The sequence below is a fragment of the Achromobacter sp. EG18 genome (assembly GCF_059759395.1).
Genome location: NZ_CM186213.1, coordinates 2,476,600 through 2,533,127, shown reverse-complemented (window position 1 = coordinate 2,533,127; position 56,528 = coordinate 2,476,600). Strand labels below are relative to the sequence as shown.

General features: G+C 70.8%; 49 protein-coding genes (2 of these 49 only partly in view). 28 read left to right on the top strand and 21 right to left on the bottom strand.

Annotated elements, in window-relative coordinates:
* Positions 1-974 carry the 3' portion of a sigma-54-dependent transcriptional regulator gene (locus AC6CR5_RS11425; RefSeq protein ID WP_026383300.1) on the top strand. It extends 322 nt beyond the left edge of the window, so the window shows 974 of its 1,296 coding nt (coding positions 323-1,296); its start codon lies beyond the left edge, outside the window; its stop codon occupies positions 972-974.
* Positions 975-1,001: 27 nt separating this feature from the next.
* Here the strand turns inward: AC6CR5_RS11425 and AC6CR5_RS11420 are convergent, their stop codons facing one another.
* A complete protein-coding gene (locus AC6CR5_RS11420) occupies positions 1,002-1,520 on the bottom strand; it encodes a CinA family protein (protein ID WP_020928740.1) in 519 nt (172 codons plus the stop codon).
* Positions 1,521-1,729: 209 nt separating this feature from the next.
* Between AC6CR5_RS11420 and ku the strand changes: the two genes are divergently transcribed.
* The 4 genes from ku to nadS all read left to right on the top strand — a co-directional run bounded on the left by ku (position 1,730) and on the right by nadS (position 6,115).
* The gene (gene ku / locus AC6CR5_RS11415; RefSeq protein ID WP_498085634.1) at positions 1,730-2,683 is read left to right on the top strand and encodes a non-homologous end joining protein Ku; all 954 of its coding nucleotides are present in this window, start codon (positions 1,730-1,732) and stop codon (positions 2,681-2,683) included.
* 2 nt (positions 2,684-2,685) lie between these two features.
* On the top strand, positions 2,686-5,310 hold the full coding sequence (gene ligD, locus AC6CR5_RS11410; protein WP_498085633.1) for a DNA ligase D: 2,625 nt from the start codon (positions 2,686-2,688) through the stop codon (positions 5,308-5,310).
* 171 nt (positions 5,311-5,481) lie between these two features.
* On the top strand, positions 5,482-5,793 hold the full coding sequence (locus tag AC6CR5_RS11405; protein ID WP_026383296.1) for a type II toxin-antitoxin system RelE/ParE family toxin: 312 nt from the start codon (positions 5,482-5,484) through the stop codon (positions 5,791-5,793).
* Between the two features lies 1 nt (position 5,794).
* Entirely contained in the window at positions 5,795-6,115 is a 321-nt protein-coding gene (nadS, locus tag AC6CR5_RS11400) for a NadS family protein (RefSeq protein WP_047991369.1), read from the top strand.
* Positions 6,116-6,194: 79 nt separating this feature from the next.
* Here nadS and AC6CR5_RS11395 read toward each other — a convergent pair whose 3' ends face one another.
* From AC6CR5_RS11395 to AC6CR5_RS11335, 13 genes are all read right to left on the bottom strand, one after another.
* Positions 6,195-7,640 (bottom strand): amino acid permease, encoded by a 1,446-nt coding sequence (locus AC6CR5_RS11395; protein ID WP_047991368.1) that lies wholly within the window; start codon positions 7,638-7,640, stop codon positions 6,195-6,197.
* A 181-nt stretch (positions 7,641-7,821) separates the two neighbouring features.
* On the bottom strand, positions 7,822-10,518 hold the full coding sequence (gene treY / locus AC6CR5_RS11390) for a malto-oligosyltrehalose synthase (RefSeq protein WP_498085632.1): 2,697 nt from the start codon (positions 10,516-10,518) through the stop codon (positions 7,822-7,824).
* Positions 10,515-12,632 carry a 4-alpha-glucanotransferase gene (malQ, locus tag AC6CR5_RS11385; RefSeq protein ID WP_498085631.1) on the bottom strand — a complete coding sequence of 706 codons (2,118 nt, stop codon included), beginning with the start codon at positions 12,630-12,632 and terminating at the stop codon, positions 10,515-10,517. The genes treY and malQ overlap by 4 nt, the downstream gene beginning before the upstream one ends.
* Complete coding sequence (treZ, locus tag AC6CR5_RS11380; RefSeq protein WP_172999694.1) at positions 12,629-14,422, bottom strand: malto-oligosyltrehalose trehalohydrolase; 1,794 nt, start codon at positions 14,420-14,422, stop codon at positions 12,629-12,631. The genes malQ and treZ overlap by 4 nt, the downstream gene beginning before the upstream one ends.
* Positions 14,419-16,530, bottom strand: coding sequence for a glycogen debranching protein GlgX (glgX, locus tag AC6CR5_RS11375; protein WP_054516161.1), 2,112 nt, complete (start codon positions 16,528-16,530; stop codon positions 14,419-14,421). The genes treZ and glgX overlap by 4 nt, the downstream gene beginning before the upstream one ends.
* Positions 16,531-16,532: 2 nt before the next feature.
* Positions 16,533-18,749: a 1,4-alpha-glucan branching protein GlgB gene (gene glgB, locus AC6CR5_RS11370; protein WP_498085630.1), complete on the bottom strand. Its 2,217-nt coding sequence runs from the start codon at positions 18,747-18,749 to the stop codon at positions 16,533-16,535.
* On the bottom strand, positions 18,746-22,111 hold the full coding sequence (treS, locus tag AC6CR5_RS11365) for a maltose alpha-D-glucosyltransferase (protein WP_054498796.1): 3,366 nt from the start codon (positions 22,109-22,111) through the stop codon (positions 18,746-18,748). The genes glgB and treS overlap by 4 nt, the downstream gene beginning before the upstream one ends.
* A 22-nt stretch (positions 22,112-22,133) precedes the next feature.
* Positions 22,134-25,331: a maltotransferase domain-containing protein gene (locus AC6CR5_RS11360; protein ID WP_498085629.1), complete on the bottom strand. Its 3,198-nt coding sequence runs from the start codon at positions 25,329-25,331 to the stop codon at positions 22,134-22,136.
* A gap of 9 nt (positions 25,332-25,340) precedes the next feature.
* Positions 25,341-26,912 (bottom strand): glycogen synthase GlgA, encoded by a 1,572-nt coding sequence (gene glgA / locus AC6CR5_RS11355; protein WP_150100802.1) that lies wholly within the window; start codon positions 26,910-26,912, stop codon positions 25,341-25,343.
* A gap of 192 nt (positions 26,913-27,104) precedes the next feature.
* Positions 27,105-28,088: a lysylphosphatidylglycerol synthase domain-containing protein gene (locus AC6CR5_RS11350; protein WP_006384476.1), complete on the bottom strand. Its 984-nt coding sequence runs from the start codon at positions 28,086-28,088 to the stop codon at positions 27,105-27,107.
* Positions 28,085-29,287 (bottom strand): cardiolipin synthase ClsB, encoded by a 1,203-nt coding sequence (gene clsB, locus AC6CR5_RS11345; RefSeq protein WP_047991360.1) that lies wholly within the window; start codon positions 29,285-29,287, stop codon positions 28,085-28,087. Before clsB ends, AC6CR5_RS11350 begins: the two co-directional genes overlap by 4 nt.
* Positions 29,284-30,039 (bottom strand): endonuclease/exonuclease/phosphatase family protein, encoded by a 756-nt coding sequence (locus AC6CR5_RS11340; protein ID WP_006384478.1) that lies wholly within the window; start codon positions 30,037-30,039, stop codon positions 29,284-29,286. Before AC6CR5_RS11340 ends, clsB begins: the two co-directional genes overlap by 4 nt.
* Positions 30,040-30,100: 61 nt before the next feature.
* Positions 30,101-31,186, bottom strand: a complete 1,086-nt coding sequence (locus tag AC6CR5_RS11335) for a calcium:cation antiporter (protein ID WP_006384479.1) — start codon at positions 31,184-31,186, stop codon at positions 30,101-30,103.
* Between the two features lie 105 nt (positions 31,187-31,291).
* On the opposite strand from AC6CR5_RS11335, the gene AC6CR5_RS11330 reads away from it, so the two are divergent.
* The 7 genes from AC6CR5_RS11330 (at position 31,292) to AC6CR5_RS11300 (ending at position 36,649) form a co-directional block, all read left to right on the top strand.
* A complete protein-coding gene (locus AC6CR5_RS11330; protein WP_054483162.1) occupies positions 31,292-31,762 on the top strand; it encodes a low affinity iron permease family protein in 471 nt (156 codons plus the stop codon).
* Positions 31,759-32,841 (top strand): flavodoxin family protein, encoded by a 1,083-nt coding sequence (locus tag AC6CR5_RS11325; RefSeq protein ID WP_020928725.1) that lies wholly within the window; start codon positions 31,759-31,761, stop codon positions 32,839-32,841. The genes AC6CR5_RS11330 and AC6CR5_RS11325 overlap by 4 nt, the downstream gene beginning before the upstream one ends.
* A gap of 57 nt (positions 32,842-32,898) precedes the next feature.
* Positions 32,899-33,390, top strand: a complete 492-nt coding sequence (locus AC6CR5_RS11320) for a DUF421 domain-containing protein (RefSeq protein WP_006384482.1) — start codon at positions 32,899-32,901, stop codon at positions 33,388-33,390.
* A gap of 155 nt (positions 33,391-33,545) precedes the next feature.
* Positions 33,546-34,052, top strand: a complete 507-nt coding sequence (locus AC6CR5_RS11315; RefSeq protein ID WP_006384483.1) for a YciE/YciF ferroxidase family protein — start codon at positions 33,546-33,548, stop codon at positions 34,050-34,052.
* Positions 34,053-34,083: 31 nt separating this feature from the next.
* A complete protein-coding gene (locus tag AC6CR5_RS11310) occupies positions 34,084-34,338 on the top strand; it encodes a hypothetical protein (RefSeq protein ID WP_006384484.1) in 255 nt (84 codons plus the stop codon).
* A 59-nt stretch (positions 34,339-34,397) separates the two neighbouring features.
* Positions 34,398-36,266 (top strand): phosphoglucose isomerase-related protein, encoded by a 1,869-nt coding sequence (locus AC6CR5_RS11305; protein WP_327762148.1) that lies wholly within the window; start codon positions 34,398-34,400, stop codon positions 36,264-36,266.
* The gene (locus AC6CR5_RS11300; protein WP_054443904.1) at positions 36,263-36,649 is read left to right on the top strand and encodes a hypothetical protein; all 387 of its coding nucleotides are present in this window, start codon (positions 36,263-36,265) and stop codon (positions 36,647-36,649) included. The genes AC6CR5_RS11305 and AC6CR5_RS11300 overlap by 4 nt, the downstream gene beginning before the upstream one ends.
* On the opposite strand, the gene AC6CR5_RS11295 is transcribed toward AC6CR5_RS11300, so the two are convergent.
* Positions 36,650-37,741, bottom strand: coding sequence for a mechanosensitive ion channel family protein (locus AC6CR5_RS11295; RefSeq protein ID WP_241060686.1), 1,092 nt, complete (start codon positions 37,739-37,741; stop codon positions 36,650-36,652).
* A 117-nt stretch (positions 37,742-37,858) separates the two neighbouring features.
* Here AC6CR5_RS11295 and AC6CR5_RS11290 point away from each other — a divergent pair, with 117 nt between their 5' ends.
* From AC6CR5_RS11290 to AC6CR5_RS11215, 16 genes are all read left to right on the top strand, one after another.
* Positions 37,859-38,575, top strand: coding sequence for a PIG-L deacetylase family protein (locus tag AC6CR5_RS11290; protein WP_498085628.1), 717 nt, complete (start codon positions 37,859-37,861; stop codon positions 38,573-38,575).
* The gene (locus AC6CR5_RS11285) at positions 38,572-39,459 is read left to right on the top strand and encodes a glycosyltransferase family 2 protein (RefSeq protein WP_241060688.1); all 888 of its coding nucleotides are present in this window, start codon (positions 38,572-38,574) and stop codon (positions 39,457-39,459) included. The genes AC6CR5_RS11290 and AC6CR5_RS11285 overlap by 4 nt, the downstream gene beginning before the upstream one ends.
* 28 nt (positions 39,460-39,487) lie before the next feature.
* Positions 39,488-39,967 carry a hypothetical protein gene (locus AC6CR5_RS11280; RefSeq protein WP_026382858.1) on the top strand — a complete coding sequence of 160 codons (480 nt, stop codon included), beginning with the start codon at positions 39,488-39,490 and terminating at the stop codon, positions 39,965-39,967.
* A gap of 130 nt (positions 39,968-40,097) precedes the next feature.
* Positions 40,098-42,812: an ATP-binding cassette domain-containing protein gene (locus AC6CR5_RS11275; protein WP_047991353.1), complete on the top strand. Its 2,715-nt coding sequence runs from the start codon at positions 40,098-40,100 to the stop codon at positions 42,810-42,812.
* Positions 42,813-43,028: 216 nt separating this feature from the next.
* Positions 43,029-43,697, top strand: coding sequence for a BON domain-containing protein (locus AC6CR5_RS11270; protein ID WP_437257466.1), 669 nt, complete (start codon positions 43,029-43,031; stop codon positions 43,695-43,697).
* Complete coding sequence (locus tag AC6CR5_RS11265) at positions 43,694-44,965, top strand: glycosyltransferase family 4 protein (protein ID WP_054445568.1); 1,272 nt, start codon at positions 43,694-43,696, stop codon at positions 44,963-44,965. The genes AC6CR5_RS11270 and AC6CR5_RS11265 overlap by 4 nt, the downstream gene beginning before the upstream one ends.
* 15 nt (positions 44,966-44,980) lie before the next feature.
* Complete coding sequence (locus AC6CR5_RS11260; protein WP_024069722.1) at positions 44,981-45,709, top strand: SDR family oxidoreductase; 729 nt, start codon at positions 44,981-44,983, stop codon at positions 45,707-45,709.
* The gene (locus tag AC6CR5_RS11255; RefSeq protein ID WP_150100795.1) at positions 45,700-46,317 is read left to right on the top strand and encodes a D-glycero-alpha-D-manno-heptose-1,7-bisphosphate 7-phosphatase; all 618 of its coding nucleotides are present in this window, start codon (positions 45,700-45,702) and stop codon (positions 46,315-46,317) included. Before AC6CR5_RS11260 ends, AC6CR5_RS11255 begins: the two co-directional genes overlap by 10 nt.
* Positions 46,314-47,426 (top strand): glycosyltransferase family 9 protein, encoded by a 1,113-nt coding sequence (locus AC6CR5_RS11250; RefSeq protein WP_035199726.1) that lies wholly within the window; start codon positions 46,314-46,316, stop codon positions 47,424-47,426. Before AC6CR5_RS11255 ends, AC6CR5_RS11250 begins: the two co-directional genes overlap by 4 nt.
* Positions 47,414-49,153 (top strand): carbamoyltransferase family protein, encoded by a 1,740-nt coding sequence (locus AC6CR5_RS11245; RefSeq protein ID WP_047991348.1) that lies wholly within the window; start codon positions 47,414-47,416, stop codon positions 49,151-49,153. Before AC6CR5_RS11250 ends, AC6CR5_RS11245 begins: the two co-directional genes overlap by 13 nt.
* Positions 49,150-50,136: a glycosyltransferase family 2 protein gene (locus AC6CR5_RS11240; protein ID WP_238919935.1), complete on the top strand. Its 987-nt coding sequence runs from the start codon at positions 49,150-49,152 to the stop codon at positions 50,134-50,136. Before AC6CR5_RS11245 ends, AC6CR5_RS11240 begins: the two co-directional genes overlap by 4 nt.
* Positions 50,133-51,194: a glycosyltransferase family 9 protein gene (locus AC6CR5_RS11235; protein WP_110059185.1), complete on the top strand. Its 1,062-nt coding sequence runs from the start codon at positions 50,133-50,135 to the stop codon at positions 51,192-51,194. The genes AC6CR5_RS11240 and AC6CR5_RS11235 overlap by 4 nt, the downstream gene beginning before the upstream one ends.
* On the top strand, positions 51,191-52,159 hold the full coding sequence (locus AC6CR5_RS11230; RefSeq protein WP_411792256.1) for a glycosyltransferase: 969 nt from the start codon (positions 51,191-51,193) through the stop codon (positions 52,157-52,159). Before AC6CR5_RS11235 ends, AC6CR5_RS11230 begins: the two co-directional genes overlap by 4 nt.
* A gap of 2 nt (positions 52,160-52,161) precedes the next feature.
* A complete protein-coding gene (locus AC6CR5_RS11225; RefSeq protein WP_498085741.1) occupies positions 52,162-53,175 on the top strand; it encodes a UDP-glucuronic acid decarboxylase family protein in 1,014 nt (337 codons plus the stop codon).
* Positions 53,176-53,294: 119 nt separating this feature from the next.
* Positions 53,295-53,474, top strand: coding sequence for a hypothetical protein (locus tag AC6CR5_RS11220; RefSeq protein ID WP_020928704.1), 180 nt, complete (start codon positions 53,295-53,297; stop codon positions 53,472-53,474).
* Between the two features lie 79 nt (positions 53,475-53,553).
* A complete protein-coding gene (locus tag AC6CR5_RS11215; RefSeq protein WP_020928703.1) occupies positions 53,554-53,931 on the top strand; it encodes a hypothetical protein in 378 nt (125 codons plus the stop codon).
* An 85-nt stretch (positions 53,932-54,016) separates the two neighbouring features.
* On the opposite strand, the gene AC6CR5_RS11210 is transcribed toward AC6CR5_RS11215, so the two are convergent.
* The 6 genes from AC6CR5_RS11210 to AC6CR5_RS11185 all read right to left on the bottom strand — a co-directional run.
* The gene (locus tag AC6CR5_RS11210) at positions 54,017-54,283 is read right to left on the bottom strand and encodes a hypothetical protein (RefSeq protein WP_498085627.1); all 267 of its coding nucleotides are present in this window, start codon (positions 54,281-54,283) and stop codon (positions 54,017-54,019) included.
* On the bottom strand, positions 54,280-54,510 hold the full coding sequence (locus tag AC6CR5_RS11205) for a hypothetical protein (RefSeq protein ID WP_006384560.1): 231 nt from the start codon (positions 54,508-54,510) through the stop codon (positions 54,280-54,282). Before AC6CR5_RS11205 ends, AC6CR5_RS11210 begins: the two co-directional genes overlap by 4 nt.
* A gap of 37 nt (positions 54,511-54,547) precedes the next feature.
* Positions 54,548-55,096 carry a DUF4142 domain-containing protein gene (locus AC6CR5_RS11200; protein WP_047991344.1) on the bottom strand — a complete coding sequence of 183 codons (549 nt, stop codon included), beginning with the start codon at positions 55,094-55,096 and terminating at the stop codon, positions 54,548-54,550.
* A gap of 223 nt (positions 55,097-55,319) precedes the next feature.
* Positions 55,320-55,616 carry a MatE family transporter gene (locus AC6CR5_RS11195; RefSeq protein WP_498085626.1) on the bottom strand — a complete coding sequence of 99 codons (297 nt, stop codon included), beginning with the start codon at positions 55,614-55,616 and terminating at the stop codon, positions 55,320-55,322.
* Between the two features lie 80 nt (positions 55,617-55,696).
* On the bottom strand, positions 55,697-56,020 hold the full coding sequence (locus AC6CR5_RS11190; protein WP_054448439.1) for a BON domain-containing protein: 324 nt from the start codon (positions 56,018-56,020) through the stop codon (positions 55,697-55,699).
* Positions 56,021-56,106: 86 nt separating this feature from the next.
* Positions 56,107-56,528, bottom strand: partial view of a hypothetical protein gene (locus AC6CR5_RS11185; protein WP_498085625.1) — the 3' portion only. Its footprint extends 7 nt past the window's final position; the window shows 422 of its 429 coding nt (coding positions 8-429); its start codon lies off the right edge, out of view; it ends in the stop codon at positions 56,107-56,109.

Sequence of the window (56,528 nt, the reverse complement as noted above, 5' to 3'; positions counted from 1 at the left end):
ACGATACCGATGCGCTGGTGGCGCGCATGCGTGCCGTCATCGCGGCGCACCCCGATGGCGCGGCGGTGGACGTGCGCGATAATCCCTTCCTGCCCGACGACCCCGAAAGCCCGCTGGCCCACGCGCTCGAGCGCCTGGCGGCCAGCGCCCTGCCGTTGTTGCTGGAAGGCGAGACCGGCGCGGGCAAGGACCGCGCCGCGCGCTATGCGCATGCGCGCTCGGCGTTCGCGGCGGGGCCGTTCGTGGCCGTCAATTGCGCCTCGGTGCCCGAGGAACTGGCCGAAAGCCTGCTGTTCGGCCACGCCAAGGGCGCCTTCAGCGGCGCGGGCGCGGCCCGCGACGGCTTTTTCCAGCAGGCCGCCGAGGGCACCCTGTATCTGGATGAAGTGGCCGAGCTTGCCCCCAGGGCCCAGTCCGCGTTGCTGCGCGTGCTGGAAAACGGCGAATACCGGCCGCTGGGCGACGCGGCCAGCCGGCGGATGGGTTGCCGCATCATGGCCAGCGCCAGCATCGACCTGGAACAGGCGGTGGCCGGGCGCGGCTTTCGCGCCGACCTCTATTACCGGCTGGCGGTGGCGCGGCTGGCGCTGCCGCCGCTGCGGGCCCGGCCAGGGGCGATCGCGCCGCTGGCGCGCGCCCTGCTGGATGAACAGGCGCAAGCGGGCGCCATGACGCTGTCGGCCGACGCGCTGCATGCGCTGGACGCGCACGACTGGCCCGGCAACGTCCGGGAATTGCGCAACCGCATCGCCCGCGCGGTGGTCATGGCGGACGGCGCCATGCTGTCGGCCAGCGACCTGTTCCCCGAGCGTCGCCTGGCGCCGGCGGCGGACCTGGCGGCGTTGCGGGGCGACGCCGAGCTGCGCGCGATCCAGCGTACCATCGCCGAAACCGGCGGCCACCTGGGCGAGGCGGCGAAAAAGCTGGGCATCTCGCGCACGACCCTGTGGAAGAAACTGCGCGCGGCGCGTTGACCGCCGGCCGCGGCGCCGGGCCAGCCGTCATGCGCCGCGGCCTTTCGGCCGGGCCGCATGATGCCGCAGGAAGTGCTCGACGATGCCTTGCAGCGCGAATTCGGCGCTGGCCTGGCGGATCTGGTTGCGGCTGCCGCTGAACTGGCGTGTCGCGGTGTAGACGATGGGGCTGGCGTCGGCCGGCCCCGTCTTGAAGATCCAGGCGTAGCACTGCGTGCCGGCGGGAATGCGGTCGTCGGTGGCGTCGGTGACGCCGGTGTTGGCCACCGCGACGTTGGCGGGGCTCTTGCGGGCCGCGCCCAGCGCCATGTCGCGCGCCACGGCTTCGCTGGTGAGGTTGTGGCGCGCCAGCGTCGATTGCGGCACGCCCAGGCAGCGCCGCTTGGCCGCCACCGAGTACACCACGAAGGCGCAGTCGAGCAGGCCGCCCGCGCCGGGAATGTCGGCCAGGGTGGCCGCGATCAGCCCGGCGGTGCAGGACTCGGCCGTGACCAGGGTCAATTGGTGTTCGTGCATGAACAGGGCGACGCGCTCGATGGTGTTCATCCGCAGGCTTCCACAGGCGATGCCCGGGGCGCAGCAATTTGCGTGCCGGCGGGGCCGGCCGGGCCAATGCCGCGCGGGCACGCCAATTGCTGCGAAGCTCGCTTATGCTGGTGCCTGGGGCGTGCGCGGCAGCCACGATCCCTGGCATGCAGGCGGTCAACCGATACAGTGGACGGGGCGGCAATGGCGCCCCGCGGGAGAGCGGCATCATGGCGACGCGAACCATCTGGAAAGGGGCGATTTCATTCGGGCTGGTGCATATCCCGGTGGGGCTGCACACGGCGACGACTGAATCGGGCGTGGATTTCGACTGGCTCGACAAGCGTTCGATGGACCCGGTCGGCTACAAGCGCATCAACAAGCGCACCGGCAAGGAAATCGACAAGGACAACATCGTCAAGGGCGTGGAATACGAGGACGGCCAATACGTCATCATTTCCCCGGACGAGATCGCCGAGGCCTACCCGCGCACCACGCAGACCATCGAGATCCAGCAGTTCGTGGATGCCGGCGAGGTGTCGTTCGTGTACCTGGAGCGGCCCTATTACGTGGCGCCGATCAACAAGGGCCAGAAGGTGTATGCCTTGCTGCGCGACACGCTGGCCAAGGCCGGCAAGATCGGCATCGCCAAGGTGGTGATCCAGACCAAGCAGCACCTGGCCGCGCTCATTCCGTCGGGCGATGCGCTGGTGCTGAACCTGATGCGCTGGGGCGACGAGGTCAAGTCCACCGAGGACCTGGACCTGCCCAAGGCGGGCGCCAAGGCCTTCGCGCCCAGCGCCAGCGAGCTGAAGATGGCGCGCATGCTGGTGGACGACATGTCGGGCCAGTGGGATGCGGAACAGTACAAGGACGAATTTAAGGCCGCGGTCATGGACCTGGTGGCCCGCAAGGTCAAGGCCGGCAAGACCGAGACGGTGATCGAGCCGCAGGAGGAAACGCCCGCCTATGCCGATAATGTCATCGACCTGACCGAACTGCTGCAACGCAGCCTGAAGGGACGCTCCTCCGGGAAGGCCGCGAACGGGGCGGGGAATGGAACGGGCAATGCGACGGCCAAGGGCAAGGCCGCGGCGAAGAAGACCGCGAAGAAGGCAGCCGCCCGGCCGGCGAAGAAGAAAGCGGCGGGCGCCAAGGCGGCCAAGACCCGCAAGGCGGCGTGACCATGGCCGATACCCTGGCGAAATACCGCGCCAAGCGCAATTTCAATGTGACGTCGGAGCCGGCCGAAGGCGGCCAGGCCAACGAGGCGGCGCGCGCCTTCGTGATCCAGAAGCACTGGGCCAGCCGCCTGCACTACGACTTCCGGCTGGAACTGGATGGCGCCATGAAGAGCTGGGCCGTGCCCAAGGGGCCCAGCTATGACCCGTCGGTCAAGCGCATGGCCGTGCAGGTGGAGGACCATCCCATTGCCTACAATCGCTTTGAGGGTGAGATCCCCAAGGGCCAGTACGGCGCCGGCAAGGTGATCATCTGGGACCGGGGCACCTGGGCGCCGGTGGGCGATCCGGCCGACGGCTACCGGCGCGGCCATCTCAAGTTCGACCTGCATGGCGTCAAGATGCGCGGACGCTGGGCGCTGATCCGCATGAAGGGCCGCGAGTCGGAAAAGCAGCCGCCCTGGCTGCTGGTCAAGGACCGCGACGAACACGCCCGCGCCGAAAGCGAATTCAGCGTGGTGGACGAGCAGCCCGACAGCGTGGCCACGCCGCCGCGGACGGGCGCGCGGGCCGTGCCCGCCGCGGCGCCCGGGGCGCGGCCGGATGCGGCCGCATCGCCGCCAGCATCGCCGTCATCGTCCGCGCCGCCGTCGTCGGATGCCGGGGCAGCGGGCCTGCCGGGTGAGGCGGCGCCCTTGCCGGAGCTGCTCAAGCCGCAATTGGCCACGCTGGTGGAAGGCGTGCCGCGCCAGGCCGGCGATGACTGGATCTACGAGATGAAGTTCGACGGCTACCGTCTGCTGGCGCGGCTGCGGGACGGCCAGGTGCGCCTGTACACGCGCAACGGCCACGACTGGGGGCCGAAGCTGCCGCACCTGGTGCGGGCGCTGCAGCGCCTGCCGCTGCCCGACGCCTGGATCGACGGCGAGATCGTGATGCTGGCCGACAACGGCGCGCCCAGCTTCCAGGCGCTGCAGAATGCCTTCGACGGCGAACGCACCGACGGCATCCTGTTCTACGCGTTCGACCTGCCCTACGTCACCGGCCGCGACCTGCGCCAGGAGCCGCTGCGCGTGCGCCGCGCGGTGCTGGCGCGGGTGATGGAGGCCGCCGGCGGCGATCCGCTGCGCTTTAGCGAAGCCTTCGACGCGGCGCCGGCGGACCTGGTGGCCTCGGCCTGCAAGATGGGGCTGGAGGGCATCATCGCCAAGCGCCTGTCGGCGCCCTACGTATCGCGCCGCAGCGACAGCTGGGTCAAGCTCAAGTGCGCCCGCCGGCAGGAATTCGTCATTGCCGGCTATACCGATCCCAAGGGCGCGCGGGTGGGGCTGGGCGCGCTGCTGCTGGCGTACCACGACGAGGACGGCGGGCTGGTCTACGCCGGCAAGGTCGGCACCGGCTTTGACGACATGGGTCTGGCGGCGCTGCAACGCCGCCTGAGCGCCCTGGAAACGGAGCGGCCCGCCGTCAAGGCGGCCGGCGTTGGCCGCGGCGTCCATTGGGTGCGGCCCGAGCTGGTGGCGGAAGTGTCGTTCGGCGAATGGACCGCTTCGGGGCATGTGCGCCACCCGGTCTTCCGCGGCTTGCGCACCGACAAGCCGGCGCGGGCGATCACCAGGGAGGCGGCGATGGGGGCCGATACGATGCAGTCCGACAATGCGGCCGGCAAGACCGGCAAAGCCAAGCCAGGCAAAGCCAAGCCCGGCAACGCCCAGACTGGCAAAGCCCAGGCGGGCAAGGCCCAGCCAGGCGCCGGCAAGCTGACCCACCCGGAACGCATCATCGATCCGTCCACGGGGCTGACCAAGCTGGACCTGGCGCGCTACGACGGGCTGGTGGCGCCGCTGCTGCTGCGGCACCTGAAGGACCGGCCCGTTTCCTTTCTGCGCGCCCCGTCCGGCCTGAAGGGCGAGTTCTTTTTCCAGAAGCACCTGGAGGCGCCGATGCCAGGCGTGCGGCCGCTGCCGCGGGAACTGGACCCGGATCATCCGCCCTTGATGGAGGTGCCGACGCCGCAGGCGATCATGTCGGCGGCGCAGATGAACGTGGTCGAGTTCCACACCTGGAACGCGGTGAAAAGCGCGATCGACAAGCCCGACCGCATGCTGTTCGACCTGGACCCGGGCGAAGGGGTGGCCTGGCCGTCGATGCAGCAGGCGGCGCGGCTGGTCCACGTGATGCTGCGCGAAATCGGTTTGCGAAGCTGGCTCAAGACCAGCGGCGGCAAGGGCCTGCACGTGGTGGTGCCGCTGCGCCGGCAGTACGACTGGGACACGGTCAAGGCGTTCTCGCAGGCCATCGTGCAACACCTGGCGCGCACGCTGCCGCAGGTGTTCGTGGCCAAGAGCGGTCCGAAGAACCGCGTCGGCAGGATCTTCGCCGACTACCTGCGCAACGGCTTCGGCGCCACGACGGTGGCAGCCTGGTCGGCGCGCGCGCGGCCGGGCATGGGGGTGTCGGTGCCGCTGGCCTGGGACGAGCTGGACGAGGTCCGGGCCAGCGACCAGTGGACCATCGCCAACATCCACACGCGCCTGGATGTCGGCGACGCGCCCTGGGACGACTACACGCCGCAGGCGCTGGGCGCAGCCATGAAGGCAATGGATTTCAAGCCGGATTCGGGCGGGTAGGGCGCCTCGGCGCCCGGCATTTCACGACGCAGTGACGGAAACGACCTGCCGGGAAGGCCCCGCGCGAGCGCTCGCAGGGAAAGATTGTGGCAGTCTGGTGGAGTGATGAGGTGACATCCGCCTCGTGCTTGCATCGGATTTGAAAATACGTCATTGACGTATAAAATGGCAATGGAATTCATAGAAACACCGTTGTTCACCAAGCAGATCGCCACGCTGCTTTCCGACGACGAATATCGGGGCCTGCAGAATCTCCTGATTGAAGATCCTCAGCGTGGCGCGCTCCTCAAAGGTGGCGCAGGGATCCGCAAATTGCGCTATGGTCGGAAAGGATCGGGGAAAAGCGGTGGCATCCGTGCGATCTACTACTGGATGTCCCGGGACCACACGATCTACATGCTTCTCGCCTACCCCAAGTCACGCAAGGATGCGCTCTCTCCGGAAGAGACCGCCATCCTGGCCGCGAAAGTGAAGGAACTTTGATATGGGCAAGAAAATCCAGACAAATGCGGTGCAGCCGTCCGTGTTTGAAATGTTGAGCGAAAGCCTGGATCAGGCACGGGCGATTCGCAGGGGACAGCTGGCGCCCGGACGCGTCACCAAGCTGGAGCCCATCGATGTTCGCGCAATCCGCGAACGCGTCCAGATGTCGCAAGCCGATTTTGCTGCAGCCATCCACGTCAGTAAGCGTACGCTTCAGAATTGGGAACAACGACACAGAAGTCCCACCGGCCCCGCTATCGCTTTACTCAGAATCGTCGAGCGCGCGCCCGATTTGGCGGTCAAGGTGTTGCAGTCGGCCTAGGTCCCGCAGATATGGCGCGCCCCGACCCCATTGACCGGCGCCGGGGCCGGTCAATGGGCCGGGGCTTGGGGCTGGCGGCCTACTCGGCTCCCGCCGGCGCCAGTTCCGCTTCGGCCCGGGCGCGCGTGCCGATGCCGAACACCTGCGCGACGATGCCCATGGCGACGATGACGCCGGCCAGGATCGAGGTGTAGACCACTTCGTTGCGGTAGGTGCCTTCGATCACCATGGTGACGAGCGCTGCGACAATGCAGACGATCACCGCGTACGTCAGCCACGGAAACAGCCACATCCTGAATTCCAGCCGCACGCCGCGCGCCTGCAGGCGCTGGCGCATGCGCAGCTGCGAGAAGGCGATGGCCAGGTAGACGAACAGCGCGATGGTGCCCGTGGCCTGCATCAGGACGTCATAGACGTCCATCTTCGAGGTGGCCATCATCCAGACCGCGGCGAAGGCGAACAGGCTGGAGATGAGCACGCCCACATACGGCGTGCCGGTCTTGCGCCCGGTGATCTGCATGACGCGGTGGGCGTCGCCGCGCCGGGCGAGCGAATAGAGCATGCGCGAGGCGGTGTACAGCGCCGAATTGAAGCAGCTGCATACCGAGGTCAGCACGATGAAGTTGACGATAAGTTGCGCGTGCGGGATGCCCAGCGCGTCGAGCGCGATGTTGTAGGTGCCCTGGGTCGGCTGCGTGAGGCCCGGCGCGTTGTACGGCACCAGGCAGACCACGATGAAGATCGACCCCACGTAGAACAGGCAGATGCGCCACACCACCGAGCGCGTGGTCTTGATGATCTCGCGGCCCGGGTCGGCCGATTCGGCGGCGGCCACGGTGACGATCTCGGCGCCGATGAAGGCGAACATCACGCCCAGCAGGGCCACCACCACGGACTTCGGGCCGTTGGGCATGAAGCCCTGGCTGGTCAGGTGGCTCCATCCCTTGGCGTCGCCCCACGGCCACAGGTGCGCCAGCGCCAGGCTGCCCATGACCAGGAACAGCACGATGGCCACCACCTTGACGAGCGCGAACCAGAATTCGAATTCGCCGTAGTTGCGCACGTTCAGGAAGTTGACGATCAGCAGGGACACGGTGACCAGGAGCGCATAGCCCCAGGCCGGCACCAGCGGGAACCAGCCGTGCAGGATCTGCCCGGCGACGTAGGCCTCCCAGCCCATCAGCAGGGCCCAGAAGTACCAGTAGAGCCAGCCGATGGTAAAGCCCGCCCAGCGTCCGATGGCGCGATCGGCATAGGTCGAGAACGAGCCGGTGTCCGGCTGCGCCACCGCCATCTCGCCCAGCATGCGCATGGCCAGGATGACCAGTATGCCGCCGCCGACATAGGCCAGGATGACGGCGGGGCCGGCCAGGGCGATCTGCTTGCCGGAGCCGACGAACAGCGCCGCGCCGATCACGCCGGCGATGGACATCATCGTGAGGTGGCGGGATTTCAGGCCGCCCTTGAGTTCGGTATTGGGGGTGTTTGCCAACTGTCTTCTCCTCTCCGGATGCGCGGGGGCCATGGCGCGTCCGCCATCGGAATGGAAAAGAGGCATGTCCCCTGCCGGTTTATCGCTTTTGGGCGCACTGCTTCGGGCGTATCGCGCCCGGCACTGCGCCTATGAGCATACGCCCGGCGGGGGCGTCGTTGCCATTCATGCCATGTCCTGTTGCAAGTGCGAGCATCTGTTGCTTGGACAGGGGTTACTTTGCAATCACGCATAACGCGACGGGGCTATCGCGCAGCAGGTCGGCCAGGTCCCAGGCCGTATCGGCATGCCGCGACGACAGCAGCTCCAGCAGCGGGCGCGGCATATCGTCCGGCGGCAGCAGGCGAGTGCCGGACCAATGGGCGCTGGCCGTCGCGGCGTCGGCCCGCGCATAGCCGGCGATCGCCGTGGCGCACAGGCGCGGCACGACGACCAGCATGGCCTGATCCTCATGGCGCCGCAGGAAGGCCAGCACATGTTGCGCGCGCGGTCCCTGCGCGGCAACGGCTTGCAGCGTGCCGTCGCGCAATAGCGCGGGATGGCGCGCGCGCAGGGCCAGCGCGCGCTGGATCAGCGCCTGCTTGACCGCGCCGCTGCGCCATGCGGCGGCGCCGGTGTCGATGGCGGCGTCGCCGCGTGGCGCGGCGGCCAGCAGGGCCGCGCGCCCGGTATAGTCGACCGGCCGGCGATTGTCGGGATCGACCAGGCTGAAATCCCACAGGTCGGCGCCCTGGTACAGGTCGGGCACGCCGGGCAGGGTATTGCGCAGCAGGGTCTGGGCCAGGCTGTTGATCAGCCCGGCGGGCGCCAGCCGCAGCGCATAGGCGGCGATCTCGCGCAACAGCGCCTGGCCGTCGGTGGTCGTCGACAGGGCGTCGAGCGCTTGCGCGGCGGCGTCTTCATAGGGGGCGTCGGGCGCGGTCCAGCGCGTGTGCAACTTGGCCTCGCGCAGGGCCTTCACCTGCCACTGCGCCACGCGCGCCAGGTAGGCACCGACCGCGTCGGGACGGGCGGCGATATCATCGGGCGCAAGGTCGAGCGGCCAGGCGCCGACCAGCGTCTGCAGCAACAGATAGCGGTCGGCGCGCGTGGGCATGCCGTCGCGGGCGGGCAGGCGTTCGATCCAGTCGCGGGCGGTGGCGATCCAGTCCTGCGGGATTTCGCTCAGCGCCGCCAGGCGGCAACGGCTGTCTTCGCCGCGTTTGTGGTCGTGGGTGGCGGTGGCCAGCATGGCGTCGGGATGGCTGGCGGCCCGCGCGGCGCAGGCGTCGAGAAAGGCTTCGGGCTGCAGCGCGAAGCGCGCGGGACTGGCGCCAACCTCGTTGCGCGAGAGCAGCGGACCGTAGCGATAGAACAGCGTGTCTTCCAGCGCTTTGGCGGCCAGCGGCGGCGTCAGCTGCTGGAAGTGGCGCAGGGCACGGGCGCGCGCGTTGCGCACGGCGTTGGCCGCGTTCTCGTCCTGGGGCTGGCCGGGCGCGCCGTCCAGCCATTGGTCCAGCAGGCGCAGCAGGCGGTCGTCGGGGCTGCCGGGGGCGGCCCCCAGCGCGCTGCCGGCAGCGGCCAGCGCCGCGCGCCAATGGCTCGCGTCGGCGCCGCCGCGCCCGCCGTCCTCCGCGTAGCTGCGGTACGCGGGAAACGCCGCCAGCAAGGCCGTCACGGCGCGATCGATCGCCGGCGCGGCCCAGTCGCGGGTGCGCAGGTCCAGGCGCGCCACGCGCGTCAGCGCGCGTACCAGCACCAGTCGTTCGGCGGCGAAGTGGCGCGCCAGCATGAGTTCGCGGGCGCCGCGCAGCTGCGCCGACGGCGTCCGGGTGTCGCCGCTCAAGGCCTGCCAGAATTGCGCCAGCGGTTCACGCGCGGCGGGCGCGTGCAGCAGCGCGCCGACCTGGTCCATGAAGTCATAGCCGGTGGTGCCGTCGGTGGCCCAGCGCGGGTCGATGCGCTCGTCATCGGCCAGGATCTTTTCCACGACCAGATAGGGTTCGGTGGCCAGGCCGGCCTGCGCGCGCGCCGGCGCCGCCTGGGCCAGCGCCGCGCGCAACCGGCGCAGGTAGGCGCCCGGCGCGGCCAGGCCGTCGATGTGGTCGATGCGCAGCCCGTCGAGCAAGCCTTCGCGGTACAGGCGCAGGGGCAGCGCGTGCACGGCGTCGAATACGACGTCGTCCTCGACCCGCACGCCAACCAGCTCGTGGATTTCGAAGAAGCGTCGCCAGTTGATCTGGTCGGGCGCGGTGCGCCACCAGGCCAGGCGGTAATGCTGGCGTTCCAGCAACTGGTGCAGGCGGCGCCGGCCGGGCATCGTGTCCGGCGCATGCGCGGCGCACGTGCGCGCGGGGCTTTGCACCGGCAAGGGCGCTTCGGCCAGGGGATAGCGCTGGCCGCCCACCACGATGGTGTAACCCTGGGCGCGGTCGTGCGCCAGGGCGATGGCGCCGGCATCCAGGCATTCGCCGTACGGATCGGGCAGCACCGGCAGCAATACCTTGCCGCGCAGGGCGGGGTCGGGGGCGCGCCAGTCGATGTCGAAGCAGCGCGAATGCTGGCTGCGTTCGCCGTAGCGCAGCACGTCGGCCCACCAGGGGTTGGAGACGTCGGCGGCCATGTGGTTGGGCACGATGTCGGCGATCAATCCCATGCCGTGGGCGCGGGCCTCGTCCGCCAGGCGCCGAAGGGCGGCCTCGCCGCCCAGTTCCGGGCTGACCTGGCCATGGTCGATGACATCGTAGCCGTGGGTCGAGCCGGCGCGCGCGCGCGTGATGGGCGACAGGTACAGGTGGCTGATGCCCAGGTCGGCCAGGTAGGCGACCTGGTCGCGCGCGTCGTCCAGGGTGTAGCCGGCATGCAGCTGCAGGCGGGCGGTGGCGCGCGGGCGCAAGGGCGCGCGCGTGGCGGACGGGTTGGCGCCGTTCATGGCTTGCGCCCTCTCAGGGACCGTAGCGGCGCCAGCCGTTCGCGCGCGGCGGGCGCCTCCAGGCAGTCGGCGGCGGCCAGCGGCTGGCGCTGACGCCAGTTGGGATGGCGGCTGTCGGCGCCCGGCAGATTGGGCTGGTCGACCATGCCGGTGGCGTCTTCCAGCGGCACCAGGGCCAAGGGGCACGGCGCCGCCGCCACATAGGCCAGCAGCGTAGCCGCAGGGACCTGTTCCGGCGCGGGTTCGGGCGGCTGGTGGGCATGCGCGCGCACGGCCTGCCACAAGCTTTCGCGATCGGCGGCGCGCGCGGCGCGCAGGTCGGCCGCGCTTTCCTGCGGGCCCAGAAGGTCCAGGCTGGCGCGCCAGTCGATGTCGCGGCCGCGCCACCAGCCCTCCAGCGTGGGCAGGTCGTGGGTCGTGGTCATGGCCGCGGCCTGCGCGGGCCAGGCGCCCGGCGCCGTGAACGCGGCGGGCGAGGGCGCGGCGGACGCTTCGCGCATGAACCACAGCACGTCCATGCCCAGCAGGCCGTGTTCGCGCAGCGCGTCGTCGAAGCCCTCGGGCACGGTGCCCAGGTTCTCGCCGATCATCAGCGCCCGGTGGCGCCAGGCTTCCAGCGCCGTCAGGCGCAGCAGCGTGCGCAGCGGATAACGCAGATAGGCGCCGTCGGCCGCCGCCGCCCCGTCCGGAATCAGCCACAGGCGCGCCATGCCCAGGATATGGTCGATGCGCAGTCCGCCCGCCTGCGCCAGGCCGGCGCGCAGCAGGGCAATGAAGGCGGCGTAGCCCGATTCCCGCAGCGCCTGGGGCGACAGGGCGGTCAGGCCCCAGGCCTGGCCCAAGGGGTTGTGGATATCGGGCGGGGCGCCCACGCCGGCGCGCCGCATCAGGTCGGCCTGGTGACTCCAGGCGTGGCTGCCGGCCGGGCTGGCGCCGATCGCCAGGTCCGCGATCAAGCCGATGCGCATGCCGGCGCCACGGGCTGCCTGCTGCACCTGCGACAGGCTGACGGCGGCCAGCCATTGCGTGAATTGATGAAAGTCCAGTTCACCCGCCTGCGCCTGGGCGAAGCCGCGGGTTTCGTTCGAGCGCGGGTCGCGCAGCCCGTCGGGCCAGGCGGTCCAGCTGCGCGGCGCGCCGGGCAGTTGCGCAAGGTTCTCGTGCAGCGCCTCGAACAGCGCGTGGTCGCGCAGGTCCTGGCCGCCGGCGCGGCAGAACGCCTGCAGCGCCTGGCGCTGGTCCGCGGTGGCGGTATGCTGGAAGCCGCGGTGCAACTCGCGCAACAGCCGCCGGCGCGCCCGCGCGGCCTGGGGCCAATCGATCAGGTCGCGTTGTTCCAGCGCGTGCAGCGCCTGTTGCGCCGCCTGCCCCATGCGCGCAAGCGCCGCGCGCACGGCCTCGGCGCCGAGCACGGCGGCGGGATCGGCGTACAGCGTATTCAGGAACAGCCGGCTGGAGGGCGAGTAGGGGCTGTATTGGCCGGGGTCGGCGGCAAACATGGCATGCACCGGACTCATGGCCAGCGCGTCGGCGCCTGCCGCGCCGGCGCTGATGGCCAGGTCGCGCAGGGCGCCGAAGTCGCCGAAGCCGTGGGTCGCCTGGACGGGATCGGCGGCCTGCCGCCGCAGGCTGTAGACCTGCGCGGCCAGGCCCCATGCGCGCGGCTCGGGTTCGTCCAGCAACAGGGAGGGCGGCGGCGCGCTGGCCGGCGCCACCGCCAGGGTGGTGACGCCGCCCGGCAGCGCCAGCGTGTAGTAGCCGGGCACCGTGGGCAGGAGGAGTTCTGGCATGCCGGTCGCGTCCGTGGTGGTGTGGCCGGCCAGGGCGCGGGCATGCACGGCGCTGATTTCGTAGGCGCCGGCGCAGGCGGGCGGCAGCCGCAGCCTGCCCCCGGCTACCGCGACCATCATCGCGGGCAGCCGGGCCTGGCTGCGGGCCGCGGCCAGCCGCGCGTGGCTGTCGCGGATATCGGCCTCGCTGTCGGCGGGCAGGTCCATCGCGCGCAGCAGGGCGCGCAAGGTGTCAGGCGCGACCGCGCGCGGCTGCTGGCGGGCGTCGGTCCAATGCTCGGCCAGGCCGGCGGCCATGGCCAGCGCCGAGAGCGTGGCACTCATGCGGCGTCCTCCAGCAGGTACACCGCGCTGTCGCCGCACACGCTGCCCGTGGCCAGCGCGGCACGGGCGCCGGGCAATGATTCGAACAGCAGGTCGGAAAAATCCCCGGTGGGCGCCAACGATGACGGCAGGGGTTCGGGCGCTGCGCCCAGGTTGGCGTACAGCGTCAGCACCGCGCCATCGCCCAGGCGCCAGCGCGCATGCACGCCGCGTTCGCCCAGCGCCAGCGCGCCCAGGCTGGCGGCGCCGCGCAGGCGCGGCGCCAGCGCGCGCTGGCGCAAATGCAGCAGCGCGCGATAGTAGGTGAGCCAGGTCTTGGCGTCATCGTCCTGTTCCGCCGTCCAGGGCTGGCTGCGCGCGTAGGTGGCGGGATCATCGGGATCGGGCAGCGTGGCGGCGTCGGGGCCGCTGAATTCGGCAAAGGACGAGAACTCGCGCCGCCGGCCCTCGCGCACCGCTTGCGCCAGGGCCGGATCCGTGTGGCTGGTGAAATACAGGAACGGCGATTCGCTGCCGATTTCCTCGCCCATGAAGATCAGCGGGATCTGGGGCGACAGCAATTGCAGCGCCACCGCCGCGCGCAGCCGGTCGGCCGACGGCACCAGCCGGGTCAGGCGGTCGCCGTGGGCGCGGTTGCCGGTCTGGTCGTGGTTCTGCAGGAACAGGACGAAGGCCGTGGGCGGCAGATGGGCGCTGGGTTCACCGCGCGGCCGGCCGCCGCGGTGGGCGCTGGGCTGGCCTTGATAGAGCCAGCCCTGTTCCAGGCAGCGCGCCAGCGCCTCGGATGGCTGCGCCGCATAGTCGGCGTAGTAGCCTTGGGACTCGCCGGTCAGCAGGTGATGCAGGACATGGTGCGCGTCGTCGTTCCATTGCGCGTCGTAGCCCGCCTGCAGCAGCGACGCGCGATTGTCGTCGTTCTCCAGCACCAGGTGGACGTGGCGTCCGGGCAACTGGCCGCGCACGTGCTGCGCCAGTTCCTCCAGCCAGCCATGGCCGGCGATGGCGTGCACCGCGTCCAGCCGCAGGCCGTCGAAACGGTACTCGCCGAGCCAGTGCAGGGCATTCTCGGCGAAATAGCGGCGCACCGCTGCCTGGCGAAAATCGATGGCCGCGCCCCAGGGGGTTTGGATATCGTCGCGAAAGAATGGCGCGGCGTAGCTGGCCAGGAAATTGCCATCCGGGCCGAAGTGGTTGTAGACCACGTCCAGCATGACGCCCATGCCCAGGCCATGGGCGCTGTCGATCAGCGCCTTCAGGTCGTCGGGAGAGCCGTAGGCGGTGTCGGGCGCATAGGGCAGGACGCCGTCGTAGCCCCAGTTGCGGGGTCCGGGGAAGTCCGCCAGCGGCATCAGTTCGAGCAGGGTGACGCCCAGTTCGGCCAGCGCCGGCAGGCGCTGGCGCAGGCCGGCGTAGCCGCCCGCCAGCCCGGCGTGGACTTCGTACAGCACGGTCTCTTCCCATGGCCGCCCGCGCCAGCCCGGATGCCGCCAGGGGTAGGCGTCGGCGCCGGTGACGATGCTGGCGCCGTGCACGTCATCCTGCTGCAGGCGCGAGGCGGGATCCGGCACCAGGGTGCCGTCGCCGAGGCGATAGCGGTAGCGCGTGCCGGCGCCGCAATCGACGTCTACCTGGGCGTAGCCTTGCGCGTCGGGGTGCAGCGCGATGGGCGCGCGTCCCTCGATCACCAGCGCCAGCCCGGGCGCGGCCGTCGGCGCCCACAGGCGAAAGCGGGTGCGGCCGTCGGGCAAGGGCAGGGCGCCGAAGGAGAAAGGTTCGGGCCAGGCGCTCATGATGCTTGTCCGGGGACGGGGGCGGCGGCCAGCAGCAGCAGGCTTTGGGCCTGCACCGTGACTTCGGCGCCATGGACCGGCGCGGCCGCGGCCGGCGCGGACGAGTCCAGTTCGCGTATCCAGGCCAGCGTCGGCGACGGCAGGGTGAACGGCTGCGCTTCGCTGCCCGGATTGAGCAGCAGCAGCGTGACGTCGGCGCTGCCGTCCTCGCGCAGGGCGGCGCGCCGCAAGGCCATGGCCTTGGCGCCGGCGTCCTCCCAGGATGCCGGTTCGATGGGCTGGCCGTCGGGGTTGAACCAGTCGATGGCGGCCACGCCCGGACAGATCTCGCGCGCCGCATCGCCGTAGCGGGCCGCGCGCAGCGCCGGGTGGCCGCGCCGCAGCGCCAGCGCGCGCGCCACCATCTGGCTCAAGGCGCGGCCTTCATCGCTTTGGGCCTGCGTCCAGTCCAGCCAGGACAGCGGGTTGTCCTGACAGTAGGCGTTGTTGTTGCCCTCCTGGCTGTTGCCGAATTCGTCGCCGGCCAGCAGCATCGGGGTGCCATCCGATAGGCACAGCGTCGCCAGCAGCGCGCGCTGCACGCGGGCGCGGCGCTCCAGCACCGCTTCATCGGTGCTCGGGCCTTCCTCGCCCCAGTTGCTGCTGTAGTTCTCGGGATGACCATCGTCGCCGTTTTCGCCGTTGGCCTCGTTGTGCCGGCCGTCGTAGCTGACCACGTCGCGCACGGTGAAGCCGTCGTGCGAGGCCACGAAATTGACGCTGGCCCAGGGGCGGCGGTGGCGGCGGTCGAATACGTCGCGCGAACCGGTCAGCCGGGCCGCCATGTCGCCGCGCTGGCCATCGTCCCCGCGCCAGTAGCGCCGCACCGTATCGCGGTAGCGATCGTTCCATTCAGCGAAGCCGGGCGGATGGTTGCCCAGCTGATAGCCGTCCGGGCCGATGTCCCACGGCTCGGAAATGAGCTTGGCATGCGCCAGCTCCGGGTCCTGCAGCAGGGCGTCGAAGAAGCCCGAGCCGGGATCGAAGCCGGTGCCTTCCCGCCCCAGGGTGACGCCCAGGTCGAAGCGGAAGCCGTCCACGCCGTAGGAACGCACCCAGTAGCGCAGCGAGTCGGTCACCATCTGCAGCACCCGCGGGTGCGACAGGTTGACCGTATTGCCGCAGCCGGTGTCGTTGATGTAGTGGCGTTCCTCGCCCGGAACCAGGCGGTAGTAGCTGGCATTGTCCAGGCCTCGCCAGGACAGCGTGGGGCCCAGTTCGTTGCCTTCGCAGGTATGGTTGTAGACCACGTCCAGGATGACCTCCAGGCCGGCCGCGTGCAGCCGCCGGATGGCCTGGCGCAGGTCGTTGGGCCCGTGCTGCAGATAGGAGGGTTCGGGCGCGAAGAACGACAGCGTGTTGTAGCCCCAATAGTTGCGCAGTCCGCGTTCGAGCAGGAAGCGGTCCTGCAGGAACGCGTGCACCGGCAGCAGTTCGACGGCGGTGACGCCCAGGCGTTGCAGGTGCTCGATGAAGCGGGGATCGGCCAGCGCGGCGCTGGTGCCGCGCAGCGGCTGGCGCAGGTCCTCGCGCTGCATCGAGGCGCCGCGCAGGTGGACTTCGTAGATGACGCTGTCGGTCCAGCCGGTGCGCGGGGGCTTGCTGTTGCCCCAGTTGAAGGGCAGGTCCTCGGCGACCACCGCCTTGGGCATGGCGGGCGCGCTGTCGCGCCGGTCCATCGTCAGGTCGGCGCGGGCGTGGTTCAGGCGGTAGCCGAACAGCGCGTCGCTCCAGTTCACGGGGCCGGTCAGCTGGCGCGCGTACGGGTCCAGCAGCAGCTTGTGCGGATTGAAGCGATGGCCGTTGCGCGGGTCGTACGGGCCGTGGGCCCGCAAACCGTAGACCAGCCCGGGCTGGGCGTCGGGCAGGTAGCCGTGCCAGATCTCGTCGGTGCACTCCGGCAGGTCGAAGCGGCGCAGTTCCTTGCGGCCGCGGCTGTCGAACACGCACACCTCGATGCGCGTGGCGTTGGCCGAGAAAACGGCGAAGTTCACGCCCAGGCCATCGCTGACGGCGCCGAGCGGATAGGGCTGGCCGGCAGTCATGCGGGTCAACAGAGAGGGATCCATGGTCATTCGTCTCGATGCAGGAAGTAAAGGGTGGATAGCGGCGGCAGCGTCAGCAGCAGCGACTGGGCATGGCCATGCGCCGGTTCGGCGCGCGCCTGCGCCCGGCCAAGATTGCCGGCGCCGGTGCCGCCGTAGCTGCCGGCGTCGGTGTTCAGGATCTCGTCCCAGCGGCCGCCCAGCGGCACGCCGACGCGGTAGGCGGCGCGCGCCACCGGCGTGAAGTTGCTGACCGCCAGCACCTGCGCGGCGCCGTCCGTGCGCAGAAAGGCGACCACGCTGTTATCGGCGTCGTCCAGGACGACCCAGGCAAAGCCGGCTGGATCGGCGTCACGGGCATGCAGCGCGGGCAGGGCGCGGTACAGGCGATTGAGGTCGCCGACCAGTCGTTGCATGCCCTTGCGGGCCGGATCGTCCAGCAGGTTCCAGTCGAGCGGAGCGTCATGGTTCCATTCGGCGGCCTGCGCGATCTCGCCGCCCATGAACAGCAGTTTCTTGCCGGGGTGGGCCCACATGTAGCCCAGGTAGGCGCGCAAATTGGCGAAGCGGGCGGTGACGTCGCCGGGCGTCTTGTTCAGCAGCGATCCCTTGCCGTGCACCACTTCATCGTGCGAGAGCGGCAGGACGTAGCGCTCGGCATAGGCATAGACCATGCTGAAGGTCAGCTCGCCGTGGTGGTACTTGCGGTGCACCGGGTCTTCGGCGAGGTAGCGCAGCGTGTCGTGCATCCAGCCCATGTTCCACTTGTAGTGGAAGCCCAGGCCGCCGTCCGCCACCGGCGCGGTGACCCCGGGCCAGGCGGTGGATTCCTCGGCGATCATCATGGCGTCGGGCACCTCGTCGCGCACGGCCTGGTTGAGGCCGCGCAGGAAGTCGACGGCCTCCAGGTTCTCGCGGCCGCCGTGGCGGTTCGGAATCCATTCGCCGGGACGGCGGCTGTAGTCGCGGTACAGCATCGACGCCACCGCGTCCACCCGCAGGCCGTCGACGTGGAACCGCCGCAGCCAGTGCAGCGCGCTGGCGATCATGAAGGCACGGACTTCGGTCCGGCCCAGGTTGTAGACCAATGTGTGCCAGTCGGGGTGGTAGCCTTCGCGCGGGTCGTCGTACTCGTAGAGCGCGGTGCCGTCAAAACGGGCCAGCCCATGCGCGTCATCGGGGAAGTGGGCCGGCACCCAGTCCAGGATCACGCCGATGCCGGCCGCGTGGCAGCGGTCGACGAAGTGCGCGAACGCCGCCGGCGGGCCGAAGCGCGCGCTGGGCGCGAACAGCCCCAGCGGCTGATAGCCCCAGGATCCGCCGAACGGGTGTTCCATGATGGGCATCAGCTCAATGTGCGAAAAGCCCATCGAGGCGGCATAGGCGGGCAGCTTGTCGGCCAGTTGCCGCCACGGGCAGCCGCCGTCCGGCGCCAGCCAGGAGCCCGCGTGGACTTCATAGATGGCGATGGGAGCGCCGGGCGCATGGCGTTCGCCGCGCGCCCGCATCCAGTCGTCGTCGGTCCAGGGATAGGGGGCGGCCGCATCCACGATCGAGGCGGTGGCCGGCGGCGGTTCGGCGCGGCGGGCGTGCGGGTCGGCCTTGAAGCGGACCGCGCCGGTGGCGTCGGTGATTGCGAATTTGTAGCGCGCGCCGGCCGCGACGCCCGGCGCGAACAGTTCCCATACGCCGGCCTCGTGGCGCAGGCGCATGCCGTGGCGCCGCGGATCCCAGCTGTTGAAGTCGCCCACCAGCGCCACGCGCCGCGCGTTCGGCGCCCAGACCGCGCAGCGCACCCCGTCCACGCCGTCGACGCTGGCGGGCCGCACGCCAAGCCACGCCAGCGCGGCCCGCCAGTCACCGTCGCGCAGGCCCTGCAGCGCCTCGGTAGGCAGCAGCGGCCCGAACGCGTATGTGTCGGCGACATGCTGGCGCGCGTCCGGCCATTCGATGTCCAGTTGGTAGGAATGCCCGGCGCCGGCCCGGGCGGGCCCGGCCGGACCGCTGAACAGGCCATCGCCCTCGTCGGCCAGCGGGAAGCGGGCGCCATCGGGAGCAACTACGGTCACCGAGCGCGCGCCGGGCAGCAGCGCGCGCACGCCGCCGTCATGCGGCCCGAGCACGGCGAACGGATCGTCATGGGCGCCGGCCAGCAGCGCGGCGCGCTGCGCCGCGTCCAGGGCGGCCGGCGCGGGATGCGGGGATGCAGCGCTGGCGCGCGGGTCGTGGTTGCGGCGGCTCATGGCGTCGGGTCCTCGGCGTCGATCGCCGCGTTCTGCACCAGCGCATGCGCCAGGCCGGACAGCGCGCACAGCGGAATGGAGATCCAGTCGGGGCGGTGGCCGGCCTCGTAGCCGATCTCGTAGGCGGCTTTTTCCAGTTGGGCCAGTTGCAGCAGGGTGCGCCAGGCCGGCGACGGCGCGGCTCCGGCTTCCTCGTAGCCCTGCAGAAAGGCCTCGGTGGCGCGGGCGCGAAAGCGCGCCAGCAACGCATCGCGCAACTGCGCCGGCGAATTCGCGGTGGCGGCGTTTTCCATCGGCGCCGCGTTGGCGTCGGTGGGGGCGCCGCCCAGCGGATCGTGGCGCGCCACGGCGGCGGCCGCGTAGTCGAACGACCGCAGCATGCCGGCCACGTCCTTGGCGGGCGAGGCCAGTTGCCGGCGCAGGGACAGCGGCTGGTCGGGTTCGCCCTCGAAGTCGATCAGGTAGGCATCGGTCTGCGCCACCAGCACCTGGCCCAGATGCAGATCGCCATGGACGCGGATCAGCGGGCTGCCGGCGAGGGCTTGCGCCATGCGCTCGATCCGCGCCACCAGGCGGCCGTGGTGGTCGAACAGCCATTGGGCGCAGGCCCGCGAAGGTTCCTCCAGGCTGTCGACACAGGCGCGCAGCGCCTGGGCGGCTTGATCGAGCTGGCCCACGACGCGCGCGGCGAGGGCATCGGCCTCTTCCTGCGACGCGATGGCCGGGGCGAACGCCGGATCGTCGCTGGGCCGCGCCAGCACCTGGTGCAATTGCGCCAGGCGCCGGCCGATGGTGGCGGCCTGGGTGGCATAGCCTTCCAGGCTGGCTTCGAATTCCTCGGGGCTGTCGCCGCCCAGCAGCGCCGTGGCGAGCGTGCGCTTCAGGTAGTCCAGCGTCCAGTTCCAGGCGTCGCCTTCGTTGGCGATGTAGGCGTACAGCACTGCCAGCGTGCAGGGCACGCCATCGCCGTCCACGCGTTGTATTTCGCCCAGCAGCGCGGGGATGTTGGCATAGCCCGCGCGGGTCAGGTGGCGGCTCATCTCGACTTCCGCCGACAGCCCCGGCGGGGCATTGCGCAGCAGTTTCAGGATGGCCTTGCCGCCGATCACCACCGAACTGTTGGACTGCTCGCCGCTGATCCATTGCAGCGCCGGTTCGGCGTCCAGCGCCAGTTCCGTCATGCCGGGTTCGGGCAGGCTGCGGATCACGCCGGGCCGCTCGCCCGGCTTGCCGCCTTGGCGGCCATCCCATTCGCGGCCGTGGCGCAGGGCGTCGACCACCCCCAGCACGAAGCCGGGCTGCAGGAAGGCATCGGCCAGGATGCCGACTTCAGGGCCGCGCCGCACGCGCGCGATCGGGTACTGCACTTGCGCGGCCTCGTCCCAGACCAGCGCGAACGGGATCTGCACCCGCCGCGCGACCGCGGCGTCGGCTGGCTCGGCTTCGGCCCAGTAGTATTCGGTAGTGCCGGCGCCGGAGGATTCGGCCCGGCCGGCGCCGAAGGGCGTGGCGTAGGCCAGCGACGCCCGGGCGGGCGGCGTGGCGCCGGGGAACCAGCGCTGGCGCGCCAGGTATTCTGGCAGCACTTCGGTTTCCAGGGTCTGGCGCGAGCCATCCGTGAGGACGGCGTTGGCATGGCCGCGCAACACCAGCGTGACCAGCTCCGGCATGCGTTCCGGCGCGCTCGCGTGCCAGCCGGGCGGCGCTGCCTCGGCGCTCAGGTCCATCCAGTAAAAGCCGTAGGGCGGCAGCGTCAGCAGGTAGGGCAGCTCGCCGATCGCGGGAAACGGCGTGCCGCCTAGCATCTCCACCGGCACGCGGCCGTCGAAGGCCTGCAGCGGCAGTTCGACCGGCTGGGCGGCGTTGGACAGGTTGGCCACGCACAGGATGGTGGTGTCGCGCCATTGCCGCAGGTAGGCCAGGATCTTGCGATTGCCGGCCTGGATGAAGCGCAGCGTGCCGCGGCCGAAGGCGTGGGTCTGGCGGCGCTGCGCCAGCATGCGGCGGGTCCAGTTCAGCAGCGAGTGCGGGTCGCGCTGCTGGGCCTCGACGTTGACGGCCTCATAGCCATACAGCGGCCCCATCAACACCGGCAGCGGCAGCCGTTCGGGGTCGGCGCGCGAGAAGCCGCCGTTGCGGTCGGGCGACCATTGCATCGGCGTGCGCACGCCGTCGCGGTCCCCCAGGTGCACGTTGTCGCCCATGCCCAGTTCGTCGCCGTAGTACAGCACCGGCGTGCCGGGCATCGACAAGAGCAGGCTGTTCATCAGTTCGACCCGCCGCCGGTCGCGTTCCAGCAGCGGCGCCAGGCGGCGGCGGATGCCCAGGTTGATGCGGGCGCGCGGATCGGCCGCGTAGACGCTCCAGAGGTAGTCGCGTTCGCGGCTGGTGACCATCTCCAGCGTCAGTTCGTCGTGGTTGCGCAGGAAGATGGCCCACTGGCAGGTGGCGGGGATGTCGGGCGTCTGGCGGATGATGTCAGTGATGGGAAAGCGGTCTTCCTGCGCAATCGCCATGTACATGCGCGGCATCAGCGGGAAGTGGAACGACATGTGGCATTCGTCGCCATTGCCGAAGTATTCCTGCGCGTCCTCGGGCCACTGGTTGGCCTCGGCCAGCAACAGGCGCCCGGGATATTCGCTATCGATCACGGCGCGAATGCGCTTGAGCACCTGGTGGGTCTCGGGCAGGTTCTCGTTGTTGGTGCCCTCGCGCTCGACCAGGTAGGGCACGGCGTCCAGCCGCAGCCCGTCCACGCCCATGTCCAGCCAGTGGCGCATCACCGCCAGCACTTCCTTGAGCACCTGCGGATTGTCGTAGTTCAGGTCGGGCTGGTGCGAGTAGAAGCGGTGCCAGAAGTAGGCGTTGGCCACCGGGTCCCAGGTCCAGTTGGACTTCTCGGTGTCGCAGAAGATCACGCGGGTGCCGGCATAGGCCTTGTCGTTGTCCGACCAAACGTAGAAATTGCGCGCCGCCGAGCCGGGCCGCGAGGTGCGCGCCCGCTGGAACCACGGATGCTGGTCGGAGGTATGGTTGACCACCAGCTCGGTGATGACGCGCAGGCCGCGCGCGTGGGCCGCGCGGATCAGCTTGCGCACGTCGGCGACGGTGCCGTAGTCGGGATGCACGCCGCGGTAGTCGGCGATGTCGTAGCCGTCGTCGCGCCGCGGCGAAGGGTAGAAGGGCAGCAGCCAGATCGTATCGACGCCCAGGTTGGCGATGTAGTCGAGCTTGGAAATCAGCCCGGGCAGGTCGCCCACGCCGTCGTCGTTGGAATCGAAGAACGACTTCACATGCAGTTGGTAGACCACCGCGTCCTTGTACCAAAGGCCGTCGTCCTGGGGGTGGGGTTGGCTGATCATGGGCATGGGCTCCCTGGCGGCGTCAGCCATGACGCGACAGCCGCCAGATGCGATAGGGTTGGTCGGGGGACAACGCCACCTCGCGCTCGCCGCGCCAGGTTTCGCGCTGGCCGGCCAGCAGGTCTTCGGCCACCAGGCCGTCCGGCCAGGGCGGCGCGAACAGCGCGTAGGGCGGCTCGACCCGGGCCATCTGGGGATGGAACGGATCCAGGCTGATGGCCGCCAGCACCACGTTGCCGTTGCCCGGCGTGGCCTTGGCGAAGGCGATGACGCGGTCGTTGCCGCTTGCCGCCAGCGTCAGGCCGCGGTGGCTCTGCAGGGCGGGGTTGGCCTGGCGCAACTGGTTCAGGCGGGCGATGTCGGCGCGGATATTGCCGGGCTGGCGCCAGTCGCGCTGGCGCAGCTCGTATTTTTCCGAATCCAGGTATTCCTCCTTGCCGGGCACCGGCGCGGCCTCGCACAGTTCGAAGCCGCTGTAGACGCCCCACAGGCCCGAGCCCAGCGCCGCCAATGCCGCGCGGATCAGGAAGCCGGGACGGCCGCTGGTCTGCAGAAAGACCGGATTGATGTCCGGCGTGTTGACGAAGAAGTGCGGCCGGAAAAAATCCGCGGCTGGCGCATGCGAGATCTCTTGCAGGTAGGCTTCGAGCTCGGCCTTGTCGTTGCGCCAGGTGAAGTAGGTGTACGACTGCGTGAATCCCACCTTGGCCAGCCGGTACATCATCTTGGGCCGGGTGAAGGCTTCGGACAGGAACAGCACGTCCGGATGGCGCGCATGGACTTCGGCGATCAGCCACTGCCAGAAGGGCAAGGGCTTGGTATGCGGGTTGTCGACGCGGAAGATGCGCACGCCGTGTCCCACCCAGAACAGCACGATGTCGCGCAGCGCGCGCCACAGCCCGAGCTTGCGGGCGCGCTTGGGCGCGGGGCCGTAGAACGCCACGTTGACGATGTCCTGGTACTTCTTCGGCGGATTCTCGGCATAGCGCAGCGATCCGTCGGGCCGCCACGAGAACCAGTCGGGATGCTGGCTCAGCCAGGGATGGTCGGGCGAGCACTGGATGGCGAAGTCCAGGGCCATTTCAAGGCCATGCCGCTCCGCCTCCCTGACCAGCCGCAGGAAGTCCGCCAGGGTGCCCAGGCGCGGTTCGATGGCGTCGTGGCCGCCGGCCGGCGAGCCGATGGCGTAAGGGCTGCCGACGTCGTCCGGTCCGGCGCTCAGGCTATTGTTGCGCCCTTTGCGGTTGGCCTGGCCGATGGGATGGATCGGCGGCAGGTAGAGCACGTCGAAGCCCATTTCGCGGATGTCGGGCAGGCGCGCGATGACGTCATCGAACGTGCCATGCCGGCCGGGCTCGGCCGCCTGCGAACGGGGAAACAGCTCATACCAGGCGGCGTGCACGGCCTGCGGCCGGTCGACCCAGACCGGGTAGATGGCGGACAGCGACTCGAACGGGCGGCTGTCCAGCGTCCGCATGGCCTGGGCCAGGGCGGGGCTGAGCAGCATCTCGATCTGGTCCGCATCTGGTTCGGCCTGGGCATCGCGCGCCGCGCAAAGCTTGAGCGCGCGCTTGATGAGGCCGGCGCCTGCGCCGGGCGGGGCGTCCTGCCCGCCGCGCTGGTCGGCCTCGCGCAGCAATTGCAGGCCTTCCTCGCGCTCCAGCCGCAGGCTGGCGCCGGCGGCATGCTTGACCTCCAGCTCGTGCCGGTAGCTTTCCCAGGCGTCGTACCAGGCCGCGACCTGGAAGGCGTGGGGCCCGATCCGCCCTGGCCGGAAGGCGGCTTCCCAGCGGTCGTTGGTGGCCAGGGACATCGGCACGCTGTGCCAAGCGGGTTCGTCGTCGGCGCGCCAGCGCAGCTCGGCCGCCAGCCGGTCATGACCGTCCATGAAGATGTCGGCCTGCACCCGGACCAGTTCGTGCACGCGGCATTTGACGGCATGCGCGCCGGCGTCGACCGCGGGCGCGACCTGTTCGATGGCCACGCGCGCTTGCGCGCCGGCGTCATTGCGCAGCATGGCCGCGTTGCGCGGCGCGGCGCATACGGGCAGTGCCGCCGACACGTCGTAGCGAGCGCAGGCCGCGGGCGCCAGCGTGTCATCGGCCGGGGCGTCGTCGCGGGGCTTGATCGCGCCCGCCGGCAGCAGGCCGCCGGCCAGGTCCCAGTCGACGCGCGCGGCGCCCGTGTCGTCGGGATTGAGCGCCAGCAGCGCGGCGCCCTGGTCGCCGGTCGCGCGCAGCAGCAAGGTGGCGCCGCCGTCGCGGCCGACGACGATGCGCGGCGGGCCGGCGACATGCGCCTCGCGCAGCCAGGAGTTGACGCGGGCGGCGCCGGCCGCGCGGTCGAGATCTCCGGCGAGCCAGCCGGCGGCGCAGAACGCCGCCGCCCAGCCCCGGCGGGTGTCGACGGCGGGGCGCTCGGACGTGTCCTCGTCCGGCTCCGGTTCGTCTCCCTCCAGGGCGCAGGTGGGGGCGATCACGGGCGCCACCGCATGCAGGCGCTCCAGTTCCTCGGCCAGCCACGGCGCGCGATAGTCCCACCACGGCAGCGAGCAGAAGACCGCGTCGAAACCCGCGCCGCGCAGGCGTTCCAGCGCCGCGGGCGGCAGGCCCGGGGTCCATGCCAGGCAGCGCAGGTCGCCATTGAGCTGGCGCGACGGTTCGAACAATGCCCGCCAGGCGGGCGCATCGAGCATGGGCGGCGGCTGTACCACGTAGCCGGCCACGCCGCTGCGCGTCCAGCGCAGCAGCCGCGCCGCCCAGGCCTCGATGAAACCCGCGGGCGGGCCGTCGCGCAGCTGCCGCACGTCGTGCTCGCGCCAGGGCAGGCGCGGATCGCGCGCCGGGTCATCGACCGGGTCCTGGTACCAGGCGGCGGGGGCGGTGGCGCCATGGGCCTGGCGGGCCACCCGCTGCAACTCGAGCCGCAGCAGCAGCGCCAAGCCATGGTCCGCGGCGCTGCGGGCATCGCGCGCCAGCCTCGCCGGCAGCGGTTCGGTGCGCCCGTCCGGCGCCGCCGCCAGGTCGGCATCGACCGGGGCCAGCGAGCGCGCGCCGGGCGGGCAGAGCCAGGGAACCGGCACCAGCACCGCCGTGAAACCCTCGTGGCGCAAGCCGGCCAGCAGCGGCTCACGCGCCGCGGCCTCGGCCGGCAGGCCGGCGCGCGCGTAGTAGATACGCGGCATGGGCGGGTTGCCGGACGAGGAGGAGGGGGCTGCCATGCGCGGCTCCTACAGCGGCGCGGGGGCGCCGAGCGTCGACGCCTGGCGCACGCGCCGCAGTCGCGGCGCGGCGATCTCCGGCAGCGGTTGCGCGCCGCCGGCCAGCGGGGCGGGCGCGTCGCCCGTGAGCGAGCGGAACAGCGCCAGGTACTCCGCCACGGCGGGGCGCCAGCTGAAATCCGCGGTCATGGCGTTGCGCTGCATGGCGCGCCACAAGGTGGCGTGTTGATGCAGATGGAGCGCGCGCGAAATCGCCGCCGCCATGTCCTCGGGCGCGCTGCCGTCGAACAGCACGCCGGTGGCGCCGGCCATGGCGGTCAGCGGTTGCTGCGGTCCCGGGTCCTTGATCGTGTCGGCCATGCCGCCGACCCGCGAGCCGATCGGCAAGGTGCCATACCGCATGGCGTAGAGGGGGGTCAGGCCGAAGGGTTCGAAGCGGCTGCCGTGCAGCAGGATGTCGCCGGCCGCCTGCAGCCGGTGGGCGCCGGCTTCCTCGTAACCAATGCGCACCGCGCAGCGCCCGGGATAGCGCTGGCTCAGGTCCCGCAGCGCGGCTTCGAGGTGGCGCTCCCCCTGGCCCAGCACCGCGACCTGCAGCGCCGGATGGGCTTCCAGCGCCCGCGGCAGCGCCAGCGCCGCCACGTCGGCCATTTTCTGCCCCGTCAACCGGCTGCACATGATCAGCAGCGTGGCCTGCGGGTCTTCGCGCAGGCTGTATTCGCGCTGGGCGGCGGCTTTGCACAGGCGCTTGTTGGCCAGGTCGTCGGGGTGGTAGCGCAGCGGTCCCAGGTGCGGATCGCGCGCCGGGTTCCACAGCTGCGTGTCGATGCCGTTGGCGATCGCGCACAGGTCGGCCGCGCGCTCGCGCAGCACGCCGTCCAGTCCGCAGCCGAATTCGGGGGTCAGGATCTCGCGGGCGTAGCGATGGCTGACGGTGGTGAGGCGGTCGGCATAGCGGATTCCCGCCTTCATGAAATTCAGGCGGCCCCAGGCCTGCGCGCCGTCTTCGCCCAGGAACGGCGCCGGGACTCCCAGCAGGGGCGCATCCTCGAGCGCCGCCGGCCCCTGGAAGGCGAGGTTGTGGATGGTCAGGACGCTTTTCACGTCCGTAACGCCCGCGGCGCGCAGCAATAGCGGCGTCAACGCCGCATGCCAGTCATGCGCGTGCACCAGTTCGGGGCGCGGCAGGCCGGGCAGGCCCTGGGCGATGCGCACCGCGGCATGGGCCAGGGCCGCGTAGCGCAGCGCGTTGTCGGCATATTCCTGGCCGTTGTCGTCAAGGTACAGGCCGGCGCGGTCGTACAGCGCGTCGTTTTCCAGCAGCAGGAACGACAGGCCCGACTGCGGGCAGACACCCGCCAGCAGGCGCGCGTCGCCGCCGGGCAGGCCGGCCAGGTCCGCCACCGGGCGCGCCGGCCGCAGGCGTTGCGCAACGCCGCGGTAGGCGGGCAGCAATAGTGTCGGTTGCATGTGTGCCTGGGCCAGCGCGCGCGCCATGCCGGTGATGGCGTCGCCCAGGCCCCCGGTCTTTGCCAGGGGGAAAGCTTCTGCCGCCACGATGAGAATTCTTGTTGTCGCCATGCTTGCTCCGGAGTCGGCGGAGGGCCTCGGGAACCGGGGTCATGTCCGCAAGACTCGTCCCTACGCAAGTGGCATGCCCGGCGCCGCGCCGGCGAGAGCGCGCCATGGCCGTGGCCCTTGGCGCCGCCGCAGCCGGTCGTTGCCGGTCGGCGCCAACCCCTTGCGTTACGCCTTTTGTGCCCCTTTTTGTAATCATTGGCCCGACACCGGCTGGGGGTGGCGCCTGCGCCAGCCCAGGCGGATCTCGACGGCGGCAAAGGCCAGCAGGGCCAGGCACAGGGGCGCCAGCGCGTACAGCGCGCGATAGCCGAGCGCCGCGCCCAGCACCTCGGCCGCCGGCAGCCGCGGGGACAGGGCCGCCACGAAGATCGCTTCGGTGGTGCCCAGGCCGCCCGGCACCCGGGTCACCACCGCCGCGAAGCTGGTGCACAGCAGGATGCCCAGCACCATCGGATAGGCGACTTTGCCCTGCAGCAGCACATACATGATGGCGCCCATCAGCATCCACGACAGCCCCGCCGTCACGCTTTGCAGGGCGGCCATGCGTCCCCGCGGCAGCGTCACCCGCATTCCCATCCACGTGGCCGCGCGCCGCGTGGCGCGCGCGCAGACCCACGCATAGGCGATGGCCATCGCCAGCAGCCCCACCCCCAGCAGCCGCAGCATGCCGCCGCCGATTTCCCAGCCCGCCGGCACCACGATCGCGCCGCTGGCGAACAACACGCCGGCCACCCATCCATAGCCGACCCAGTTCGACACCGCCGAGAACAACGCCACCCGCGTGGCGACGGACTTGCGGCAGCCGAGCCGGGCATACAGGCGCAGCCGCGCGCCCAGGCCGCCTACCAGCACGCCCAGGTTCAGGTTCAGCGCATAGCTCAGCATCGCCACGCCCAGCACTTTGGGCCAGGCCAGGGAATGGCCGGTGTAGCGCCGGCCCAGCAGGTCCATGGCCGCGTACGCCAGGTAGGCCGGCGCCACCAGGGCGGCGGCCAGCAGGACCGTATCGCGCGGGATCCGCCGCACGGCCTGCCAGACCTGCGGCCAGTCGACCGAGCTGCCGAAATACACCAGCAGGGCCGCCGCCACTGCCAGCACCACCCAGGGCAGCACCTTCTTGATGCGCGGCCAGCGATGCCGGGCCGCGCGCATCAGGCGGGAACGGTACAGGCTCATAACGCCTCGCCTTCGCGCTGGCCGGACTCGTCGAGCGTGCGCAGGCGCGGTTTGTGCGCCGGCAGCGCGCCGGCCCAGGCGGGAAAGCGGCGCAGGAAATGGAACACCACCACGCCCACCCAGAAGCGGCGCAGGCGCCGGCGCGAGCCCGGCCGCATCCGCACCGGCCGGCAGTCTTCGGCGATGAGCCGTTCGAGGCTGGCGCGCAGGCTGGCATTGAGCGCGGTGTCGCGGGCCACCACGTTGGCCTCCAGGTTCAACGCCAGGCTGAGCGGGTCCAGGTTGCTGGATCCCACGGTGGACCAGTCCTCGTCGACGCAGGCGACCTTGGCGTGCAGGGGCCGCTTGCAGTATTCGAAGATCTCGACGCCGGCATCGATCAGATAGTCGTACAGCATGCTGGCCGCCAGCTGCGCCACCAGCATGTCGGGTTCGCCTTGCAGCAGCAGGCGCACCCGCACGCCGCGGCGGGCGGTGCTGGCCAGATCGTGCAGCAGACGGTAGCCGGGGAAGAAATAGGCGTTGGCGATCAGCACGTCCTGGCGCGCCGCGCGCAGGCCGGCGCGGTAGTAGCGTTCGATATCGGTGGGGTGGCCCTGGTTATCGCGCACCACCAGGCGGCCGCCGCCATCGCCCGCCGGCATGGGCTCGAGCCGGCCGCGACGCCGGCGACGCGGTCGATCGGCGCCCAGCGCGGCGCGCGCATAGTCCGCGATGTCGGCGGCGAGCGGGCCTTCCACCCGCACCGCGTAATCCTGCTTGGCTTCGGGACCGTAGTCCGGCAGGTGGTCGGCCGAGAAATTGATGCCGCCGACGAATGCGCAGGTTCCGTCCACCGCCACGATCTTGCGATGCATGCGCCGGAACAGGTTGGTCCGCACCCCCAATAGCCGCGGGCGCGGGTCGAACAGATGCACGCGGACGCCCGCGCCGGTCAGGGCCGCCAGGAACTCTTCGGACAATTCATCCGAGCCGTAGCCGTCGGCCAGGATGTCGACGCTGACCCCGCGTCCCGCGGCGGCGATCAGGGTGCGCTGCAGGTCGCGGCCGACCGCGTCGTCGAACAGGATGAAGGTCTCGATCAGAACTTCGCGGGCAGCCGCGTCGACCGCGGCGCGCACCGCGGGAAAATAGGCTTCGCCGTTCTCCAGCAGCGTGTAGCGGTTGCCGCTGCGCCAGCCCAGGGGCGGGGGCGTCATAGCGAGATCTCCGCCGCGATCGGCACATGGTCGGACAGGCGCGACCAGACGCGCGAGGCCAGCGGCACGGGGCGCCAGCCGCGCACGTTGCGCACGTAGATGCGGTCCAGGCGCAGCAGCGGCCAGCGGGCGGGAAAGGTGCGGGCCGGCCGTCCCAGGCGCGACGTGAATACCTCCTGCACCCGGCAGTCGCGCAGCAGGTGGTCCGCCTTCAGGCGCCAGTCGTTGAAATCGCCCGCGATCAGCAAGGATGCGCCGGCTGGCACGTCGCGCGCCACCAGGCGGCACAGGCTGGCGATCTGCTGTTCGCGATGGCGCGCCAGCAGCCCCAGGTGCACGCAGATCGCATGGACGGCGCCGGCCTGCCCGGGGACCTCGAGTTCGCAATGCAGCAGGCCGCGGCTCTCGTGGCCGCCGACACTGACGTCGTGGTTTTCGAAGCGCGCGATCGGATAGCGCGACAGCACGGCATTGCCATGGTGGCCCGCGGGATACACGGCGTTGCGGCCGTAGGCGAAGTCGCGCCACAGCGTGTCGGCCAGGAATTCGTACTGCGATGCCGCCGCTCCGTGGTCGCCTGGATGGCGCGCGGCCATATCCTGGTGTTCGCCCACCACCTCCTGCAGGAAGACCAGGTCGGGCGCCGCCGAGCGCAGCGCTTCGCGCAGGTCGTACAGCATGTAGCGGCGGTTGAAGCTGGTGTAGCCCTTGTGGGTGTTGACGGTCAGCACCGTCAAGGTCATGGCGGACATGGCGTCTCCAGGCGCGGGAATCTTTGCGCCGGAGCAATTCCCGTGCCTGGCGCGGCGGTTCCTACAGTCCCAGGCCCAGCAGCATCAGGAAAGTGCCAAAAAGGACGAAGTGCGTCATACCTTCGATCGCATTGGTCTGGCCGTCGTTCAGATTGATGGCGGCCACCAGCAGGGTCGCCAGCATCATCACGGTCTGCAGCGGCGTCATGGCCATATCGATGCGCTGGCCGGAGAGCAGCGCCATGGCTTCCATGGCCGGCACGGTCAGGATCACGGTGGACAGCGAGGCGCCCAGCGCGATGTTGACCACCGATTGCATGCGGTTGGCCAGCGCCGCCCGCAGGGCGGTCAGCATTTCCGGCGCGGCCGAGATGCCGGCCACGATCAGCGCCACCAGCCCGACAGGCACGTCGATGCCCGCCAGGCTGCGGTTCAGGGAGTGCGACATCAGCTCGGCCAGCGCGCCCACCGCGATGATGCCGGCGGCCATCACGGCAACCGACTGGCGCCGGCTCGGATAGCCGGACGCCGGCAGCGGGCGGCGGGTTTTCTTGTCGGGATAGCTGTAGCTGAAGAAATAACTGTGCGGGCCGGTCTGCATGCGCAGGAATACGCCGTAGAGCAACAGCATCGCCACGATGGTGAAGCCGCTGTAGGCGCGCCAGCCGGCTTGCGGGACGAACTCGGGGATGACCATCGATACCGTCACCGCGGTCAGGATCATCACGCTGTAGGTGCGGGCGGAATCGTCGTTGTAGGCCTGCTCGCCATGCTTGAAGCCGCCGAGCAGCGCGGCCACGCCCAGGATGCCGTTGATATCCAGCATCACGGCCGAATAGATGCTGTCGCGCACCAGCGTCGGCGACGCGGCCCGGGACGAGACGATGGCCAGCACGATCACTTCCACCAGCACCGCCGACAACGTCAGGATCATGCTGCCGTAGGGGTCGCCCAGCTTTTGGGCGATGCGTTCGGCGTGGCGCGCCACGCTCAGCGAAGCCGCCAGGATGGCCGTGACCAGCACGGCCGTCTCGAGCGCGCTGGCGAGCCGGCCGTGATCGCCCAGGCGGGGATCGACCGCGTATCCCGCCACGGCCACCAGGCAGGCCAGCAGCAGGTATTTCTCGGACTGCAGAATGGATTTCATCGGAATCCGGCGGACCGCAATAGCGCCAGCCTAGCATGCCCGCATCCGTGGCGGCGGGCACGCAATTTGCTGAGCACGGTTTCCGTCCCGACCGAAAGGAGCACCATGGCAGCTACCCGCGTACCGAGGCGGCGGACCCCGCCGCCCCGACCCGCCGCGGCCCGCAACGCGGCCAAGGGCAATCCGGTGTCGCGCTTCTTCGACCATTTTGCCGCCCATGTGACCCGCTGGGCGGGATCGCCGGTGGCATTCGGGCTGGCGTTGATCGCGGTGGTCCTGTGGGGAATCTCGGGCCCCGCGTTCGGTTATTCCGAGACCTGGCAGCTGGTGATCAACACGGGCACGACCATCGTGACCTTTCTGATGGTGTTCCTGATCCAGCAGAGCCAGAACAAGGACAGCGAGGCGCTGCACCTGAAGCTGGACGAACTGCTGATCGCGCTCGAAGGGGCCGATGAAAGGCTGGTGGATGCCGAACGCCTGGACGAGGACAAACTGCTGGCGTTGGCGGCGGCCTGCACCGCGCGCGCCAGGACCCAGCGGCGCAAGCGCGCCCGCAGCCGGAGGCAGAGATGACAGACGACAAACCGACGGTCCGCAAGGGGCAGTACACCGGGCAGCTCGAGCGTGAAACGTTCCGCGCCCGTTTCATGCGCCGCTTCTACGATCCGGCGTTCCAGGCCGAGCGGGCGGCGCTGGCGCGGCTCGAGGCGATCGCCTGGGACGCCTACGCGCAGGGCCGCAAGGCCCCGATCACCGTCAAGGCCGGCCCCGGCCACGCCGATCCCGACTATGACCTGTCGGTGGAGTGGAAGGAAACGCGAGACCGGCTGGCGCTCGCCGAGCGCGCGCAACAGGATCCGGCCACGCCTTCCCGCGTGCTGGTGATCATCGGCGCGTCCCGCAACGACGGCACCTGTCCTGGCGAGGTCTCCAAGAGCTGGCGGCTGGCCCGCATCCTGCTCGAGGAACTGCAGGCCGCCGGCATGCGGACAGACACTCTGGACCTCAGCCGCCTGGTCTCGGAATACGAATACCGGATCCATCCCTGCAAGGGCTGCGTCTCCACGGCGATGCCGCTGTGCCACTGGCCCTGCAGCTGCTACCCCAATCATTCGCTGGGGCAGGACAACGACGCCATGGGCGCAATCTACGAACAATGGGTGGCGGCCCATGGGGTGATCCTGGTGGCGCCCTCCTATTGGTATCAATCGCCCAGTCCCCTGAAGCTGATGATCGACCGGCTGGTGTGCGCCGATGGCGGCAACCCCGACCCCACTCTCACGGGCGGCAAGGATCCGCTCAAGGCCAAGCAGGTCGAACTGGATGGCTGGCCCTACCCCAAGCACCTGGCCGGACGCGCCTATGGCCTGGTGGTGCACGGCGACGTGGCCGGCATCGAGGCGCAGCGGCGCGCGCTCAGCGACTGGCTGGACTGGATGGGGCTGGTCGACGCCGGCGCGTCGTCGCGGCTGGACCGCTATATCGGCTACTACCGGCCCTATGCCACCAGCCACGAGGAACTGGACCGCGACCGCGCGGTGCAGCAGGAAGTGCGCAACGTGGCGCGGGCCGTGGCGAATTTCATACCGCGGCTGCGGCGCGGCGCGATGGCGGGGCTGGAACGGGGCATCCGCGATCCGCGCCCGAAATGAACGGATTGCGGCGGCGCGCCGAGGGGGCGTCGCCGTTTCACGCCTGGGAGAAAGATCATGAGTCCTGACTGGTCGGAGATGTTCACCTTTTCGATATCGCCGCTCGAAATCATCATCCGCGGCTCCATCGTCTACTGGTTCATCTTCGTGCTGTTGCGCGTGGCCGGCCGCCGCGATATCGGCTCGTTCGGCGTGGCCGACATGCTGGTGCTGGTGCTGATCGCCGACGCCGCGCAGAACGCGATGGCCGGGGAATACAAGTCCATCGTCGACGGTCTGGTGCTGGTGTCGACGATCGTCGGTTGGACCGTCATCGTCGACAGGGCGGGCTATTTCTTCAAGCCGGTCGGCCGCCTGCTGGCGGCCGACAAGGTCTGCCTGATCCATGACGGTGTCATTGCGCGCCGCAACCTGCGGCGCGAGTACATCACCGAAGCGGAGCTGCTGAGCGAACTGCGCCTGAAAGGCGTGACGGATGTCAGCGAAGTGCGGCGCGCCTACATGGAGGCCGACGGCAACATCAGCGTGCTCAAGAAGAAAGCGGATTGAAGCCGCCGCAACCGCGGGCCGGGCTGGCTCGCGGCGCCGGGCCGCGCCCGGCGGAATGCGCGGGGGGAGGCACGGCGGTTGCTGAGTAGCGCGGGGCGGGCGCCACCTGGCCCGCGCATCCACCGCACGCACTTCACCCCCCACAGGAGTCAGCAATGACGCAGAAGACCTTGCAGGATCTGTTCATCCATGAATTGTCCGATATCTACAGTGCCGAGAAGCAACTTACCCGCGCCCTGCCGAAGATGGCGCGCGCCGCCAGCGACGCCAAGCTGGCCGAGGCGTTCACGTCGCACCTGGAGGAGACGCGCGGCCAGGTCGAGCGCATCGACCGCATCGTCGATGCCTCCGGCCTGCGGCTCAAGCGCATCAAATGCGCGGCCATGGAAGGCCTGGTCGAGGAAGGCCGCGACGTGATCGAGGAGGTCGAAAAAGGCCCGGTGCTGGACGCCGCGCTGATCGCCGCGGCGCAGAAGGTCGAGCATTACGAAATCGCCAGCTACGGCACGTTGTGCACCTTCGCCAAGCAGCTGGGCCAGACCGAGGCGCTGACGCTGCTCAAGGAAACGTTGGCCGAGGAAAAGGCCGCCGACGAAAAGCTCAGCACGCTGGCGCTGGAGCAGGCCAACGCCAAGGCGGCGCGGGCCGGCAAGGCCGCCTAGGGCCTGTTCGCAACATACCGGGAGACCCGTCATGGCCACCACACCCGATCCCCGAGACGCCAACATACCTGGCCGCAACCGGCCGGGGCCGCCGGACCAGTCGCCGGCGGAGCTGCCCGATCCGCCGGCGCGCAAGCGCGAACCGGATCGGCACGGGCGCTGGCCGCCGGACGGCCTTCCCAATCCCATGCCGGGCGTCGACCCGCAGCAGACCCCGGGCATCGACCGTCTTGGCGATACGGGTCCCGAACAACAGATATGGGTGCGCAGCTGGCGCTCGCTCTAGGAACCCCCATGGACATGTATGTGCCATCCTCTTTTTCCCCGGCGATCCGCGGACGCCGCTTGCGCCTGTCCGCGGACGCCGCCCATCCGCCCGCCGCTGGCCGACGGCCGCGCACCGCCCTGAATGGTTTTGCCTCGGCGCTGCCGCCGGCCCTGGCCGAGCGCCTGGACCAGCGCCTGGCGCTGGCGCACCGCGAAGCCTGGGTGCAGCGGCTGTGGGCCCGCGATGCGACGCTGTGGACCGGCGCCGATGAAGACCAGTGGCTGGGCTGGCTGCGGCCGGGCGCGGGTCCGGCCCGGCCGGCGCGCCTGGCCGCCATCTGCCGCCGGCTGTGCGTGGCGGGCCACGCCGACGCGGTGTTGCTGGGCATGGGGGGCGCAACCCTCGGGGCCGAAGCGCTGGCCCACATCCTGGGCGTGGCCGCGGGCGGCTTGCGCCTGCACGTTCTGGATTCGACTGACGTGGCGCAGATCCTGGCCCTCGAAGCCCGCCTGGACCTGACCCGCACCCTCTTCGTCGTGGCCAGCAAGTCGGGCGCCACGCTGGAATCCGGCATGCTGGCCGCGTATTTCCAGCAGCGCGTGGCCGCGCTGCTGGGACGGCGCGAGGCCGGCCGCCGTTTCGTCGCCATCACCGACCCCGGCACGCCGCTGCAGGCGCGCGCGCTGCGCGACGGCTACGCCGCCGTGTTCGAGGGCGAGCCGACGGTGGGCGGCCGCTATTCGGTGCTGTCGCCGTTCGGGCTGGTGGCCGCGGCATTGCTCGGTCACGATCCCGCCGCGCTGCTGCGGGCCATGCAGCCCATGCTGCGGGCCTGCTCGGCGCAGGTGGCACTGCATCGCAATCCGGGGCTGGTGCTGGGCGCGCTGCTGGGCGAGGCCGCGCTGGCCGGCCATGACAAGGTCACGCTGTTGGCGGACCCGGGGCTGCGGCCGCTGGGATGCTGGCTCGAACAGTTGCTGGCCGAGTCCACCGGCAAGGACGGCAAGGGCCTGATCCCGGTCGCGGACGAGCCCCGTTGCCAGCCCGCGGCATACCGCCGCGACCGCCTTTTCGTGCACCTGGCCAGCGCGCAGGCGCCGGACGCCGAGCTGGCCGCGCACGCGAGTGAACTTGCGGCCGCCGGCCACCCGGTGCTGACCTGCACCAGCGGCGCGGGGTTGGCGATCGGACAGGAGTTCTTCCGCTGGCAGGTGGCCACCGCCGTCGCCGCGGCGGTCCTCGGGGTCAACCCTTTCGACCAGCCCGACGTCGAGGCGAGCAAGGCGCGCACCCGGGCGCTGGCAGGCGGCGGGGCCGTCGCCGCGCAGGCGGATGAACCGTTGCTCGTGGAGGGCGCGCTGGCCTTCCATGGCAAGACCGCCACCGCCACCGCCGCATCCGCGGCGGCATTGCTGGCGGCGCACGCCGCGCCGGCCCGGGCGGGCGGGTACATGGCGCTGCTGGCCTATCTGCCGCGCGGACCGGCCTGCGAAAGGTGGCTGGCGTCCGCGCGCGACTGCATCGGACGCGGGACCGGCGTCGCCACGCTGGGTGGCTTCGGCCCCCGCTATCTGCATTCCTGCGGCCAGTTGCACAAGGGCGGCACGGCCTGCGGACGATTCCTGTTCATCACCGCGGACGCGCCGCGCGAACTGGCCGCGCCCGGCTATCCGGCCGGCTTCGGCGCAACCCAGGCCGCGCAGGCGCTGGGGGACATGGAGGAGCTGATGGCGCGCGGCCGCCCGTGCCTGCGCGTGCATATCCAGGGCGACCTCGACGCCGGGCTGGCGCAGCTGGACAAGCTGTTGCGCAGGGCATTGGTGCCCGCCACGCTGCCGCCGCCGCTTGCGCCCGGCGCCGGCCAGACAGAAGCGCGCGCCTGCCACGCGCAGTCCCACACCGCGCCCATGCCGGGCGCGGCGACCGCTATCGGAGAGATTCCATGAAGACCACACTGATCATCGCTGCCGCGATTGCCGTCAACACGCTGGCTGTCGGCCCGGCCCTGGCGCAGGCCGGGCAATCCAACGGCGGCGCGGCGCCGCCCGCCGCCACGCCCGACGCCAGCAAGCATAAGGGCGAACCACGGCCGCCGGCGCAAGCGCCATCGCGGCAAACCCAGCCCGGGGCCGGCGCCCGGCACGAGCCGCCGCAGGGCGAGCCCCGGCCGGCCAAGGAAGACCGGCCGGCCGAGCGGCTCGGCGGCGAAGGCGGTTCGGACAGCCGCGGCGCGCCGCGCAGCCAGGGCGGCACCGGGTCGACCGGCCAGGGCGGCATGCCCGGCTCGGGCGCGTCGGCCGGCTCGGGCGGCACGACCGATACCCGTTGATCAAGCCGGCCCCGCGTCGGCGCGACGCTCGTCGCCGCCGGGCGGGAGGCGCCGCGCCAGGTGCAGGATGCTCTCCGGCAGCGCCAGCGCGATGCCGGCGGCCTGCAGGTCGCGCATGACCCCCAGGTAGATGGCCTGTTGCAGGTCCATGTAGCGGTTGTAGTCGGCGCTCATCACGTAGTAGACCGCCTCGAATTCCAGCGCGCTCTCGGCCATCCGGGCCAGGTGCGCGCGATCGAAGCGGGTGTCGGGCTGCCGTTCGATCTGGGCGCGGATGATGCCGGGCACGGCCGCCACCTGATCGACCGGGGTGTGATACGTCACCCGGATCGAAAAGACGATGCGCCGCTGCTGCATGCGTTTGTAGTTCTGGATCGTCTGCTTGAGCAGTTCGGTGTTCGAGCAGACGATCTGTTCGCCGCCCAGGCTGCGGATCCGCGTGGTCTTCAGGCCGACGTGTTCGATGCTGCCGGCCACCGTGCCGAAGACGATGAAGTCGCCCGCCTCGAAGGGCTTGTCCAGGCCGATGGAAATCGATGCGAACAGATCGCTGAGGATGGTCTGGACCGCGAGGGCCACCGCCACGCCGCCGATGCCCAGGCTGGCGACCAGCGCGGTGATGTTGACGCCGACATTGTCGAGCATGGCCAGCAGTACGATCACCCAGACCAGCGCCCGCAACAGGAACGAGAGCAGGGTGGCGGTGATCGACCCGGCCCGTCCGCGCGCGGCCACCGCATGGGTCAGGCCGACCTCGATGCCGCGGTCGAGCCACAGCGCCAGTTGCAGCGCCACCAGGACGAACCACAGGTGGCCCGCGCCCGAGCGCCCGGGAAAGGGCGCGCCGGTCAGGTCGGCGGCGACCAGCAGCGAGGCCAGCGCCAGGATCAGCCAGCTGGTCCGCCGCAGCACGCGCGCCGCCGCGCCGGCGGCGCCATGGCCGGCCGGCTGGGCCCGCCGCTCCAGGCGCGACCGTGCCAGCCGCAACACCAGCGTCAGCGCCAGAAACAGCGCGACCCCCAGCGCCACGGCGGCGAGCCACAGGGCGATGGGATGGTCGGCGGGCGCGCCGGAAAGCCAGGACGTCAGCATATCGTCTCCTTCATGCGTGAATGCCGGCGGGCAGCAAATGCCGTGCCGCCGTCGGCACCGGGGCGAGGCACGGGAGTTGCTGTGGCGCTCAGTCAGATCGACAGGAATGGCTTGAACATGCCGGCTTCATATTTCCCCGCCGCCGCCGCCGCCGCGCGCGAGATCCTGCCATCGATGCCGCGCATCGTGGTCGTGTCGCCCCACCTGGACGACGCCGTGCTGAGCTGCGGCGCGCTGCTGGGCGCGCGGCCGGGCAGCACGGTGGTGACCGTCTACACCGGCATGCCGGACGCCGCGCATGTGCTGACGGATTGGGACCGCCGCTGCGGCTTCGGCAGCGCGGCCGAGGCGATGCGGGAACGGCGGCGGGAAGATGCCAGGGCCATGGCGCTGGTGCGCGGCCGCGGCCTGGCCCTGGGATTTCTCGACAGCCAGTACGCCGCGTGCGCCGACGCCTGCCTGCCGGCGCTGACCGAGGCGTTGATGCGCACGTTGGCCGAGCTGCGGCCGGACGCGGTGGCGATTCCGCTTGGCCTGCTGCATGCCGACCACGTCCGCGTCAGCGATGCGGGATTGATGGTGCGCGATGCCTGGCGCGGGCCGGCCTGGCTGGCCTACGAGGACGTGCCGTACCGCTGCCTGCCCGGCATCGTCCAGGCGCGTTTCGCGCGGCTGCATGGCCGGGGCGTGATCGCCGCGCCGGCCGACCTCGCGTTGGATACGCGCGCCAAGCCCCGGGCGGTGGCGGCGTACGCCTCACAGCTCAAGGGCCTGCAACGCGCGCCGGCCGACCTGGGCCGCGAGGAACGCTACTGGCACCTGGTGGACGGATGACCGCCGTGGCGCTCCCGGACCCGCGCATCGCCATCGTGGTGCTGACCCGCAACCGGCGCGAGGAGCTTCGCCGCACGCTGGAGCGGCTGGTCTCGTTGCCACGCCGTTACGCCATCATCGTGGTGGACAACGGCAGCGAGGATGGCAGTGCCGATGCCATCGAGCGCGAGTTTCCCCAGGCGCAGGTGCTGCGGGCCGGCGCCAACCTGGGGGCGGCCGGCCGCAACCTGGGCGTGGCGCGCGTGACCACGCCCTATGTCGCGTTCTGCGACGACGACACCTGGTGGGCGCCGGAGGCGCTGGCGCGCGCGGCCGATATCCTCGACCGGCATGAATCGCTCGCGGTGCTCAATGCGCAGGTGCGGGTTGGTCCCGAGGCGCGGCTGGATCCGGCCTGCGCGGCAATGGCGCGCAGTCCCTTGCCACCGCTGGCCGGCGTCGGGCCGGAGCTGGTCGGCTTCATGGCTGGCGCCTGCGTCATGCGGGTCGACGCCTTCCGGCGCGCGGGCGGCTACTGGCCGCGTTTCTTCATCGGCGGCGAGGAAGCGCTGCTGGCGCTGGACATCCGTGCCGAGGGCGGGCGCATCGCCTACGCGCCGGCCGTGCAGACCCACCATTGGCCGTCCGCGCAGCGCGATGCGCCGCAACGGCGCCGCCTGCTGGCGCGCAATGCCCTGTGGACGGCATGGCTGCGCCTGCCCATCGGCCTGGCGCTGGCCCGCAGCTGGGCGGTGCTGCGCGCCTTGCCCGGCTGGCGGTCCCGCGCCCGCGCCTGCGCCGACGCGCTGGCGCAATGGCGCTGGGTCCGGCGTCATCGCCGCCCGGTGCCGCCCGAGCTGTGCCACGCGTTGCGGCGCGTCTGGCGCGACGACGCCCGTCATTGAAGGTCCATTCATCGACAAGGAGAACACCATGAAATCCCTGCCCCTGGCCGCTTATTGGGAACGCGATGCGGCCGCCCAGGCCGTGCGGCTGGCCCTGCCCATGCTGGAGGCCGCGCGCGCCGACACCCGCGTCGGCGAAAGCGGCTTTCTGCACGTGGTCGTCATGAATCCGCTGGCCAGGCCGGGCGAATGCGATTTTCCCAGCGCCATCCTGTACGAGGAAAGCGTGGGCGATCCACAGCGCTGGGATGCCGACTATGGCGCGTTCGCCCGCGGCAAGGCGCGCCTGAGCTGGCGCACCGGCCTGTCCAGCCACGAGGTCATCGTGGCGCGCCCGCACCTGCTGCAGGCCAAGGATTCCACGGTATGGGGCAGCGTCTGCATCGACGGCATCGTGGTGGCGGTGAGCGGCGCCAATCCCTGGTTCGACGAGGCCTTCGCGGCCGCGGTGGCGCATCTGTTCAAGGCCGTCGTGCGCGGACGGCGGGAAGCCGCCCTGCGCGGCTGACATCCTGGGCCGCGCGCCGCCCGTCCTGGGCGGCACGCGGACGGGCCAGGTCGGCGCGCGCAGGCCGGGCGCCGCCGGCGCGGAACGCGGGTTGCTGGCCACGCCCGCTCACCGGCGAGGAGGCCTGGCCATGAACGGATCCGACACGAAAAACGCCCGCGAAGCGCGCAACGCGGTGACGCGCACGATTCTGCAAGCCCTGTGGAAGTACCGGGGACGCACGGCCGCCGCGCTGGCGCTGCTGGTCGCCGCCAAGCTGCTGATGGTGCTGGTGCCCGTGCTGCTCAAGCACATCGTCGACACCTTGAGCGCGCCCGGCCTGCTGACGCTGCCGGTATTCCTGCTGCTGGGGTATGCCCTGGTGCGCTTTGGCGGCAGCGTATTCACGGAACTGCGCGACGTGGTGTTCTCCCAGGTCGTGCAGCGGACGGTCGCCGATTTCACCGTGTCGGTCTTTTCCCGGCTGCAAAGGCTGGGGTCGCGCTTTCATGGCGCGCGCCAGACCGGCGCGCTGGCGCGGGACGTCGAGCGCGGCACCACCGGTGTCGGTTTCCTGCTGGGAACCGGCCTGTTCACGCTGTTGCCGACCTTGGTGGAGATCGTGTCGGTGGTGCTGATCCTGGTGATGGGCTACAGCGCCTGGTTCGCGCTCATCGTGCTGGTCACCTTCACGGCCTATTCCGCCTACACCCGCGTGCTGGTGCGCAAGCGCATGGCCTATCAGCGGCGTCTGAACGAACTGGACTCCAGGGCCAGCGGCCGCATGGTCGACAGCCTGCTGAATTACGAGGCGGTCAAGCTCAATGCCAATGAAGGGCTGGAGGCCGAGCGCTTGGGCGGCGTGCTGGGCGACTGGGCCCAGGTGGGCGTGCGCAACCAGCGCTCGCTGTCGCGGCTGCACGTGGGGCAGAGCGGCATCATTGCCTGCGGCGTGGCGGCGGTGATGGTGCTGGCCGGCCAACAGGTGGTGGGCGGCCAGATGACGGTCGGCGACCTGGTGCTGGTCAATGCCTACATCATCCAGATCTGCCTGCCCTTGAACACGCTGGGCCTGGTCTTTCGCCAGGCCAAGGAGGCGTTCGTCAATGCGGAGCGCGTCTGCGACCTGCTGCGCCAGCCGGTCGAGACCGGCGATGATCCGGCCTTGCCGTCGCTGGAACCCGGGGGCGGGGACATTCGTTTCGAAAACGTCGGCTTCGGCTACGAGCCGGGCCGGCAGATCCTGTGGAACATCGATTTCTCGGTGCCCGCCGGCACCACGCTGGCGGTGGTGGGAGGCAGCGGCTCGGGCAAGTCGACCCTGGCGCGCCTGTTGTTCCGCTTCTATGACGTGGACAGCGGCCGCGTGTCGATCAACGGCCAGGACCTGCGCGCGGTCAATGTGCGCAGCATCCGCCGCGCATTGGGAATCGTGCCGCAGGATACGTTGTTGTTCAACGAAACGATCGCCTACAACATCGCCTACAGCAAGCCCGGCGCCACGTCCGACCAGGTGGTCCAGGCGGCGCGGGGCGCGCGCGTGCACGAATTCATCGAAAGCCTGCCGGCCGGCTACGACACGCCGGTGGGCGAACGCGGCGTCAAGCTGTCGGGCGGCGAACGCCAGCGCATCGCGATCGCGCGGGCCATCCTGAAGAATCCGGCGATCATGGTATTTGACGAAGCCACCTCGGCGCTGGATACGCGCACCGAGCGCGCGATCCAGGCGGAACTGCAGCGCATCTCCACGGGCCGCACCACGCTGATCATCGCGCACCGCCTGTCGACCATCGTGCACGCGCACAACATCCTGGTGCTGGATCACGGCCGCATCGTCGAGCAGGGCAGGCACGAGGAGCTGCTGGCCAGGCAGGGCATGTACGCGCAGATGTGGGCCTTGCAGCGCCAGCAATCGGCCCTGGAGGAAGCGCAGGGGCGTTCGACGCGGCAGCCGGTCAATCTGGTCGCCGTGGTCGCCGGCGTGTTGGACGCCTCGCGCGAGGCCGCGCAGGAAAAAGGCGTCAACCTGTACACGCAGATCGGCGGCGAGGCCGCGCGCATCACCGGCGATCCCAGCGAGCTGCAGCAACTGGTGTGGAGCCTGTGCCTGCACGCCATCGCGGTCACGCCGCCGGGCGGGCGCGTGGGCATCCGCCTGCACCGCGAAGGGCCGCTGACCCGCTTGACGGTGACGGACGGGCGCGGCGAACCGGGCCGCGACCCGGCGCTGTCCGATGCTGACTTTCACCTGAATCCAACCGACGCGCTGCGGGCGGCGGTGGCGATCGATCCGGCGCAGTTGGCGGCGCAGGCGCAACGCCAGGGCGGCGCGTTCCACGGCGCGCCCGCGAACGACGGCGGCCAGGCGTATTCGGTGGATTTCCCGGTGCGCGCGGTGGAGCCGGCCGCGTTGCGCACCGACATGAACCTGCCCGATCTGCACGGCGTGGCGGTGGTGCTTGTCGACGACCAGCCCGAAGCGCGCGAGATGGTCGCCGAGATCCTGCGCGAGCAGGGCGCGCGCGTCGCGCAGTACGCCGACGGCCAGCAGGTGCTGGCCGCGCTCGAAGCCCTGCCGGCGGCGCGCTGGCCACAGGTGCTGATCTGCGACCTGTCGCTCGGCGATATCGATGGCTATGAAGTGATCGACCGCATCCGCGCGCTCGAAGCCGAGCGCGGCGCGGCGCTGGCGCATCGCCTGCCCGCCATCGCGCTGTCCGGCCACGCCAGTCCCGATTACCGGTTGCGCAGCCTGCTGGCGGGATTCCAGGTCCACCTGGCCAAGCCGGTCGATCCCAACGAGCTGCTGGCCACCGTCGGGACCTTGTTGCCGCCGTCGCCCGCCCGCGGCGCTTCCGCGGCCTGAGCGGCCCGGCACTTCTTACACGGCATAGTAAGAAGTACCGGATCGCGTCCGCCCGGCGCCACGGACGCCGCGCCGGCATGGCGTTCGCCGCAGCTCATCATGTCGTCCCCACTCGCCGCGCCCGGCATCGCGGTTCGGCACAGCACTTGCGATATCGGTGCATCCACGCGGGGCCCATACCCGCGGTTTTTCTCGAATCGCAACAGGAGAGCCGACATGAATCATCGACCCGGACAGCCGCCTCGCCAATACCAGGAAGATCCCGACCGCGAGCCATGGCGGGACCCGGCCCCGTCCTATGGCTACCAGGGCCAGGGCACCCGCGGCGCGCCGGGCGCCCGCGGCACGCATGCCGGCGTGCGCAGCCGCAGCGCGGATCCGGGCCAGAGCAGCTACGGCGGCTTCAGCAATGAGGATCCTTCCTATCAGCGCCAGCAGGTGTACGGCCGCGAGCCGTCCCGCCGCGCCGCGCCGTCAGGCCCGGACTCGTACGGCAGCGAGGACGGCGGCTTCTACGGCAACCGGCCGCCGTGGCGCGACGATGCCGAGATGATGTCGTTCGCCACCGCCGAGCGCGGCGAACCGCTGGGCGGCATGACCTCATGGCGCGAGCGCCAGGCCGGACGCACCGACCCCAAGGGCTATGTGCGGTCGGACGAGCGCGTGCGCGAGATTGTGTGCGAATACCTGGCGCACAGCGGCCTGGACGTGAGCGACGTGTCGGTGGACGTGGCCGATGGCTGCGTCACCCTGACCGGCACCGTGCCGGACCGCCGCACCAAGCATCGCATCGAAGACTGCACCGACAGTTGCGCTGGCGTGCAGGACGTGGACAACCGCATCCGCATCGCCGGGGCGCCCGTCCGAACCGGAGCGGAACAATGAAAAAGATCGCCATCATCAGTGAACACGCTTCGCCGCTGGCGGTTGCCGGCGGCGTCGACAGTGGCGGACAGAACGTCTACGTCGCGCACGTGGCGCGCGAACTGGCGCGCGCCGGCCTGCAGGTCGACGTCTTCACCCGCAAGGACAATCGGGAACTGGAACCGGAACACGCCTGGATGCCCGGGGTCAAGGTGGTGCACGTGCCGGCCGGGCCGGAAGTCTATCTGCCCAAGGAGCAGATGCTGCCCTACATGGATGATTTCTCGCGCTACCTGCTGCGCCATGCCGCCAGGCAGGACAAGGCCTATGACATCATTCATGCCAATTTCTTCATGTCGGCCTGGGCCGCGCTGCCGCTCGCGCAGCGCTACGGCATCCCGCTGGCCGTGACGTTCCACGCGCTCGGCAAGGTGCGTCGCCAGCACCAGCAGGAGGCCGACCTGTTCCCGGACAGCCGCTTCGATATCGAAACCGAGATCGTGCGCCGCGCCGACCGCATCATCGCCGAGTGCCCGCAGGACCGGCGCGACCTGATGGCGTTGTACGACGCCGACCCGCGCCGGATCGACATCGTGCCCTGCGGCTACGACGCCGCCGAGATGGCGCCCCGGCCCATGACGCGGGCGCGGCAGGCGCTGGGGTGGGAGCATCAGGACTTCACCCTGCTGCAGCTGGGCCGCATGGTGCCGCGCAAGGGCGTGGACAACGTGATCCGCGCGCTCGGGCGCCTGCGCCATCGCCACGGCATCAACGCCAGGCTGTGCGTGGTGGGCGGAAATTCGGACGACGCCGATGCCACCGCCACGCCCGAGATCGCGCGGCTGCGCCAGATTGCGCAGGACGAGGGCGTGGCGCCGTGGGTGGAGTTCACCGGCCGCCGTCATCGGGATGACCTGGCGACCTACTACGGCGCCTGCGATGTGTTCGTGACCACGCCGTGGTACGAGCCCTTCGGCATCACGCCGGTCGAGGCCATGGCCTGCGGCCGGCCGGTGGTGGGTTCGGATACCGGCGGCATCCGCAGCACGGTGGTGCATGGCAAGACCGGCTTCCTGGTGCCGCCGCGCGACCCGGACAGCCTGGCCGAGCGGCTGGCCCAACTGGCCGCCGATCCCGCCCTGCGCGCCCGCATGGGCGAGGCCGGACGCCTGCGGGCGCGCCGACTCTACACCTGGAAGCGCGTCGGGCTGGACTTGCTGGCGGTGTATCGGCAGATGGCGGCGCAGGCGGCCCGGCCGGATCGGCACGCGCCGCGCATGGCGGCTTGAGATCAGGAGCGAAAGATGCAGGAATCCGATAGTTTGAAAGGGCGGGTGGTGCTGGTGACCGGCGGCGGCAGCGGCCTGGGACAGGCGCTTTGCAGCATGCTGGCGGGCGAGGGCGCGCGCGTGGCGGTGGCCGATATCGACGAGCGCCGCGCGCAGCAGCTGGCCGAGCGGCTCCAGGCAGAAGGCGGGGACGTCATGGGCTGCGTCATGGATGTGGGCGTGGCGCGTGATGTGCAGGACGGGCTGGATGCCGTGGTGCGCCGCTTTGGCCGGCTCGATGCCGTTGTCAACAGTGCCGGCATCGACGTCACCGCGCCCATCGGCAAGCTCGACGCCGATGTCTGGGAGCGCGTGCTGCGCACCAATCTGACCGGCCCCTTCCTCATGGCCAAGCTGGCCAAGGACCTTCTCAGCCCGGGCGGCCACATCGTCAACGTGGCCTCGACGGCGGCGCGGCGCGCCTGGCCCAATGCCAGCGCCTACCATGCCAGCAAGTGGGGCCTGATGGGGCTATCACATGCCCTGCATGCCGAACTGCGGGCTGAAGGCCTGAAAGTGAGCGCGGTGATCGCCGGCGGCATGCGCACCCCGTTTCTGCTGGACCGCTTTCCCGACATCGACGTGGATACGCTGCAGGACCCGGCCAATGTCGCCCGCGCCGTGCGCTTCGTGCTGACGCAACCGGCCGAGACGGTGGTGCCCGAGATCATGGTGCTGCCCATGCGGGAAACGTCATGGCCTTGAGGCCGGCGGTGTTCCTCGACAAGGACGGCACCGTGCTGGTCGACGTCCCGTTCAATGTCGACCCGGGGCGGATGGCGTATGCGCCCATGGCCCATGCCGGCCTGAACCGCCTGGGCGCCGCCGGCGTGGCGCTGGTGGTCATCAGCAATCAATCCGGGGTGGCGCGGGGCCTGTTCCCGCTGGCGGCGCTGGAGGCGGTGCGGACCCGGCTGGCGGCAATGTTCCGCGCCGCCGGGGCGCGCCTGGATGGTTTCTACTGTTGCCCGCACCATCCGCAGGGCCGCGTCGCCGGCTACGCCGTCGAGTGCGCTTGCCGCAAGCCCAGGCCGGGCCTGCTGTTGCAGGCCGCCGCGGAGCTTGGCCTGGACCTGTCCGCGTCCTGGTTCATCGGCGACATCCTCGACGACGTCGAGGCCGGCCACCGCGCCGGCTGCCGCAGCCTGTTGCTGGACGTGGGCAACGAGACCGAATGGCGCGAGGGGCCGCTGCGGATTCCGGATGCGCGCGCGCCCGACCTGGATGCCGCGGCGCGCCGGGTGCTGGCGGCGAGCGGGCGCGCAGACAAGACGCAAGCGCTGGCGCCGTCCGGGCAGGCGGGAGGCGGATGATGGCGCCGCGGTGGCAGGATTGCGCCCATGTGCTCGGCGTGCGCCTGGACAACATGGGCGACGTGCTGATGTGCACGCCCGCGTTGCGGGCGTTGCGCCAGTCCGGCGCCACCCGCCTGTCCTTGCTGACTTCGACCTCCGGGGCGCGGCTGGCGCCGTTCGTGCCGGAGCTGGACACCGTCCTGGCCTACGACGCCGCGTGGATCAAGAATGAGTCGCGGGGAAACGCCGATGACGTGGACGCCATCGGGCGGCTGCGCGCCTTGCGGCCGGACGCGGCGGTGGTGTTCACCGCCTACAGCCAGAGCGCGCTGCCCGCGGCACTGCTGTGCCACCTGGCCGGCATTCCGCGCGTGTTGGCTTACTGCCGGGAGAATCCCTACCGCCTCATCACCGACTGGGTGCGCGAGACGGAGCCCGCCGACGGCATCCGCCACGAGGTGCAACGGCAACTGGACTTGGTGGCCGAAGTGGGGGCGCGCGCCGACCATGCCGGCCTGTCGTTCCAGGTGCGGCAGCAGGACCGGGTGTCGCTGGCCTGGAAGCTGCACCGCCAGGGCGTGACCGAGACGGGCGGCTGGATTTGCGCGCATGCCGGCGCCACCGCCCCTTCGCGGCGCTATCCGGCGGAACTGATGGTGCGGGCGCTGACCGCACTGCGCGGCGACGGTCGCCGCATCCTGCTGCTGGGCGGCCATGAGGACCCGGCGCTGGCGCCGGCCCTGGCCGCCGCGCGGCCGCTGCTGCCGGGCCTGATCGACCTGTCGGGCGAACTCAGCCTGGGCGAGCTGGGCGCGGTGCTGGAGGCGGCCGACGTTCTCATCTGCAACAACAGCGGGCCGGCGCACATCGCCGCCGCGCTCGGGCGGCCGGTGGTGGATCTGTACGCACTGACCAATCCCCAGCACACCCCCTGGATGACCGCCGCGCGCGTGCTGAACCAGGACGTTCCCTGCCGATACTGCTATCGCAGCGTGTGCCCGCAGGGCCATCACGCCTGCCTGGCCGGTGTCGATCCCGAGCGCGTCGCGGCCGCGGCGCGGGAATTGCTTGGCGGCGGGCGGGCCGATGCCCGCGCTGCCAGGAAGGAGATGCCATGTTTACCCTAGGAATCAACGCAGCCTATCATGATTGTTCGGCCACCCTGGTGCGCGACGGCGCCGTGGTCGCGGCGGCCGAGGAGGAGCGCTTCACGCGCGTCAAGCATGGCAAGCGGCCGGTGCCGTTCACCACCTGGCAGCTGCCCTACCATGCGATCGATTACTGCCTGTCGGCGGGCGACATCCGCCTGCGCGATGTCGACCACATCGTCTACTCGTATGACCCGGCGCTGCTGGCAGGCAGCCGGCCGCTGGCCGGCGACATCACGCTGCCGCTGGAGCCTTCGCGCGCCGCCCTCGGCGCGGCGGGCGAGTCGCCCTGGGACCCGCTGTTCCTGTCGTACCTGGTGAACGCGCCGCGCCAGCTGCTGGACGGCGTGCCGCACCACCTCAAGTCGCCGCGTTTCGACGCCCTGACGCTGGATCACATCATGGAGCGCTGGGTGTTCCTGGATCACCACCTGTGCCACGAGGCCAGCGCGTTCCTGGCGGCGCCCTGTGCGGATTCGGCCGTGCTCACCATGGACGGGCGCGGTGAACGCACCACCACCAGCTATGGCCATTTCTCCGATGGCGAGTACGCCCGGCTCAAGCAGATCGACCTGCCGCATTCCCTGGGGCTGCTGTACGAGGAAGTCACCCGCTACCTGGGGTTCCTGCATTCTTCCGACGAGTACAAGGTGATGGCGCTGGCCTCGTTCGGCAAGCCCGAATTCCGCAAGGAGTTCCGCGAGATCCTGCGGCTGGAGGAAGAGGGCGGCTATTCGGTGCAGCCGGCGCGGCTGGCCGAACGCTTCGGTCCGCCGCGCCAGCGCGGCGCGCCGTTCGAGGACAGGCACAAGCATATCGCCAGTTCGCTGCAGTACGTGCTGGAGGAAACGGCGCTGCACATGGCGCAGTGGCTGCACGAGAGAACCGGCGCGCGCAATCTCAGCATGGCGGGCGGCGTGGCGCTGAACTGCGTGATGAACGCCCGCATCGCGCGCGATGGTCCGTTCGATAGCGTCTGGGTGCAGCCGGCCGCGGGCGATGCCGGCACCTCGCTGGGCGCGGCGCTGTACGTGGACTATCACCGGCGCGGCGGCAAGCGCGCATGGGCCATGGAGCACGCGTATCTGGGGCCTTCCTATGGCGACGAGGAGATCGAGCGCTTCCTGTACGGCGCCAAGCTGGATTTCCGGCGGCTCGACGACGTGGCCGGCGAGACCGCCGCGCTGCTGGCGCAGGAAAAGATCATCGGCTGGTTCCAGGGGCGCATGGAGTTCGGGCCGCGCGCGCTGGGGGCCCGTTCCATCCTGGCCTCGCCACTGGACAGCGCCATGCAGGCGCGCCTGAACGGGCTGAAGGACCGCGAGGACTTCCGGCCGGTGGCGCCGGTCGTCATGGAAGAGCGCGCCACGCAATGGTTCGACGGCCGCGGCGCGGACGCCATCTGCGCGCCCTTCATGCTGTTCGTCTACGACGTGCTGCCGCACCGGGCCAGCCGCATTCCCGCGGTGCGCCATATCGACGGCACCGCGCGCGTGCAGACCGTGCGGCGCGACCAGAACTCGCGCTACTACGACCTGCTGGCCGCCTTCGAGCGCCTGACCGGCGTGCCGGTGCTGGTCAATACCTCGTTCAACACCCGCGGCGAGCCGGTGGTATGCACGCCGCGCGATGCGGTGGAGTGCTTCTGGACGTCGCCGCTGGACGCGCTGGTCATCGGTTCCTATCTGGTGGAGAAGCCGCGATGAACGCGCCCGCGACGCCTTCCGTTTCCGTGGTGGTGCCGACCTACAAGCGGCCGGCGCTGCTGGCGCGCTGCCTGGCCGCCTTGTCCCGCCAGGATTTCCCGCGCGACGCCTACGAGGTGCTGGTGTGCGACGACGCCGCCAGCGCCGCCACCCGGCGCCAGGTGGAGGGGCTGCGGCGCGAATGGGGCGGCATGCCGGCCTTGCGGTACCTGCCGGTGTCCGGCACCCGGGGGCCGGCCGGCGCCCGCAATCTCGGCTGGCGCGGCGCCAAGGCCGAAATCATCGCGTTCACGGATGACGACACCATCGCCCACCCGGATTGGCTGCGCCACGGCGTGCGCGCGCTGGACGCGGATGTCGCCGCGGTGACCGGGGAGACCGACATGCCGCTGCCGGATCCGCCCAACGATTATGAGCGGGACGCGGCCGGCCTGACCCGGGCCGAGTTCATCACGGCCAACTGCTTCGTGAAACGTTCGGCGCTGGTGGCGGTGGGCGGCTTCGACCCGCGCTACACCATGGCGTGGCGCGAGGATTCCGACCTGCATTTTGCCCTGCTCGACCATGGCATGGCGGTGCGGCGCGCGCGCCACGCGCGGGTGACGCACCCGCTGCGGCCGGCAGGTTTCGCGGCCGGGCTGGGCATGCAGAAAAAGGTGATGTTCGACATGCTGCTGCGCAGGAAGTACCCGCTGCTGTATCGCAGCCGCATCCGCGCGCGGGCGCCGCGTTTCTACTTGGCGGTCACCGCGTCCCTGGTGTGCGCGCTCGCCCTGGCGGCGCTGGGATGGCGCGCCGGCGCCATGGCCGCGCTGGCGGTGTGGCTGGGGCTCACTGCCCTCTTTTTTTGGCGGCGCCTGCGCGGCACCCGCCAGACCATGCGCGACGTCGCCGACCTGGCGATCACGTCCGCCTGCATTCCGCTGCTGTCGATCGGCTGGCGCGCCATCGGCCTGTTGCGATTCGCCAGGGCCAGGCCATGACGGCCGCGCTGCTCGCCACGCCCCCCGCGAACCGGATCGCCGTATTCCGGGCGCTGCAGCTGGGCGACATGTTGTGCGCCGTGCCGGCGCTGCGCGCCCTGCGCCAGGCCTTTCCGCAGGCCAGGATTTCGTTGATCGGGCTGGCCGGCGCGCGCGAATTCGTGGCCCGCTTCCACGCCTACGTCGACGAGTTGATCGAATTTCCTGGTATTGCGGAGTTCCCCGAGCAGGCCTGCCGGCCGGATGAATTGCCGGCCTTCTTTCGCCGGGTGCGGGCGGCGCGGCCCGACGTGGCTTTGCAGATGCACGGCAGCGGCGTCCATTCGAACCGGATCGTGAGCCAGCTAGGCGCGGCCCGCTGGGGCGGATTCGTGGCCGACGCCGGCGCGCAGATCGAGGGGCGGCGCCTGTGCTGGCCCGACGACCTGCCCGAGCCGCAGCGCTATCTGGCGCTGCTGCGCTTTCTGGGCCTGCCCGCCACCGACGACCGCCTGGAATTCCCGTGCGGCGACGAAGATGCCGCCGCCGCGCGGGCCTTGTTGCGCCGCCATGGGCTCGATCCGGCGCGCCTGGTGCTGATGCACCCGGGCGCGCGGCTGCGCTCGCGGCGCTGGCCGCTGGCGCGCTACGCCGAGGTGGCGCGCGCCTTGCGCGGCGCGGGTTGGCAGGTCGCCTTGACCGGCTCGGACGCCGAGCGGGCGCTGACGCGCGAGTTGCGCCAGCGCGCGGGGCTGGCGCTGCCCGACCTGTGCGGCGCCACCACGCTGGGCAGCCTGGCGGCGCTGTTGCGCGCCAGCCGCCTGCTGGTATGCAATGACACCGGGGTCTCGCACCTGGCCGCGGCCATGGGCGCGCGCAGCGTGGTCGTCGCCTGCGGCAGCGATGCGCGCCGCTGGGCGCCGCGCGACAGCCGGCGCCACGTGGTGCTGGCAGCGCCCGTGCCGTGCCGGCCGTGCGCCTACGAAAGCTGCCCGATCGGCCACCCCTGCGCGCTGCGGGTCACGGTGGCCGACGTGCTGGCGCGGGCGCAGGAGCAATTGGCGCGGGGGCTGCCATGACCCAGTCCCGCATGCCGCGCGGCCGGCGCCTGCGCATCCTGACCTGGCACGTCCACGGCAACTATCTCTATGCCCTGGGACAGGTGCCGCACGACTTCGTGATACCGGTGCTGCCGGGCAATCCGGCCGGCTACGGCGCGCTGGGCAGCCGCATCCCCTGGGGGGACAACCTCGTCCAGGTGCCGGCGGCCGCGCTGCGCGACCAGCGCCTGGACTGCGTCCTGTACCAGTCGCGCCAGAACCTGGAGGATGCCCGCTTGCTGCTGGACGACGCGCAGCGCGCGCTGCCCAGCGCCTACCTGGAGCACAATCCGCCGGAACCGCATCCCACCGACACCCGCCATCCGTTTCACCACCCGCGCGGCCTGCTGGTCCACGTGACGCCGTTCAACGCGAACATGTGGGACAACGGCGACATGCCGGTGCGGGTCATCGAACATGGCGTGCCGCCGCCCCGGGTGGCCTATGACGGCAGCGTGGCGCGGGGCATCGTGGTGGTCAACCACCTGGCGCGCCGCGGCCGTCGCATCGGCCTGGACCTGTTCGAGCGCATGCGCGCCCAGACCCCGCTGGACTTGATCGGCATGGACTCGCAGGCCCTCGGCGGGTTGGGAGAAGTGCCCAATATGGAAGTGGCGGCCTGCCTGGCGCGCTACCGCTATTTCTTCAGCCCGATCCGCTACGCCAGCCTCGGGCTGTCGCTGGTGGAGGCCATGCTCTGCGGCGTGCCGGTGGTGGGCTTCGGCGCCACCGAACTGCCCACCGTCATCAGCAACGGGGTGAACGGCTACGTGGACACGCGCATCGAACGCCTGGCGCAGGTGGCGCGGCAACTGCTGGCCGAACCCGAACTGGCCCGGGCGTGGGGGGCGGCGGGGCGTGAAACCGCCCTGCGCCGCTTCGGCATGGAACGCTTCGTGGCCGACTGGCTGAACGCATTCGACTCGCTTATGGAGGCGGCATGAACATGATGAATTTGCCCAAGGGGCGCGCCCTGGTGGCGGGCGGCGCGGGATTCCTGGGCTCCAACCTGTGCGCGCGCCTGCTTGCCGACGGCTGGGAGGTGGTGTGCGTCGACAACTTCCAGACCGGGCGGTCGCGCAATGTGGCGATGCTGGCGGCCCATCCGCGCTTTGCCGTGGTGCGCCACGACATCGTCGAGCCGCTCGCCGATGTGCAGGTCGACCGCATCTACAACCTGGCATGCCCCGCTTCGCCGGTGCACTATCAGGCCGATCCCTTGAAGACGTTGCGCACCTGCGTGCTGGGCGCCATGCAATTGCTGGAGCTGGCGCGGCGCTGCGGCGCGCGCGTGCTGCAGGCGTCCACCAGCGAAGTCTATGGCGATCCGCTGGAGCATCCGCAGCGCGAAGGTTATTGGGGCCACGTGAACCCGGTGGGGCCGCGCTCCTGCTACGACGAGGGCAAGCGTTGCGCCGAGACCATCTTCATGGAGTACGCCGCGCATGAAGGCGTGGACGTGCGCATCGCGCGCATCTTCAATACCTATGGACCGCACATGTCGCCCGACGACGGCCGCGTCGTGTCGAACTTCATCGTCCAGGCGCTGGCCGGCAAGCCGCTGACCATCTATGGCGATGGCACGCAGACCCGTTCGTTCTGCTACGTGGACGACTTGATCGACGGCCTGGTGCGCCTGATGGAAAGCGTGCCGCCGGACGTGCGGCCGGTGAACCTGGGCAATCCCGCGGAACTGACGATGCTGGAAATGGCGGACATGGTCCGCACCCTGACGGGCGCCAACGTGCCGCTGGTGCATCGCGACCTGCCGGTCGACGACCCGACGCACCGCTGCCCGGATATCTCGCTGGCGCGGGAGCGGCTCGGGTGGACGCCGCGCATCGCGCCGGTCGAAGGCATGGCGCGCACGGTGGCGTATTTTTCCAGCGAGGCCGGCGCCGTCCGGGGTGCCGCGGGGCCGCTGCGAACAGCCGCGGACGCGGCGGCGGGCGTGGCCTGAGACTGGCGCCGGCCAGCCGCGCCATGACGCCCGCCGGGCATGGCGTTTGCTGCCGATGGGAGCCCCCCGGATGGATTCCTCCCCCGGGGCGGACACACTCCGCAAAGACGAGGCACACCATGAAAGCCAAAGACAGTCACACCCATTCTTCCCTGGACGATACCCCGCGCGAGAGCCAGGCCAGCCACAGGGATACCCAGAACCGTTCGAAGAAGGCGGGCCATACCTCGCAGATCGGCACCGGCCAGGACCAGCAAAGCCAGCGCAATCGCGGCGCCGGCGCGCGCAGCAAGCCCTGAATCGCGGCGGGACCGGCGCGCGGCATCGCCTTGCGTGCCGCCCTCGCGCCCGCCTGCCGCGCGCGGCCAGGAGAAAATCATGAGACATCATTCGTATCGCGGCCAGCGCCTGCAGGCGCTGGCGCTGGCCCTGGGCATGGCGGTCGGCCTGCCGGTCGCGACCCGCGTCGCCGCCGAGCCGGCCACCGGCGGCGCGGGACAGGGGACGCAGGAATCCGGCAAACCCGCCCCGGCGCCCGCGCCCATGCCGCCCAACGCCGCGCCCGGGCCGTCCAAGGGCGACCCGTCCGCGCCGCCGCCCACCATACCGAAGGGCGCGCCGGCCGATGGCGCCACCCAACCCACGCCGGGGCAGGGCACGGTCAAGGGGTCCACGGCCAACCCGGCGCCTGACGGCCGGCTGCCCGGCGGCAGGGCGGGCTCGGGAGGCAGCAAGAGCAACGAATTCGGGCGGTAGGCGGCGGCCGGGGGCGGGCGAATGCCGGCCCTGGCGCGCATGCCGCGAGGCTGGCCGCGCCAGGTCGCGGCGCCGCCAGCACGGTTCAGGCCGGCAGGCGCGACAGCAGGGTCAGCATGGCCAGCAGGGCCGCGCCCAGCGCCCACAGCATCAGCGCCAGCCGCAGGCTCAAGGACAGTCGGGCGCGCCGCGGGGGCGGTTCGACGGCAAGGGGCAGTGGTGCGGCGGCGGGCGCCTGGTCGGCATTGGCCGCGGCAACCCGGGCGGCGCCTGAACTCGCCCGCGGCGGCGTCAGCGACACCACCGCGTTGCCGATCAGCACCGAAGACGAAGCCGTCTTGGGGTGGCTCATGGCGGGCTGCTCCATACCGACGCCTGCCGGTACTGCTCGGCCCGCGCCAGCGTTCTGTAGAAGTCGGCGCCGGCGCGGACCAGGGCCTCGATTTCCCGTGGCGACAGCTTTTCCTTCAGTGCCGCCAGGCTTTGCGCGTAGTCGGACAGGACCTCCGGCCAATCGGCCAGGGGCCGGTCGGAAACGGAGGTCGCCAACATGCGCGCCAGCAACTCATCACGGTCCATGGCACGATCCCCCGGGCAGCCATACCCGTCGCGGTCATTACTTGTCGGTGGCCTGTTTCAAGGTCTTGGCCATCTGCAAGTGCTGTTGCAGGGTGGGCAGCGTCTGGATGGCGAACTGCTTGACGTCGGGGTCCTTGACGTCGTTCGACGCCTTTTCGAACAGCTTGACGGCATCTTCATGCGCGCCCACGCCGATTTCGTCGGCATAGGCCTTGTCGAAGCCCTCGTCGCGCAGGCCCAGCGCCTGCAGGCGTGCCTTCTGCACCAGCGAAGGCTCGGTCGGCACCTCGTATCCCTTGCTCTTGGCCAGCGCGGCCAGTTGCTGCCCGGCCTTGCCATGGTCATCGATCATCTTCTGCGCGAAGGTCTTCACCTCGCCGCTGCGCGCCTTTTCCAGGGCCAGCTTGCTGCCCTCGACTTCCAAGTGGCCGGCCTGGGCGGCGTTTTCCATAAAGTCGCGATCGCCGCTGTCCAGCTTGGTCGGGGCCGGCGCGGATGGGACGGCCTGCTGCGCCATGCCGGCTTGCGGGCCGCCGAGAGTGAACAGCGCGAACAGCGAAACCGTGGTCAGGGTGCGGAGGGTCATGGAATTCTCCTGGAGTTGGATAGGGCATCGTGAAAGGAGTGGCGAGCATCGATGACGGCCAGCCGATCGGGCCGCCTTGGGCAGCAGCAAGCCGCGTTCCCGGCGGCGGGGGCCGGACCACAATGCGGACCACAACGCGGACCACAACGGGGCAGCGGTATTTTTTACCGCCGCGACGCTATGCCCCGGCATCGCTTGACGGCGCATGGCTCAAGGGCCCGCCTCAGGCCGCGTCGTCGCCGGGCGCCGGGCCGGGACGGCCGCCGTTGCGCGCCGCGTCCGGCGGCGCATGCGACACGCCGGCGCCGGTTTCGTCGACCACGCCGTCGGGGGCGATATCGCTGCCGCCATCCTCCGGCGTCAAGGGGTCGGCGGCAGGCCGGTCGCCAGTGCCTTGGGCGTCGCTGTCGCTGTCGCTTTGAGGGGACGACGCCGGCAGATCGCTGGGAGAATCCGACGAGTCGCTGGGGCCGGCGGGGGGCGAGCCAACGGGGTCGGGAATACGGAAGGGGACGGACATGACGGACTCCTTGCGGGATAGCCTCGGGCTTGCCGGCACAGCATCTGGCGTTCCCGCGAGCGGCATGGCCTATGCCCGCTTCACTGCGGCTTGCGGACCTGGATGTTGTTGCGCACTTCGTTCACGCCGGGCACCTGGCGCGCGGCCGCGATGGCGTTCGCGGCGCTGTCTTCGTCGTCGGCGAAGCCGCTCAGCTGCACCGTGCCGCGGTAGGTTTCGACCTGGATGGTGTTGGATCGCAGGCCGGGTGCGCGGATCAGGGCTTCGCGGACCCGCGCCGTCACCGCCACGTCGTCGGTGTATTGGCCGGTGCTGCGCCGGCCGCCTTCCGCGGCGCAGCCGGGCAGCACGATCACGCAGGCGATGCCGAGCGGGGCTGCGCGCAAGATCTGGATGGGAACCATGTGAATCTCCTGTTTGCGGAACGCGGCAGTGCGCTCCGCAAACCGGCGCAGCAATCGCTATGCCCGTGGCGGCCGCGGGCCGTGGTTCAGCCCAGCCGCCGCAGCACGCGCGCCACCCGCGCGATGCCGCCCGTGCCGCTGGCGGCGCGGCCGACCAGCGTGGTGCCGGCCAGGGTCAACAGCATGCGGCGCAGCGGCGTGCCGCCGCGCATGCCGCGCCGCATGAGCCATACGCCCAGGCCCAGCACCGCCAGGTGCTCGCCGGGAAAGCCGGGGCGGGCGGCGTCGATCTCGCGCACCCGGCGCAGCCAGGGGGCGTTGGCGGCGCGTCCGGCCTGCGCGGGATGCGGATCGTCGGCGGTGGCATCGGCCGGTTCGATGTCCTCTTCCGGCACGGCGTTGCCCGGGGCATGGCCGCGGGCGTCCTCCGTGTCGGCCGGCGCGCGTGGCACGGGCGTGGCGGGGGAAGGGGGCACCGCGCGTGGTAGGCGCGGCGTCGAGTCGGGGT

Coding starts and splice junctions, on each gene's coding strand:
- treZ (WP_172999694.1), bottom strand. CDS start 14,422: ATGAGCGCCTGGCCCGAACCTTTCTCCTTCGGCGCCCTGCCCTTGCCC.
- AC6CR5_RS11255 (WP_150100795.1), top strand. CDS start 45,700: ATGGCCTTGAGGCCGGCGGTGTTCCTCGACAAGGACGGCACCGTGCTG.
- AC6CR5_RS11350 (WP_006384476.1), bottom strand. CDS start 28,088: ATGAGCCTGTACCGTTCCCGCCTGATGCGCGCGGCCCGGCATCGCTGG.
- AC6CR5_RS11265 (WP_054445568.1), top strand. CDS start 43,694: ATGAAAAAGATCGCCATCATCAGTGAACACGCTTCGCCGCTGGCGGTT.
- AC6CR5_RS11190 (WP_054448439.1), bottom strand. CDS start 56,020: ATGGTTCCCATCCAGATCTTGCGCGCAGCCCCGCTCGGCATCGCCTGC.
- clsB (WP_047991360.1), bottom strand. CDS start 29,287: ATGACGCCCCCGCCCCTGGGCTGGCGCAGCGGCAACCGCTACACGCTG.
- AC6CR5_RS11280 (WP_026382858.1), top strand. CDS start 39,488: ATGAAATCCCTGCCCCTGGCCGCTTATTGGGAACGCGATGCGGCCGCC.
- AC6CR5_RS11315 (WP_006384483.1), top strand. CDS start 33,546: ATGACGCAGAAGACCTTGCAGGATCTGTTCATCCATGAATTGTCCGAT.
- AC6CR5_RS11225 (WP_498085741.1), top strand. CDS start 52,162: ATGATGAATTTGCCCAAGGGGCGCGCCCTGGTGGCGGGCGGCGCGGGA.
- treY (WP_498085632.1), bottom strand. CDS start 10,518: ATGAACGGCGCCAACCCGTCCGCCACGCGCGCGCCCTTGCGCCCGCGC.
- glgB (WP_498085630.1), bottom strand. CDS start 18,749: ATGAGCCGCCGCAACCACGACCCGCGCGCCAGCGCTGCATCCCCGCAT.
- AC6CR5_RS11205 (WP_006384560.1), bottom strand. CDS start 54,510: ATGGACCGTGATGAGTTGCTGGCGCGCATGTTGGCGACCTCCGTTTCC.
- AC6CR5_RS11420 (WP_020928740.1), bottom strand. CDS start 1,520: ATGAACACCATCGAGCGCGTCGCCCTGTTCATGCACGAACACCAATTG.
- ligD (WP_498085633.1), top strand. CDS start 2,686: ATGGCCGATACCCTGGCGAAATACCGCGCCAAGCGCAATTTCAATGTG.
- ku (WP_498085634.1), top strand. CDS start 1,730: ATGGCGACGCGAACCATCTGGAAAGGGGCGATTTCATTCGGGCTGGTG.
- AC6CR5_RS11285 (WP_241060688.1), top strand. CDS start 38,572: ATGACCGCCGTGGCGCTCCCGGACCCGCGCATCGCCATCGTGGTGCTG.
- AC6CR5_RS11240 (WP_238919935.1), top strand. CDS start 49,150: ATGAACGCGCCCGCGACGCCTTCCGTTTCCGTGGTGGTGCCGACCTAC.
- AC6CR5_RS11245 (WP_047991348.1), top strand. CDS start 47,414: ATGTTTACCCTAGGAATCAACGCAGCCTATCATGATTGTTCGGCCACC.
- AC6CR5_RS11340 (WP_006384478.1), bottom strand. CDS start 30,039: ATGTCCGCCATGACCTTGACGGTGCTGACCGTCAACACCCACAAGGGC.
- malQ (WP_498085631.1), bottom strand. CDS start 12,632: ATGAGTGCCACGCTCTCGGCGCTGGCCATGGCCGCCGGCCTGGCCGAG.
- AC6CR5_RS11325 (WP_020928725.1), top strand. CDS start 31,759: ATGACAGACGACAAACCGACGGTCCGCAAGGGGCAGTACACCGGGCAG.
- nadS (WP_047991369.1), top strand. CDS start 5,795: ATGGGCAAGAAAATCCAGACAAATGCGGTGCAGCCGTCCGTGTTTGAA.
- AC6CR5_RS11290 (WP_498085628.1), top strand. CDS start 37,859: ATGCCGGCTTCATATTTCCCCGCCGCCGCCGCCGCCGCGCGCGAGATC.
- AC6CR5_RS11300 (WP_054443904.1), top strand. CDS start 36,263: ATGAAGACCACACTGATCATCGCTGCCGCGATTGCCGTCAACACGCTG.
- treS (WP_054498796.1), bottom strand. CDS start 22,111: ATGATCAGCCAACCCCACCCCCAGGACGACGGCCTTTGGTACAAGGAC.
- AC6CR5_RS11200 (WP_047991344.1), bottom strand. CDS start 55,096: ATGACCCTCCGCACCCTGACCACGGTTTCGCTGTTCGCGCTGTTCACT.
- AC6CR5_RS11330 (WP_054483162.1), top strand. CDS start 31,292: ATGGCAGCTACCCGCGTACCGAGGCGGCGGACCCCGCCGCCCCGACCC.
- AC6CR5_RS11360 (WP_498085629.1), bottom strand. CDS start 25,331: ATGGCAGCCCCCTCCTCCTCGTCCGGCAACCCGCCCATGCCGCGTATC.
- AC6CR5_RS11310 (WP_006384484.1), top strand. CDS start 34,084: ATGGCCACCACACCCGATCCCCGAGACGCCAACATACCTGGCCGCAAC.
- AC6CR5_RS11235 (WP_110059185.1), top strand. CDS start 50,133: ATGACGGCCGCGCTGCTCGCCACGCCCCCCGCGAACCGGATCGCCGTA.
- AC6CR5_RS11250 (WP_035199726.1), top strand. CDS start 46,314: ATGATGGCGCCGCGGTGGCAGGATTGCGCCCATGTGCTCGGCGTGCGC.
- AC6CR5_RS11275 (WP_047991353.1), top strand. CDS start 40,098: ATGAACGGATCCGACACGAAAAACGCCCGCGAAGCGCGCAACGCGGTG.
- glgA (WP_150100802.1), bottom strand. CDS start 26,912: ATGGCGACAACAAGAATTCTCATCGTGGCGGCAGAAGCTTTCCCCCTG.
- AC6CR5_RS11230 (WP_411792256.1), top strand. CDS start 51,191: ATGACCCAGTCCCGCATGCCGCGCGGCCGGCGCCTGCGCATCCTGACC.
- AC6CR5_RS11210 (WP_498085627.1), bottom strand. CDS start 54,283: ATGAGCCACCCCAAGACGGCTTCGTCTTCGGTGCTGATCGGCAACGCG.
- AC6CR5_RS11320 (WP_006384482.1), top strand. CDS start 32,899: ATGAGTCCTGACTGGTCGGAGATGTTCACCTTTTCGATATCGCCGCTC.
- glgX (WP_054516161.1), bottom strand. CDS start 16,530: ATGGATCCCTCTCTGTTGACCCGCATGACTGCCGGCCAGCCCTATCCG.
- AC6CR5_RS11395 (WP_047991368.1), bottom strand. CDS start 7,640: ATGGCCCCCGCGCATCCGGAGAGGAGAAGACAGTTGGCAAACACCCCC.
- AC6CR5_RS11260 (WP_024069722.1), top strand. CDS start 44,981: ATGCAGGAATCCGATAGTTTGAAAGGGCGGGTGGTGCTGGTGACCGGC.
- AC6CR5_RS11405 (WP_026383296.1), top strand. CDS start 5,482: ATGGAATTCATAGAAACACCGTTGTTCACCAAGCAGATCGCCACGCTG.
- AC6CR5_RS11295 (WP_241060686.1), bottom strand. CDS start 37,741: ATGCTGACGTCCTGGCTTTCCGGCGCGCCCGCCGACCATCCCATCGCC.
- AC6CR5_RS11220 (WP_020928704.1), top strand. CDS start 53,295: ATGAAAGCCAAAGACAGTCACACCCATTCTTCCCTGGACGATACCCCG.
- AC6CR5_RS11270 (WP_437257466.1), top strand. CDS start 43,029: ATGAATCATCGACCCGGACAGCCGCCTCGCCAATACCAGGAAGATCCC.
- AC6CR5_RS11335 (WP_006384479.1), bottom strand. CDS start 31,186: ATGAAATCCATTCTGCAGTCCGAGAAATACCTGCTGCTGGCCTGCCTG.
- AC6CR5_RS11195 (WP_498085626.1), bottom strand. CDS start 55,616: ATGTCCGTCCCCTTCCGTATTCCCGACCCCGTTGGCTCGCCCCCCGCC.
- AC6CR5_RS11215 (WP_020928703.1), top strand. CDS start 53,554: ATGAGACATCATTCGTATCGCGGCCAGCGCCTGCAGGCGCTGGCGCTG.